The 57,671-nt window shown below is 41.9% G+C and carries 52 protein-coding genes and 1 pseudogene (2 of these 53 cut by a window edge); 24 read left to right on the top strand and 29 right to left on the bottom strand.

The window, feature by feature from the left end; genetic code table 11:
- Window positions 1-658, top strand: the 3' portion of a protein-coding gene (locus tag AACX33_RS14460; RefSeq protein WP_193998875.1) for an FAD-dependent monooxygenase. 542 nt of this gene lie to the left of the window's left edge; only the last 658 of its 1,200 coding nucleotides appear in the window; its start codon lies off the left edge, out of view; its stop codon occupies window positions 656-658.
- 28 nt (window positions 659-686) lie between these two features.
- Entirely contained in the window at window positions 687-1,445 is a 759-nt protein-coding gene (locus AACX33_RS14455; protein WP_193998874.1) for a methyltransferase domain-containing protein, read from the top strand.
- Between the two features lie 157 nt (window positions 1,446-1,602).
- Here the strand turns inward: AACX33_RS14455 and AACX33_RS14450 are convergent, their stop codons facing one another.
- Window positions 1,603-2,667 carry a response regulator gene (locus AACX33_RS14450; protein ID WP_193998873.1) on the bottom strand — a complete coding sequence of 355 codons (1,065 nt, stop codon included), beginning with the start codon at window positions 2,665-2,667 and terminating at the stop codon, window positions 1,603-1,605.
- 1,265 nt (window positions 2,668-3,932) lie between these two features.
- Here AACX33_RS14450 and AACX33_RS14445 point away from each other — a divergent pair.
- The 11 genes from AACX33_RS14445 (at window position 3,933) to AACX33_RS14395 (ending at window position 13,529) form a co-directional block, all read left to right on the top strand.
- Complete coding sequence (locus AACX33_RS14445) at window positions 3,933-4,862, top strand: RluA family pseudouridine synthase (RefSeq protein ID WP_416209813.1); 930 nt, start codon at window positions 3,933-3,935, stop codon at window positions 4,860-4,862.
- Between the two features lie 701 nt (window positions 4,863-5,563).
- A complete protein-coding gene (locus AACX33_RS14440; protein ID WP_193998872.1) occupies window positions 5,564-6,085 on the top strand; it encodes a phycocyanin subunit beta in 522 nt (173 codons plus the stop codon).
- Window positions 6,086-6,164: 79 nt separating this feature from the next.
- Window positions 6,165-6,656, top strand: coding sequence for a phycocyanin subunit alpha (gene cpcA / locus AACX33_RS14435; RefSeq protein WP_193998871.1), 492 nt, complete (start codon window positions 6,165-6,167; stop codon window positions 6,654-6,656).
- A gap of 233 nt (window positions 6,657-6,889) precedes the next feature.
- Window positions 6,890-7,750 (top strand): phycobilisome linker polypeptide, encoded by an 861-nt coding sequence (locus AACX33_RS14430; protein WP_193998870.1) that lies wholly within the window; start codon window positions 6,890-6,892, stop codon window positions 7,748-7,750.
- Window positions 7,751-7,788: 38 nt separating this feature from the next.
- A complete protein-coding gene (locus AACX33_RS14425; protein ID WP_089091907.1) occupies window positions 7,789-8,034 on the top strand; it encodes a phycobilisome linker polypeptide in 246 nt (81 codons plus the stop codon).
- Between the two features lie 10 nt (window positions 8,035-8,044).
- Window positions 8,045-8,875 (top strand): HEAT repeat domain-containing protein, encoded by an 831-nt coding sequence (locus AACX33_RS14420; protein ID WP_193998869.1) that lies wholly within the window; start codon window positions 8,045-8,047, stop codon window positions 8,873-8,875.
- An 80-nt stretch (window positions 8,876-8,955) separates the two neighbouring features.
- Complete coding sequence (locus AACX33_RS14415; protein WP_193998868.1) at window positions 8,956-9,555, top strand: HEAT repeat domain-containing protein; 600 nt, start codon at window positions 8,956-8,958, stop codon at window positions 9,553-9,555.
- A 39-nt stretch (window positions 9,556-9,594) separates the two neighbouring features.
- Complete coding sequence (locus AACX33_RS14410) at window positions 9,595-10,434, top strand: phycobilisome rod-core linker polypeptide (protein WP_193998867.1); 840 nt, start codon at window positions 9,595-9,597, stop codon at window positions 10,432-10,434.
- Window positions 10,435-10,471: 37 nt separating this feature from the next.
- Entirely contained in the window at window positions 10,472-11,215 is a 744-nt protein-coding gene (locus AACX33_RS14405; protein WP_193998866.1) for a phycobilisome rod-core linker polypeptide, read from the top strand.
- A gap of 140 nt (window positions 11,216-11,355) precedes the next feature.
- The gene (locus AACX33_RS14400; RefSeq protein WP_193998865.1) at window positions 11,356-12,123 is read left to right on the top strand and encodes a phycobilisome rod-core linker polypeptide; all 768 of its coding nucleotides are present in this window, start codon (window positions 11,356-11,358) and stop codon (window positions 12,121-12,123) included.
- A gap of 155 nt (window positions 12,124-12,278) precedes the next feature.
- Window positions 12,279-13,529 (top strand): AAA family ATPase, encoded by a 1,251-nt coding sequence (locus AACX33_RS14395; protein ID WP_193998864.1) that lies wholly within the window; start codon window positions 12,279-12,281, stop codon window positions 13,527-13,529.
- A 75-nt stretch (window positions 13,530-13,604) separates the two neighbouring features.
- Here AACX33_RS14395 and AACX33_RS14390 read toward each other — a convergent pair whose 3' ends face one another.
- The 7 genes from AACX33_RS14390 to AACX33_RS14360 all read right to left on the bottom strand — a co-directional run bounded on the left by AACX33_RS14390 (window position 13,605) and on the right by AACX33_RS14360 (window position 20,835).
- Window positions 13,605-14,795 (bottom strand): hypothetical protein, encoded by a 1,191-nt coding sequence (locus AACX33_RS14390; RefSeq protein ID WP_193998863.1) that lies wholly within the window; start codon window positions 14,793-14,795, stop codon window positions 13,605-13,607.
- 340 nt (window positions 14,796-15,135) lie between these two features.
- Entirely contained in the window at window positions 15,136-15,942 is an 807-nt protein-coding gene (locus AACX33_RS14385; protein WP_193998862.1) for a pentapeptide repeat-containing protein, read from the bottom strand.
- A 10-nt stretch (window positions 15,943-15,952) separates the two neighbouring features.
- Window positions 15,953-16,594, bottom strand: coding sequence for a hypothetical protein (locus AACX33_RS14380; RefSeq protein ID WP_193998861.1), 642 nt, complete (start codon window positions 16,592-16,594; stop codon window positions 15,953-15,955).
- A 93-nt stretch (window positions 16,595-16,687) separates the two neighbouring features.
- On the bottom strand, window positions 16,688-17,320 hold the full coding sequence (locus tag AACX33_RS14375) for an HD domain-containing protein (RefSeq protein WP_193998860.1): 633 nt from the start codon (window positions 17,318-17,320) through the stop codon (window positions 16,688-16,690).
- Window positions 17,321-17,361: 41 nt separating this feature from the next.
- Window positions 17,362-18,342: an SDR family NAD(P)-dependent oxidoreductase gene (locus AACX33_RS14370; RefSeq protein ID WP_193998859.1), complete on the bottom strand. Its 981-nt coding sequence runs from the start codon at window positions 18,340-18,342 to the stop codon at window positions 17,362-17,364.
- Window positions 18,329-19,810: an adenylate/guanylate cyclase domain-containing protein gene (locus AACX33_RS14365; protein WP_193998858.1), complete on the bottom strand. Its 1,482-nt coding sequence runs from the start codon at window positions 19,808-19,810 to the stop codon at window positions 18,329-18,331. The genes AACX33_RS14370 and AACX33_RS14365 overlap by 14 nt, the downstream gene beginning before the upstream one ends.
- Entirely contained in the window at window positions 19,807-20,835 is a 1,029-nt protein-coding gene (locus tag AACX33_RS14360) for a molybdopterin-dependent oxidoreductase (RefSeq protein ID WP_227788688.1), read from the bottom strand. Before AACX33_RS14360 ends, AACX33_RS14365 begins: the two co-directional genes overlap by 4 nt.
- 349 nt (window positions 20,836-21,184) lie before the next feature.
- Here AACX33_RS14360 and pruA point away from each other — a divergent pair, with 349 nt between their 5' ends.
- Both pruA and AACX33_RS14350 read left to right on the top strand, forming a co-directional pair.
- The gene (pruA, locus tag AACX33_RS14355) at window positions 21,185-24,157 is read left to right on the top strand and encodes an L-glutamate gamma-semialdehyde dehydrogenase (RefSeq protein ID WP_193998857.1); all 2,973 of its coding nucleotides are present in this window, start codon (window positions 21,185-21,187) and stop codon (window positions 24,155-24,157) included.
- A 222-nt stretch (window positions 24,158-24,379) separates the two neighbouring features.
- On the top strand, window positions 24,380-25,699 hold the full coding sequence (locus AACX33_RS14350; RefSeq protein ID WP_193998856.1) for a hypothetical protein: 1,320 nt from the start codon (window positions 24,380-24,382) through the stop codon (window positions 25,697-25,699).
- 236 nt (window positions 25,700-25,935) lie between these two features.
- Here AACX33_RS14350 and AACX33_RS14345 read toward each other — a convergent pair whose 3' ends face one another.
- A complete protein-coding gene (locus tag AACX33_RS14345) occupies window positions 25,936-26,424 on the bottom strand; it encodes a hypothetical protein (RefSeq protein WP_193998855.1) in 489 nt (162 codons plus the stop codon).
- Window positions 26,425-26,542: 118 nt separating this feature from the next.
- Between AACX33_RS14345 and AACX33_RS26520 the strand changes: the two are divergent.
- Window positions 26,543-26,641: pseudogene (locus tag AACX33_RS26520) on the top strand (transposase); the annotation flags it as partial.
- A gap of 173 nt (window positions 26,642-26,814) precedes the next feature.
- Here the strand turns inward: AACX33_RS26520 and AACX33_RS14340 are convergent.
- The 4 genes from AACX33_RS14340 to bchM all read right to left on the bottom strand — a co-directional run bounded on the left by AACX33_RS14340 (window position 26,815) and on the right by bchM (window position 28,942).
- Window positions 26,815-27,195 (bottom strand): DUF423 domain-containing protein, encoded by a 381-nt coding sequence (locus tag AACX33_RS14340; RefSeq protein ID WP_193998854.1) that lies wholly within the window; start codon window positions 27,193-27,195, stop codon window positions 26,815-26,817.
- Window positions 27,196-27,213: 18 nt separating this feature from the next.
- The gene (locus AACX33_RS14335; protein ID WP_193998853.1) at window positions 27,214-27,702 is read right to left on the bottom strand and encodes a hypothetical protein; all 489 of its coding nucleotides are present in this window, start codon (window positions 27,700-27,702) and stop codon (window positions 27,214-27,216) included.
- 86 nt (window positions 27,703-27,788) lie between these two features.
- Complete coding sequence (locus AACX33_RS14330) at window positions 27,789-28,211, bottom strand: hypothetical protein (protein WP_193998852.1); 423 nt, start codon at window positions 28,209-28,211, stop codon at window positions 27,789-27,791.
- A 44-nt stretch (window positions 28,212-28,255) separates the two neighbouring features.
- Window positions 28,256-28,942 (bottom strand): magnesium protoporphyrin IX methyltransferase, encoded by a 687-nt coding sequence (bchM, locus tag AACX33_RS14325; protein WP_193998851.1) that lies wholly within the window; start codon window positions 28,940-28,942, stop codon window positions 28,256-28,258.
- 290 nt (window positions 28,943-29,232) lie between these two features.
- On the opposite strand from bchM, the gene AACX33_RS14320 reads away from it, so the two are divergent.
- Window positions 29,233-31,311 carry a cation:proton antiporter domain-containing protein gene (locus tag AACX33_RS14320; protein ID WP_193998850.1) on the top strand — a complete coding sequence of 693 codons (2,079 nt, stop codon included), beginning with the start codon at window positions 29,233-29,235 and terminating at the stop codon, window positions 31,309-31,311.
- Between the two features lie 14 nt (window positions 31,312-31,325).
- Here AACX33_RS14320 and AACX33_RS14315 read toward each other — a convergent pair whose 3' ends face one another.
- The 3 genes from AACX33_RS14315 to nagA are packed head-to-tail and all read right to left on the bottom strand — an operon-like array spanning window position 31,326 to window position 33,246.
- Window positions 31,326-31,772 carry an HNH endonuclease gene (locus AACX33_RS14315; RefSeq protein WP_193998849.1) on the bottom strand — a complete coding sequence of 149 codons (447 nt, stop codon included), beginning with the start codon at window positions 31,770-31,772 and terminating at the stop codon, window positions 31,326-31,328.
- A 12-nt stretch (window positions 31,773-31,784) separates the two neighbouring features.
- Entirely contained in the window at window positions 31,785-32,063 is a 279-nt protein-coding gene (locus AACX33_RS14310; RefSeq protein WP_193998848.1) for a hypothetical protein, read from the bottom strand.
- A gap of 19 nt (window positions 32,064-32,082) precedes the next feature.
- Window positions 32,083-33,246, bottom strand: a complete 1,164-nt coding sequence (nagA, locus tag AACX33_RS14305; RefSeq protein WP_193998847.1) for an N-acetylglucosamine-6-phosphate deacetylase — start codon at window positions 33,244-33,246, stop codon at window positions 32,083-32,085.
- Between the two features lie 48 nt (window positions 33,247-33,294).
- Between nagA and purE the strand changes: the two genes are divergently transcribed.
- From purE to AACX33_RS14285, 4 genes are all read left to right on the top strand, one after another.
- Entirely contained in the window at window positions 33,295-33,816 is a 522-nt protein-coding gene (gene purE / locus AACX33_RS14300) for a 5-(carboxyamino)imidazole ribonucleotide mutase (protein ID WP_193998846.1), read from the top strand.
- Window positions 33,817-34,513: 697 nt separating this feature from the next.
- Window positions 34,514-36,094, top strand: a complete 1,581-nt coding sequence (locus tag AACX33_RS14295) for an ammonium transporter (protein WP_193998845.1) — start codon at window positions 34,514-34,516, stop codon at window positions 36,092-36,094.
- Window positions 36,095-36,342: 248 nt separating this feature from the next.
- The gene (locus AACX33_RS14290) at window positions 36,343-37,101 is read left to right on the top strand and encodes an SGNH/GDSL hydrolase family protein (RefSeq protein WP_193999101.1); all 759 of its coding nucleotides are present in this window, start codon (window positions 36,343-36,345) and stop codon (window positions 37,099-37,101) included.
- A 99-nt stretch (window positions 37,102-37,200) separates the two neighbouring features.
- Window positions 37,201-38,430 carry a 4-hydroxy-3-methylbut-2-enyl diphosphate reductase gene (locus AACX33_RS14285; protein ID WP_193998844.1) on the top strand — a complete coding sequence of 410 codons (1,230 nt, stop codon included), beginning with the start codon at window positions 37,201-37,203 and terminating at the stop codon, window positions 38,428-38,430.
- 121 nt (window positions 38,431-38,551) lie between these two features.
- On the opposite strand, the gene AACX33_RS14280 is transcribed toward AACX33_RS14285, so the two are convergent.
- The 6 genes from AACX33_RS14280 to AACX33_RS14255 form a co-directional block, all read right to left on the bottom strand.
- Entirely contained in the window at window positions 38,552-39,136 is a 585-nt protein-coding gene (locus AACX33_RS14280) for a YdeI/OmpD-associated family protein (protein ID WP_193998843.1), read from the bottom strand.
- Window positions 39,137-39,214: 78 nt separating this feature from the next.
- Window positions 39,215-41,416 carry a tetratricopeptide repeat protein gene (locus tag AACX33_RS14275; protein ID WP_193998842.1) on the bottom strand — a complete coding sequence of 734 codons (2,202 nt, stop codon included), beginning with the start codon at window positions 41,414-41,416 and terminating at the stop codon, window positions 39,215-39,217.
- A gap of 251 nt (window positions 41,417-41,667) precedes the next feature.
- The gene (gene psb34 / locus AACX33_RS14270) at window positions 41,668-41,847 is read right to left on the bottom strand and encodes a photosystem II assembly protein Psb34 (RefSeq protein WP_193998841.1); all 180 of its coding nucleotides are present in this window, start codon (window positions 41,845-41,847) and stop codon (window positions 41,668-41,670) included.
- Window positions 41,848-42,019: 172 nt separating this feature from the next.
- Window positions 42,020-43,984, bottom strand: a complete 1,965-nt coding sequence (thiO, locus tag AACX33_RS14265; protein ID WP_193998840.1) for a glycine oxidase ThiO — start codon at window positions 43,982-43,984, stop codon at window positions 42,020-42,022.
- Between the two features lie 83 nt (window positions 43,985-44,067).
- Window positions 44,068-44,460, bottom strand: a complete 393-nt coding sequence (locus AACX33_RS14260; RefSeq protein ID WP_193998839.1) for a hypothetical protein — start codon at window positions 44,458-44,460, stop codon at window positions 44,068-44,070.
- 24 nt (window positions 44,461-44,484) lie between these two features.
- Window positions 44,485-44,823 carry a 2Fe-2S iron-sulfur cluster-binding protein gene (locus tag AACX33_RS14255; RefSeq protein WP_193998838.1) on the bottom strand — a complete coding sequence of 113 codons (339 nt, stop codon included), beginning with the start codon at window positions 44,821-44,823 and terminating at the stop codon, window positions 44,485-44,487.
- A gap of 75 nt (window positions 44,824-44,898) precedes the next feature.
- Here AACX33_RS14255 and cimA point away from each other — a divergent pair, with 75 nt between their 5' ends.
- Window positions 44,899-46,605, top strand: coding sequence for a citramalate synthase (gene cimA, locus AACX33_RS14250; protein WP_193998837.1), 1,707 nt, complete (start codon window positions 44,899-44,901; stop codon window positions 46,603-46,605).
- 20 nt (window positions 46,606-46,625) lie between these two features.
- On the opposite strand, the gene AACX33_RS14245 is transcribed toward cimA, so the two are convergent.
- Complete coding sequence (locus AACX33_RS14245; RefSeq protein ID WP_193998836.1) at window positions 46,626-46,859, bottom strand: hypothetical protein; 234 nt, start codon at window positions 46,857-46,859, stop codon at window positions 46,626-46,628.
- Window positions 46,860-47,023: 164 nt separating this feature from the next.
- Here AACX33_RS14245 and AACX33_RS14240 point away from each other — a divergent pair, with 164 nt between their 5' ends.
- The gene (locus AACX33_RS14240; protein ID WP_193998835.1) at window positions 47,024-49,171 is read left to right on the top strand and encodes an NAD(P)/FAD-dependent oxidoreductase; all 2,148 of its coding nucleotides are present in this window, start codon (window positions 47,024-47,026) and stop codon (window positions 49,169-49,171) included.
- A 53-nt stretch (window positions 49,172-49,224) separates the two neighbouring features.
- On the opposite strand, the gene AACX33_RS14235 is transcribed toward AACX33_RS14240, so the two are convergent.
- The 4 genes from AACX33_RS14235 to AACX33_RS14220 form a co-directional block, all read right to left on the bottom strand.
- On the bottom strand, window positions 49,225-50,712 hold the full coding sequence (locus tag AACX33_RS14235; protein WP_193998834.1) for a hypothetical protein: 1,488 nt from the start codon (window positions 50,710-50,712) through the stop codon (window positions 49,225-49,227).
- Between the two features lie 433 nt (window positions 50,713-51,145).
- Complete coding sequence (locus AACX33_RS14230) at window positions 51,146-52,639, bottom strand: hypothetical protein (RefSeq protein WP_193998833.1); 1,494 nt, start codon at window positions 52,637-52,639, stop codon at window positions 51,146-51,148.
- 45 nt (window positions 52,640-52,684) lie between these two features.
- On the bottom strand, window positions 52,685-53,455 hold the full coding sequence (locus AACX33_RS14225; RefSeq protein WP_193998832.1) for a TIGR03943 family putative permease subunit: 771 nt from the start codon (window positions 53,453-53,455) through the stop codon (window positions 52,685-52,687).
- Between the two features lie 74 nt (window positions 53,456-53,529).
- Window positions 53,530-54,579, bottom strand: coding sequence for a permease (locus AACX33_RS14220; RefSeq protein WP_193998831.1), 1,050 nt, complete (start codon window positions 54,577-54,579; stop codon window positions 53,530-53,532).
- A 543-nt stretch (window positions 54,580-55,122) separates the two neighbouring features.
- On the opposite strand from AACX33_RS14220, the gene AACX33_RS14215 reads away from it, so the two are divergent.
- The gene (locus AACX33_RS14215; RefSeq protein WP_193998830.1) at window positions 55,123-56,481 is read left to right on the top strand and encodes a sensor histidine kinase; all 1,359 of its coding nucleotides are present in this window, start codon (window positions 55,123-55,125) and stop codon (window positions 56,479-56,481) included.
- Window positions 56,482-56,637: 156 nt separating this feature from the next.
- Here the strand turns inward: AACX33_RS14215 and AACX33_RS14210 are convergent, their stop codons facing one another.
- Window positions 56,638-57,243 carry a hypothetical protein gene (locus tag AACX33_RS14210; protein WP_227788687.1) on the bottom strand — a complete coding sequence of 202 codons (606 nt, stop codon included), beginning with the start codon at window positions 57,241-57,243 and terminating at the stop codon, window positions 56,638-56,640.
- A 197-nt stretch (window positions 57,244-57,440) separates the two neighbouring features.
- Window positions 57,441-57,671, bottom strand: partial view of a hypothetical protein gene (locus AACX33_RS14205; RefSeq protein WP_193998829.1) — the 3' end only. Its footprint extends 579 nt past the window's final position; the window shows 231 of its 810 coding nt (coding positions 580-810); its start codon lies beyond the right edge, outside the window; it ends in the stop codon at window positions 57,441-57,443.

The raw sequence follows: 57,671 nt of genomic DNA, 5'->3' as shown, positions 1-57,671 counted from the left end.
TAAGTTGGCAGCTAGTCCCCAGTTTGCAGATGATAATGTGTTTCGGACGATTGTAAATAACAATCGCATCTTTAGCATCTTTCATGGAGCAGAGTCAGGTAAACTACATTTAGCTTATGTAATCTCCGCCAACGAAAAAACCGACTACAAGCAAGCAAACTGGGCAGAAATTTTCGCCTCACTATCACCCTCATGGTTAGCAGAACATTTCCGCAATCATGCAGACAGCATCGAATCTCCCATTAAGCTGTCTGTTGTGGTTGGTTGTTGTCCACAATGGTACGCACCAGGGATACTGCTTCTAGGTGATGCTGCACATCCCATGTCTCCTGTCCGCGCTCAAGGTATCAATGTCGCATTGCGTGATGTGATTGTCGCTGCTAATCATCTAGTCCCGATATTGCAAGCAGACGCGGAACACCAAAAAATTGATGTCGCACTATCAGAAATTCAAGCAGAACGTCAGCCAGAAATTATCCGCGCCCAGCAACTCCAGTTACAAGAAGCCGCACAAGGCGAACTACTGCGAAAAAATTTCCTAGTGCGATCGCTCTTGGTTCAATTTGCGCCCTTACTCAGTACAATAATTAAATATTCTTGGTTAAGGCGACAACGTGAGATGCGCGAGGGCATAACAAAGGTGAGCTTAAAAGTGTAATGTTTTACAAAAGAGTACGAAATAGCGCGTGAACAATCAACAGCAAGATATATTTTTTCAAATTCATCAGGGTATACCGAGGGAAGCGCCTGGTGATTCTGAATCTACGAAAAATGCTTTTTTAAAGTTGATTGATTTGCCACCACATCCCAAAATTCTAGATATTGGTTGTGGTCCTGGCTTTCAAACTTTAGACTTAGCCAGCTTAACTAATGGCACAATTATTGCTATCGATAATCATCCTTTTTATGTAAATGAACTCAAACAGAAAGTATTGCATAAAGGATTATCAAAAAAAATCACCGTACTCAACGCTGATATGTTTGCTCTTGATTTTCCTGATGCAACTTTTGATGTGATTTGGGCGGAAGGTTCAATATACATTATGGGGTTTGAAAGTGGATTGAAGCAGTGGAAACCCTTGCTCAAGCAGAAAGGTTACTTAGCAGCTTCAGAACTTACATGGCTGAAACCTGACGCACCAAAAGAATTAAAAGAATTTTGGAATGCGGGTTATCCAGCCATGCAGGATATTGAAGGTAATCTAAAAATTATTCAAAATAGTGGCTACAAAATCATTGATTATTTTGTACTCCCAGAATCAGCTTGGTGGAATCATTACTATAAACCTTTAGAAGAAAAATTACAGGGTTTAAGAAAGCATTACCAAGATGATACAGAAGCTCTGGAAGTGATCAATATGGAGCAATTGGAGATTGACCTTTATCGAAAATACTCTGAATATTACAGTTATGTGTTTTACATTGGGCAAAAAAATGCTAACTAATCATATAACTGATACAGCAGAAAATATATTTATTAATTATATTAACGAGAAAGTTATATAGCATTTCCTAGTCTAATAAAGTACAAAATTATCTGCGTTTATCTACGTTCATCTGCGTTTAATTATTACTGCTTATACCTCACTTGAATGGGAATTGCTATACCATATGTTGAAAGATTATTTTCAATAAATCCCCTTGTGTAAAAGGCTTAGGTAAAAAGCCGGAAGCTCTAACTAGTTTAGCTTTAGCTCTATCTATCAGCCCTGTTTTAGCAGTTACCATAATTACAGGTGTATTTTTCAAAGATGAGTGCTTACGTAACATAGAGCATAGTTCATACCCGTCTAAATGAGGCATATCAACATCTAATAAAATTATGTCTGGTTTGGTGCGGAGAATTTGCATTAAAGCGTTCAAAGAATCGGTAATTGTGATCACAGAAAAAATTTGGTCATCTAAATAATTTTTAATAGTGTTTAATACCGTAAGACTGTCATCAATACAAAATATTGTGTAGAGCTTTTTCTGAGTGGGTGGTGTAGTTCCCTGACCGCTATTATAGATAGGATGAATATTGTGAGTTGATGCAGCGTTAGAGTATGCCGTTTTACTGCCTTCGCTGACTCTAGGAGATGGTTTTGCAGATTGTGGCTGATTTAACCGCACAACTGGCGATGTCTGTTTGTAGGTTTCCTCACGGCTACCCGTTTGATACTGTTCGACTAATAAACGGATGTTTAGATGACAGTACTTTGGCATATCATCGAGAAAGCTTTCCGGGAGAAATTCATAACTTCCCTCTTCTAAGCTCAAAAATGTCTCCAAGACTTCTAGCGCTAATTGCTCTATGAGCATTGCTGCTTGTGCCGGGCTGATGTATTTTTGACTTACTAACCAACAAATAGCCAGATAATCTGGGTTCGGTATAGCCTGATCCTCAATCCCATTTTCAAATATCGCCTGTAACTGCTCATCGATTCCGCGAGGAAGAGTAGAAATTTGCTGACTTAAGCTTTGCAAGTTGCGGTAAAGCGGCTCAAACATTTTCTCAGAGTAGCAGGCATAAATCAGCTTACCTTCTTCTATATAGATTGACCAAGAGCCAGATGTGCTAAATACTTGTAAACAACCATTAACAGTCTTACTAGTAATTTTTTTTAAAAGAGATATCGGTTGAAGTTTTTGAAAAAATCTATATCTACTAATGGGAAGTGTCTTCATCGGCACAGATTTGAGATATAATTAACATCCACTGTCGAAATTAGTGAATCACCTTTTCGGAATTCACCACGAGAGTTTCAGAAGTAGTGTTCAGCTAAATATAGCGGTCAGATTTGAGTTAGTACAGAGATTCTTCACCCCTAACTCCTAATTTCCCAATATCTGCTATGCTATAGTTCAACAAACAGCACTTGACTGTGGTAGACCCAGCTATGCTGTGGAAAAACATTCAAATAATTCCACTGCTTACCGGAAAATAGGATTTCAAAAATCAATTTGATTGTTTGTGATTTCGCTAATTTGGCTAATTTAACAGTAACTTAAGTCCCGCACAGAAACTATTGGCTCTAGCCCATCAGTAGCAAAAGTATTGCTATTCTCCGTATTTTCCAGATTTATATTCCAGCCAATAAGCACTTCAAGCTCTGCTCAACTAAGACAAACTGTGTTTTACTTGACTAAGTAGCTGTCCGGGTCAGTGTATTACACAAGTTTGAGATTATCGAGTTTCTCTCTAGTCAGGTTTAGGCAAAATTATCGCTTCCACAACAAGAATGGTAAATTTTCGCCAAAGGCGAGTTAGTTGAGCAAAGGTGGAATAGAGTTGATTTTCGGTAAACCAATAGCTCGTGAGGATTCGGAACCTGTGAGGGTAACCGAAACTGAAGCTGCGAGTTGTCACCCCCGGCATTCATGCATGGGGTAATTCAGTTGATAAAATACTGGAAAAATGTCTAGTGTTGTGTGCTGATAAATATTCCCCCTGCACCATTTTGAGTGCTAGACCTCATAATTTACAGCTAAACCCACAAAGTATAGTAGATACCAGCAAAATAGCTCTTTTCAGCTAAATGGTAGATCGCAAATAGTTTGCTTACTAGTTTTTAGATTACTATAATTTTTGCAGAAAATCTCAAAAATTTTGTGAATATTATAATGAATAAGTAAAGGAAACGTGAATAAAAATTAGTGACATTTTTATCTGATTTTTTTCCGGAAAGTCTACTTTAACAAGAGTTCCCGTGCTTTCACGGTATTGCCAAATCATTCATAAATATGATGTTACATGAATATCGATAACACAGAGAAGAGTAGTAATTACGGTAAGTATGGGATTATATATAGCCCTGAATGAGTCATGAAATTCTTGGTTTCTGTTCTCGACCTGCTTCAAGTCATTTCTGCGGCGGCAGTTCGTTAAAATTAACAAAGTGGCAAGCTCTCCGTGCTTTACTGCCAGAAAGAGGAATTAATTCAGAACAATTGTGACCGCATTTAATTTACAAGTCGAAGAAACAGGCGATCGCCTTGACCGCTACCTTTCAGAAAAATTACCTGATTTATCCCGTTCTCGCATCCAGCAATTAATTGAACAGGGTAATGTTCAACTGAATGAGCAAATCTGCACAACTAAAAAAGTCAATGTCAAAACAGGCGATCGCATTACCTTAGAAATCCCAGAAGTTCAACCCCTGCAAGTGCAAGCTGAAGATATTCCTCTAGATATCCTTTATGAAGACGACCAATTACTGATTCTCAATAAACCTGCTGGTTTAGTCGTCCATCCTGCACCAGGTCATCCCGATGGGACTTTGGTTAATGCTTTGTTAGCACATTGTCCCAATCTTCCAGGAATTGGCGGTGTCCAGCGTCCAGGGATTGTGCATCGATTGGATAAGGATACAACAGGGGCGATCGCGATCGCTAAAACCGATATTGCCTATCACAGCCTCCAAGCACAACTCCAAGCAAAAACTGCAAGGCGAGAATACTTGGGTGTAATTTACGGTGCGCCCAAAACCGAAAGTGGCATTATAGATTTTCCCATTGGTCGCCATCCCCAAGATAGAAAAAAAATGGCAGTAGTCCCTATAGAAAAAGGTGGACGTAATGCGGTAACTCATTGGCAAATTCTAGAAAGACTAGGAAACCAGACATTAGTCCTCTTTCAACTAGAAACGGGACGCACCCATCAAATTCGTGTCCACAGCGCTAAAATCGGTCATCCCATCGTCTGCGACCCAATTTATAGTTCTGGTCATTCCGTCGGGGTCAAGTTACCCGGTCAAGCACTGCACGCTTGGCGATTAAAGTTACAACATCCAATCTCTGGGAATTTGATCGAGGTGACAGCTCCCCCTCCTCAAACATTCACAACTTTGCTAGAAATTCTCCGGCGACGAGTTGCTAGTTAGAGTTATAAACATATCATCCTTAAGGTAGATGCGTTCAATACGAGCGTTGCATACAGATTAAGCAAGAAGGGGTAGAGGACAAAAAGAAATAGGTGGGACTTGACTCCTCCCTATTCCCCTATATTTAGATTTGTAAAGTTTTTTGGGCTTTTTTGCTGTAAAAAGATCAGTTGATCACCATTTTAAGTAACAGGTCAACACATTATCTTAATATCTTTTAATAAAAACTGCACTGGCTAAAAATACTCATAAAAACTGCCATGTCCTGTATTTTCAATACTTCTAGAAAAATTAATAAAATCTAAAACTCTGGAATTTTCCAGCGATTTGTCACAAACATGAAGTAATGTAAAGCAATTTTAGGCAATTTCTCAGGCAAAGTCCTTATATGTAAAGCATTTGAGGTGGTTCTTATTTGGTCATTTTATTTATTCATAATTTGTAACAAATAAAGGATCTATGGCATTGTATAAACATAAGCTGAAGGGGTTAAATGACAGACAAAAGTCAAACAAGGCATCCATTTAATCAAGTTTGCCGATTTCTCATAAAATTACCCCAGGTTCTCATAATTGCTCTTTCATCTGGTGACAGGGAATTATGAGACTAAGGTGAGAAGCGGTTTGATCCCCAATCTGTTTTTAACCATAAACATTGCCAGTTTTAATCTAGACATCTCAAAACTTAGGAGATTGAAGTCCATGACATTAGACGTATTTACCAAGGTAGTTTCTCAAGCTGACTCCAGAGGCGAGTTTTTAAGCAACGAGCAACTAGACGCTTTAACCACCGTTGTTAGAGAAGGCAACAAGCGTTTAGATGTTGTTAACCGCATTACAAGCAACGCTTCAGCTATTGTTACCAACGCGGCTCGTTCTTTGTTTGAAGAACAACCCCAATTGATTGCTCCTGGTGGTAACGCTTACACCAACCGCCGTATGGCTGCTTGTTTGCGCGACATGGAAATCATCTTGCGTTACGTCACCTACGCTATTTTGGCTGGTGATGCTAGTGTTCTTGATGATCGTTGCTTGAACGGCTTGCGCGAAACCTACCAAGCTCTAGGAACTCCTGGATCTTCCGTAGCTGTCGGCGTTCAAAAAATGAAAGAAGCTGCTGTTGGTATTGCTAACGATCCTAACGGAATCACCAAGGGCGATTGCAACCAATTGATATCTGAAGTAGCTAGCTACTTTGATCGTGCTGCTGCTGCTGTTGCTTAATATCACTAACAAAGTCCATACCTAAGAATTTAGGTAATTCAGACCAAAATTTTACGAAATACCAAGGAGATTTTAGAAAATGGTTAAAACACCAATTACCGAAGCGATCGCATCAGCTGATACCCAAGGACGTTTCTTAGGCAACACCGAACTGCAAGCAGTTAACGGTCGTTATGTACGTGCTATTGCTAGCATGGAAGCTGCTCGTGCTTTGACCTCCAACGCCCAAAAATTGATTGATGGTGCAACCCAAGCTGTTTACCAAAAATTCCCATACACCACCCAAACACCAGGACCTCAGTACGCTGCTGACAGCCGTGGTAAGTCCAAGTGCGCTCGTGACGTTGGTCACTACCTACGCATTGTTACCTACAGCTTAGTTGCTGGTGGTACAGGTCCTTTGGATGAGTTCTTGATTGCTGGTTTGGCTGAAATCAACAGCTCCTTTGACTTGTCTCCTAGCTGGTACGTTGAAGCTATCAAGCACATGAAAGCTAATCATGGTTTGAGTGGACAAGCTGCAAACGAAGCCAACACCTACTTTGACTACGCTATCAATGCTCTTAGCTAAATAGTATCTTGCCCGGATCAGGATGCAAGTGTTGGATGGAGTTAGTCAACCCTTTGGGGTTCACCAGTCGCTCATTTGGGAAACCAAAAAGACCGTTCTGGCTCATCTAGCAGTTGAATCTCGCTCCGGGCAGACTTTTATCTAGCAAAGAAATAAAAAAAGAAAAGCTTTAGTAAAGTCAGCAGTCGGTACAAATAGCCGAAATGCAAATAAAGAAGAATAGGTGAATAAAAATGGCAATTACAGCAGCAGCATCTAGGCTCGGAACAGAGCCTTTTAGCGATGCACGTCGAGTAGAACTGCGCCCCAACGCCAGCAAAGATGAAGCAGAGCTTGTGATTCGTGCGGCTTATCGGCAAGTTTTGGGTAACGACTATTTGATGGCATCGGAACGTCTAGTCAGCGCCGAATCACTCCTGCGGGATGGCAATTTGTCGGTGCGGGAGTTTGTCCGCAGCATTGCGAAATCAGAACTCTACAAAAAGAAGTTTTTTTATAACAGTTTCCAAACTCGGTTGATTGAACTCAACTACAAGCATCTTTTGGGTCGCGCTCCCTATGATGAATCGGAAGTTGTGTACCACTTAGATTTGTACGAGAACAAAGGGTACGACGCGGAAATTGATTCCTATATTGATTCTCCAGAGTACCAAAATAACTTCGGCGAAAGTATTGTTCCCTATTATCGTGGTTTTGATACTCAACCAGGACAAAAAACCGTCGGCTTTACCCGGATGTTTCGGTTGTACCGGGGTTATGCCAATAGCGATCGCGCGCAGGTAGAAGGGACTAAATCCCGTTTAGCGCAGGATTTAGCTAGTAATAAATCTTCTTCCATTGTGGGACCATCAGGAAGCAATGATAACTGGAATTATCGTGCTTCATCAGATGTCGCTCCTAAGAAGAATTTAGGGAATGCTGTTGGTGTAGGCGATCGCGTGTACCGCATTGAAGTTACAGCAATCCGTGGTTCTGGCTATCCGAGTACCAGACGGAGTAGCACAGCATTTATCGTACCTTACGAGCGACTCTCTGACAAGATCCAGCAAATTCACAAGCAGGGTGGCAAAATCGTCAGCATCACGTCAGCTTAAGGTAACGTTACCCAAATCAATAGAGGAGATAAGAAGTAATGTTCGGTCAAACCACACTTGGGGCTGGTAGCGTTTCTTCATCTGCAAGCCGAGTATTTCGTTATGAAGTCGTAGGCTTGCGCCAAAACGCAGAAACTGACAAAAATCAATTCGATATTCGTCGCAGTGGCAGTGTGTTTATCACAGTGCCATACAGTCGGATGAACGAAGAAATGCAACGCATTAACCGCTTAGGTGGCAGAATCATCAATATTTCACCATTGAGCGCTGAAGAAGAAAACTAATTTCCACCGCATGAAAGAACCCAGTGCGTCAGAATATTCAGCAGAAAATGCGCCCCAGTTGACACCAGAGTTAGCACTCGCCAACCTGCAATCATCAGATTTAAGTCTCCGCTATTACGCAGCTTGGTGGCTGGGCAAATTTCGAGTTAACCACCCAGATGTCGTAGATGCCTTAATTGCAGCGTTAGAGGATGAAGCCGACAGAACAGAAATGGGAGGTTATCCACTGCGGCGCAATGCTGCCAGAGCATTGGGGAAATTAGGTGATGCCAAAGCTATACCAGGCTTAATTAAATGCTTGGAATGTCATGATTTTTATGTGCGCGAAGCCGCAGCCCAGTCCTTGCAAAAGCTGCGGGATAAAACTGCCGCCCCAGCACTCATAAAAATGCTAGATGGGGGTGTTGCTCAGGCCGTGCAAGTAATGGGTCGCCCTCATCTCACCCAGCCCTATGAAGCGGTAATAGAAGCCTTGGGAGCTATTGGTGCAACTGAGGCTATTTCTTTAATTTCACCGTTTTTAGAGCATGAAATCCCAGCAGTGCAGTGTGCTGCCGCTAGAGCAATGTACCAACTAACACAAGACCCCGCCTATGGGGATAGATTAGTGAAAACGTTGTCCAGTGGTGATCTGAAATTGCGCCGCCTGGTTTTAGCGGATTTGGGTGCAATTGGTTACATGACAGCAGCAGAAGCGATCGCGATCGCTAAAGCAGAAAATAGCTTCAAACTCATTGCCCTGAAAGGATTACTAGAGCATCAACTCACCCCAGAGTTAGATGTTTTGTCTGTTTCTGACAATGCTATCCAGGTGATGAACTTGATGGATTCACTTTTGTAATAATTCGTAGTTCGTAATTCGTAATTCGTAATTCGTAACTACGTACTATGAATTATCAATCATGAATTGGAGCGCAGGATTTGACTGAGGAATTAATTCGTGCCGTCGCCCAGGCAGATACACCAGCCAATATGGTAACGGCAGTACAAAACTTGGCAGCAGCAAAAGATGTCGCCGCTATTCCCACGTTAATTGCGGTGTTTGGTTATAACAACCCATCCGCAGCGACGGTGGCGGCGGCAGCATTGACCGAAATGGGAGAAATAGCAGTGCCACAATTGCTATCCCAAATAGACGATTATAACTATGGCGCACGGGCTTATTCGATTCGTACTTTAGCAGCGATCGCAGACCCCCGTGCCATAGACGTTTTAATCACAGCCGCAGCTACAGACTTTGCTCCCAGTGTCCGCCGCGCTGCTGCCAAGGGATTGGGAAATTTAAACTGGCATAAACTCGAATCTGCCGAGAGGGAAACAGCGCTGAAAAAAGCATTGGAAACCTTGTTGCTAATTTCCCAAGACTCAGAGTGGTCAATCCGTTATGCTGCTGTTGTCGGTTTACAAGCCTTGGCGAAAATACCTGATTTGCAGCAAACCATTCGGACGAGACTAGACCAGATGCTAGCCACTGATGACGAAAAAGCAATTCGCGCTCGTGTGCATCTGGCTATTTCCTGACTCTTGCCTTACATATCATAAAACAAGGAAAAAGTAAATATGTCAATACCATTACTGAATTATTCATTTACCACGCAAAATCAGCGTGTTGAAGGCTACGAAGTACCCAACGAAGACACGCCCACGATGTATCGGTTAGCAGATGCTACCTCAGATACAGATATTGATGCCATCATCTGGGCAGCATATCGGCAAATCTTTAGCGAACACTTAATCATCGAAAGCAATCGCCAGAAATTTCTGGAATCTCAACTGCGAAATCGGGCAATTAACGTCCGCGATTTTATCCGGGGATTAGGTAAATCGGAAGTTTACCGCACACAAGTAGCAGATATCAACACCAACTACCGCTTAGTTGACATCACCTTAAAGCGGTTTGTCGGACGCGCCGCCTACAACAAAGACGAGGAAATTGCCTGGTCGATTGTCATTGGTACTAAAGGATTACACGGTTTCATCGATAGCTTGTTAGACAGTGAAGAATATCTGCAAAACTTTGGCGATGACATCGTACCCTTCCAACGCCGTCGCTATAAAGACAGACCCTTTAACTTAGTGAATCCTCGCTACGGTTCATACTGGCGCGATCGCATGATGTTGGAATCTATCGGTGGTCGTTCCTTCTATAGCGCCCGTACCAGCGGATATTTAAGCAAAGAAGATATTCGTCGAGTTATTCCTGCCAATTTCATGAGTATGGCCGGGGAAATTCTCGCCCCCGAACGTAACTACCAACGAACAGTAGCTACAGTCACCTCACAAATCAAAGATATCAAGATTCCCGACAACTCCCGCGAAATTGGTACTCCCCAACCAACCATGAAACCTGTAGCGGTGGCTCTACCTTATCGTTACATCCCTGCAAATCCTACCAACTAAGTCATCAAACTCAAACAACTGATAACTGATAACTAAAATGACAATCCCTTTACTAGAATACAAACCCAGTTCCCAAAATCAGCGCGTAGCTGGTTACGAAGTCCCTAACGAAGATACACCCAGGATTTACCGCATCGAAGACTGTGCTTTTGATAGTGAAGTCCAAGAATTAATTTGGGCAGCTTATCGGCAGCTTTTTAGCGAACATGAAATCCTCAAATTCTATCGCCAGACCAACTTAGAATCTCAGATCAAGAATCGAGCCATTACCGTGCGCGACTTCATCCGGGGTTTAGCTAAGTCCGAAGCCTTCCGGAATTTGGTAGTGCAGACCAACTCTAACTATCGGTTGGTAGACATTGCCCTCAAACGGATTTTAGGTCGTGCGTCTTACAACAAAGACGAAGAAATTGCTTGGTCAATCAAAATAGCCACCCTCGGCTGGAATGGTTTTGTTGATGCTTTAATTAACTCTCAAGAGTATCAAAGCAACTTTGGCGACAATATAGTTCCCTACCAACGGCGACGCAACAAAGATAGACCCTTTAATTTAGTCACACCCCGCTACGGTAACTACTGGCGCGACAAGTTAGAAGATGCGCGCTATAAAGCAGGCGACATCAAGAACTTCATGGAATTAGCCAACTCCATCGAAATCAAGATGCTGAAGTTTACACCAGTTAACCTCGCCAGCGTTGAAATTCCCGACATGGCCAGGGATATCAACCCCCAAGGTATTCCGGTTTCCATCAATTCCAGCGCCAATTTCCCCGTGCGCTAAATTACTTCGGAATTAGCTCTACCTATCAACATAATGGGGGAGAATGAGTAAAGCATCAGTGAGGGTTTGAGGATTCAAACCTCCTTGAGTTTTCCGAGTCAGCTTTTTGTTCACATTGTTAATAAAAGGAAGAACGCAGTATGTCTCTGCCATTACTTCAATACAAACCCAGCAGTCAAAATCACCGAGTCGCGAGTTTTGGTGTGGCTGACCTGAATGAAGATACACCATATATCTACCGCATTGAAGATGTCAGTTCTTACACTGATATCCAGAGCATCATTTGGGCAGCCTATCGCCAAATTTTCAGTGAACATGAAATCCTCAAGTTCAACCGCCAGAAGACTTTAGAATCTCAACTGAAAACTGGTTCCCTATCTGTGCGGGACTTCATCAGAGGTTTAACCAAGTCTGAAGCCTTCTATCGTTTAGTTGTCTCGTCAAACAACAACTACCGTTTAGTAGACATCACTCTCAAGCGTGTATTAGGCCGTGCGTCTTACAACAAAGACGAACAAATTGCTTGGTCAATCGTTATTGCTACCAAAGGTTTTGGCGGCTTCGTTGATGCTTTAGTAGACAGCGAAGAGTACACCAACAGCTTTGGTGATAATATCGTACCCTACCAACGCAAACGCATGGAAGGTCGTCCCCACAACTTGGTAACTCCTCGTTACGGCGAAGACTTCCGCGAAAAAGTTGGTACAGTCGAAACCGATTGGCGCTTCACCTTGGAGAAGTTCTACACCCGCAAGTTCCAAGAAAAACGCCTCCCCGAAGGCGACCCCCGCAAATATGCGGACATGGCAGCATCTATGAGTGGCAAAGGAAACTACGGTCAAAAGCTTTCTGCATTTGATATTGATTATCTCAGTGCAGTTCCTTACCGTGGTGGTAACAGACGCTAGGATTTAAAATCTAATTGTCTCAAATTTTATACTGGGTCTAGTTTTTGCGTTGATGTGACGACGGGTTTGCAGTTTTTCTGTTAGCTGGGCGTTGCGTTAACTGGAAACTAGACCCAGTAGCTTTTAATATGGTGAAGGTCTAAAGGAGTAGTCAAATGCTAAAAGAACTTCATTTAAATTCTGTTGGACCTGCTTCCCAATTTGATGTTGAATTTGCTGATAGACTCAACATTTTTACTGGGGATAATGGACTAGGTAAAAGTTTTTTACTTGAAGTTGCTTGGTGGGTACTCACTGGAAATTGGGTAGACCAACCCGCTTATCCCCAAAGAAATACAGATGAATTACCAAAAATTATCTCCAAAGTTAATACCCGAAATTGGGAAATTCTTTTTGATGAGATAGACAATGAAAGCAGCTTTAATTTTTCAGAGCAGAAATGGCAAAAAAATTTGTCTTTGAGTGACTCATCAAAAAATATTGTAATTTTTGTTCGTGTTGATGGTGGGTTTTCAGTTTTTGACCCTGCTCGTAAGCGGGATTTAGCTTATAACTTTGACCCAGATACACTTTGGAATGGCTTAAAATTAAAAGGCAAAGTTGTTTGTAATGGTCTAATTCATGATTGGGTTAAATGGCAAAATCAGGCACAAAAAACGCCATTTCAACTTTTATCTCGTGTCATTAAACAACTTGCACCTCATCCTGATGAATGGATAGAAATAGGAGAACCAACGCGAGTATCTGTGGAAGATGTGCGTGATATTCCTACAATTAATCTTCCTTATGGAAATATTCCCATTATCCAAGCATCAGCAGGAATGAAGCGTATTCTGGGACTTGCGTACTTGTTGGTATGGGCTTGGTACGAACATGAAAAAGCTTCGGAACTCCGCAGACAAGAACCAATGAATCAAATAGTTTTATTAATTGATGAAGTTGAGTCTCACCTACATCCACGCTGGCAAAGAGTTATATTACCCTCTATTTTATCTGTGCTAAATGAGTTCCAGTCAAATATGAAAGTACAAGTTTTAGCTACAACTCATTCGCCCTTGGTACTTGCTTCCTTAGAACCAATTTTTGATGAAGAACAAGACAAATTATTTTTATTTGAACTGGAAAACGGAAAAGTTTCCTTGGATGAAATATCTTGGGTTAAACAAGGAGATACAGTTGGATGGTTAACATCAGAAATATTTGGACTCAAACAAGCTCGTTGTCAAGAAGCAGAAACAGCGATTGAAGCCGCAGAAGCATGGATGCGCTATGATGATATGAATAATTTTCCAGAACACTTGAGAAACCAGCCACAAATTCATCAGGAATTGCAAAAACTTTTACCCGGACACGATCCTTTTTGGCCTCGTTGGATAGTAACAGCAGAAAAAAGAAATAGCGGATGATTAGGGGCATCGTCACTATGTTGTTAAAGTTGACATAATTCTTAATTATTTTTTTTTAGTATTAGAAATAAATTTTTAATAGATAGGATTATTAATAAATAATTTCAATGTGGGTTTTGCTGTAAGATTATTAATACCTCCTGGCGTTGGATCATAATAATGTAAGTTAGAATAACTATCATCAGATAAGCTTAGATTATAAGCAGTCATTGGATCTAAAGGATAATCTTTGATTATTTCTGTAAAAACCTTATTTGGTTCAAATGCAAAAAATAATCCGTTAAGTGCTTGATTAGGAGAATCAAGTAAAGCACGTAAATAGTATGGATTATAAATAGCACTTAAATAAACTTTATAATATCCTTTGGCATAAGGATTATAATTTAAATGAGGAGAAATATATTCTGCATTTTTTAGGATTGTATCAGGCAGTAAATAGCCAACTACTTTACCCATTCTAAAATCTTCATCAATAACAACAAAAATAATGACATCTTGACGATGTTCTCCTACTAAACAATTTTGATTTACATTCCACCAATTTCTCTTTCTTTTAGTATCCAGTTGAAAAGTTTTAATATCGAGTTTTAAAATGCTTCCATCCTCTTTGGTTAGAAGAGTCCAGTGTGAAAAATCGTATTCGTCACCACTAGGATGATCCTTAAGATCAACCCTAGATATGGAAAGTCCACATTCGCCAGCCCAAGTTGCAAAAACAAATTCTCCACACTTACCAATCCAGGCATTATAGTTATTATTAGGAAAAGTTCTATTAGCCCAAGTGTTGGCAACCAGTTTATCCTCTGTGAAAATAACGGTAGTTTCATTGCTAACTACATTACTAAATAAAAAATCATTCCACCATTTTTTATCTAAATCTCTAACATGATCTCGTAAGCAAAACCTCATATAAGAATACATCCGAGCTATATCTATAAATTCTTGCAATTTTTTTTCCCCTTTGAATTGAAAAACCTTTGCAAATGCTAAACATAGATTACGATATCCTTGATGATATTCAAATACAGCATAAACTTCTACAAAATAAGGCTTGCCTTCCGATTGCACAACATCAAAATTAGGGCAAGCTATTTCATAATTAAAATCATCTTTTTCAGGTAAGCAATAATCGTCATCTAAAGGACTCCAACCATATTCTCGTCCTTCAGATTTTGCGATTTTTAATCTTTCTTCAAGCATTTTTGACGTAATTTTAAATGCTTCGCAATTGGTTACAGTTGTAAAATTAGGCTTTAGTTCTTCCATTCTAACTACTTTATTAAATTCCAATCAATTTCACCTTTGCGATCAGCCTAAATAAGGCTGAATGGTAAAAATTCAAAGTTTTTCTTGATTTAACTTAATAGCCTTATAATACTAGTAATTTAGTAAAATTATTGCTAGTTAAAACAAGAATTACTAATAAGTTAATACCTACCAGATTACAATGATCAAATTTTATTTATTTTCATTTTCTCCAAGTTATTTTTTGTGCTTACTCTCTAAACAAGGTTTAGTATTCGTAACCAATAAACCAATACCTCCTGCGAAAAAAATCTGAAATAATGAATTTGTTTATTCCTCCAACAAAGCGAGTATCAATATCCTAATCACATTTAGATAAATCAGGCATGATTGTATCCTGAAGATTAGCACCTTTGAGGTTAGCACCTTGGAGTTTAGCACCCCTCAAATTCGCTCCTTGGAGATTAGCCTCAGCCAAGTTTGCTCCTGTGAGGTTAGTCCAAGTTAAGTTAGCACCACTCAAGTTAGCTTGACTAAGGTTAGCTCGGAATAAATATGCGCCACTAAGGTGAGCTTGGTGCAAATTAGCTTTGTAAAAGTCAGCTTGATAAAGGTAAGCTCCGTTTAATTGCACTTCGTACAAATTGGCTTCACTTAAGTCAGCATTAATTAAGTTGGCTTCAATCAAATTGGCAAAACCAAGGTTAGCCCTGATTAACTTCGCTGCACCTAAATCTGCATCTCTCAAGTTAGCGTCTCTCAAGTCAGTTCCAATCAGGTTAGCTTCAGCAATAATTGCACCTTGAAGATTGGCTGTACTTAAGTCAGCTCCAATGAGATTGGCGTAACTCAAATTTGCTTGGGTAAGTGTAGCACCACTCAAGTTAGCCACACTCAAGTTAGCCTCGCTCAAGTTAGCTTCTATCAGCTTGGCTTTGTGCAGGTTCGCGCCACTCAGGTCAGCATTACTAAGGTTGGCTCGCACGAGTAAAGCATAACTTAAATCGACTTTGTTTAAGTTGACTCCTTGGAGGTCTGCGCCTCTGAGATTTTCTCCTTTGAGGTTCGCGGTGCTAATATCTAGTTTCATTTGGGGATTTTGCTGTCTCCACTCTATCCATTGGACTGCACCTGCTTTGAGTAAAGCTAGATGCTCTCGATTTGCCATGTTTTCTCCTTTACTCGTTTCCCCCACCCTGGGGATTTATTCGACCAGCTACATTTTCAATGGCTGCTAATGCTCCAGCTGCACCTGCGAGAATGTCCTGCTCTGCTCCACCTAAGTAAAGCCGTCCAAAACTTCCCACAGCTTGGACTTCCAGGATATTAATTGCTGCTGCTTTCTCGGCTTCATTCGCAGCTAGTGCGGCGTAAGCAGCTGGCTGAACTTCTAATACATATAGTGTTTCTCCGGCTAGAATTAGCTGTCCTCTGCGTGTGCGGTTAATGAGTTGGGTTTGGTAAGCATCGATGTTACGGATAATCTGGTTAGAAACTACACGGGGTTTTAGTCCGTCTTCTTTTTCGACTCCTAGTGCTGCTAAAATCGCTTGACCAGCAGCCCGCGTTTCTCCTTGAGAGCTAGAATGAATTTCTAATAATCCGTATAGTCGTTCAACTATCTGCACTCCTGGGCGCACTGAGGCTGATTTGAGTGCTATATCTGTAATGCGATTAATTTCAATACCCGGAGAGATTTCAATCCACAGTGATGTATCTCCCGGTAATGGCAGGAAACCTTGGGATACTGTTCCCATATAGGCTGCGTGTTGAGGTTGCAGGTTGTCGAGAAATACAAAACTGCGTAATTCTATTCCCAAGGTTATGCTCTCCAGTCATGAGGATAAAAGTAGTCTATGGCCATGTGTGAGTGTAACCTTAAAACTACCATAAGGTTTGGTACTACTGTGTTATTACCCATGACTGTGGTCAAGTGTTTGAATTTCTGCTTGGAGATTGGAGCGAGCGGATTGTTCGGCAACCTCGAACATCAAGGGTGTATGATAGATCCGCTGCTGCTGCAAAAAATGCGCTAAAACTTGTCTACGACCTGTAATATATTCGCATTCTGACAACCATGCATATTCTTGGCGAATAGCATGGGCGTATTCTCTATACTCTTCTGGGTTAGTTGCCAAAATTGCTAAATCTGCATCGAGTAAGACTTGGCTATCATAGTCTTCTGTAGCAGCTTGATGATGTTTAGTGTTTAGAATAAGACGGGTAACATTAGTAATATCACTGTGAGGAACACCCAAAATATTCAACATATTAAAAGCATAGTCAGCGCTTCTTTCTTCGTTATCTTGAGCTTGAGAATTATATACTACATCATGAAACCACGCCGCTAGTTGCACAGTGGGGAGGTCTTGAGCGTAGGCTTGTAAAGTATCAATTGTGCTGAGGACGTGATCAATGTGTTTAAATGTGTGGTAGTGGCGATCGCTAGTAGAATAAGCTGCAACTAAATCAGTAAAGGCTTGCTCAGATGCTAATTGGTCAACTGCAAAGCTTTGGAGTGTCTGCTGCCAATGAAATAATCGCATTGCTACCTTGTCAATTGATCAAAGTTTGAGAGCTTTTTGGGTTAGGTTTGAGGTGATTTAAGAGTTGTTAGCAGTAGCAATGACCACGGCACTTTAATATCTGGTATCAGCCACGAGTATTTTCTCAGTGTGGGTAAGGCTGCTGGGATCAGAAATTTTATCGAACGTAGCGATGCCGGGACATTACCTTCTTGATCTACAATTCCATATTGTTGAGCTAGTTCGGCGACAATCTGCACTTTTCCGGTACGGCGCATGACATTTGCATCACCAGTCAGGGCTGCAATGACTCGCCCTGTTAACAAGGGAGTTTCCCAGTTATAGTGGTCGGCAATGACTGAGTTTTGTGGGTCAGTAATATTTTCTCCTGCCATGTCATCTGCTAAACGGGAAAATTGCTCAGTACCCACAATACCCGGCCAAATAGACACAGAAGCAACTTTATGAGGTTTGAGTTCTACAGATATATCAGCCGCTAATCGATCGCACGCGGCTTTACCCGCACCGTAGGCTGCACTGAAAATTTGGGACATCCCACCCCATGAAGAAATGGTACAAATTAATCCCTGTTGACGTTTGACCATCATTCTGGCGGCAAAAATACTAGCGACATAGTGGCTACGCAAACCGACGTTGTTCGTCGCATCCCAAAGACTGGTTTCACACTCCCAAAAAGACTTTCCTTGAGTATCTCTTAATGCCTGGACTCCTGAAAAGACATTGTTAACTAATAAATCGAGTTGTCCATTTTGCTCATCTTGGATGCGTTCAAACAGTAAACGCACTTGTTCATCGTCGCGGTGGTCTACTTGGACAGGAATACATATTCCACCGGCTTGTTCAACGGCTATTTGGGTATCGTGGAGATTACCTGAGATTTCACCACTGGCATCGGAGTTATCTAAGCTACGTCCGGTAATATACACAGTTGCACCTGCTTCACCCAGACCAATGGCTATTCCTTTACCAACACCCCGTGTAGCACCTGTGACTAATGTCACTTTTCCTTCAAGGCTTTTCATATATGATTTTATCCTCTACTTCATAAATAGCGATCGCTTCATCTTTACCTCTTAATTTCACGTATTGATCTACTAATCGCAGTGAAAATAATTCTGGCTGAGATAAACTGAAAATTACGGCATCAGTCACCAAAATTCTACAATCATGATATTTAGTTATATTCTCAACCCGTGAGGCGATATTCACCGAGTCACCGACGACTGTAGAATCAATCCGACAAGTAAATCCTACCGTACCCATGACCACTTCACCACGATGAATACCAATACCCACGGCAATTTTTGGTAATCCGTGGTGCGATCGCTCATGATTAAATTGATCCAGAGACTTTTGCATTAAAAGTGCGGCTTTGAGTGCGCCATCAGTAGCTTGATCATCAAACAGCGCCATGATAGCATCACCGATATATTTATCAATAAAGCCGCCTGATTCATCAATAGCCTTTCCCATACAAGCTAAATAGTCATTTAAAAATAAAAAAATTTCCATTGGTGTCATAGCTTCTGACATTGAAGTATAACTGCGAATATCACAGAATAAAATTGTCATTTTCCGCATCGCAGCCATACCGACTTCAATGTTTTCTATTCCTTGGGGAGAGATGACTGAAACAAATTTATTTGGGACAAATCTCTCAAATGATTCTAATGTCTTTTGTAATTTACTAAATGATATCTGCAAGGCGCGTGACATTTCATTTACCGAAATTGCTAATGCGCCAATTTCATCTCCACGACCATAAATATCAGCGCGATGTTGCAAATCTCCATTAGCAATTTTAGCAACGCTCATCTGTAAACGCCGCACTGGGTCACTCAATCGATGTGCTAAAATATAGGCACATACTAAACCAATGTTCAGTCCGATAAAACCTACCATTAAAGCTTTATTCACTGTATTTCTAACAGCAATATCTACCCTTTTTAAAGATATACCTATGCGTAAAGTTCCGAGCTTTTGCTGACTTAATCCCAAAATGTCAGAAGCCACTTCAATCACACGTTCACCACGTTTACCTCTCAGCTTTTCTCCAAAGTAAATATCTGTGAGCAGAAATGTTTCTGATACACGAACCTGAATATTAGAAGAATATATAGCTTGTTTAGTAATATTTAAAGGTACTATATCAGGAATATATTGACTAACAAATTCTGGAGGAGAACCAGCAACGATTTGATTATCAAGACGATTGTCTGAGACAAAAACATAAACGACATCTTGATTTTCTTGCATCAAAAGATGTAAATTGATGCGAATTTGACTCCAATTCTCTTCTGATAATTCGTTAGAGTATGTAGAACTTAAAACTCTAGCCGTAATTTTCGCATCATTTAACTTTTCTTGACGGTAGAGAGTGCTGTCACTTTTTGCCCAGACTGTAACTATAGCAGCAATCAAACCCAGAATCAGCAAAGTAGTTGAAGTCATGATCTGGGTGCGAATAGAACGAAAAGCTAATATTTTCATATTTGTGGAACTAACTCTTCTACAAAAGTCACCCATCGCTGATTCTTAGTTCTGCTGGGACAATTATCACCAAAAGCCAAAGTCACTGGACCCCCCATTTTCGCTGGAATCCGTTGTCTGTCCTCACCCCACCTAGTAACTAGGAGAATATCACATTTGAGTATATCCTCAGTGACTAATTCTATTGGTTCAGTATTTCTGCGGTAAACCAGAGGTTTACCACGCACGACAACAGAACTAATGGTATTTAAATTGACATCAGCTAAAGAGAGAACATCTCGCAGTCTCACACCCTGTAATTTAACTTGACCACTCGGCCACCACACCCGATAACCAACCTTTTGCGTCAGATTAACTTGGGGTAATTGATCTAAATCTGCTAAATTAAGTTCATTGTTGCCTATACTTATTTTGGCTGTTTCTGTTCCAAATATGACATGAGTTACATAAAATGCCCACATCCCTTCATCATACTTTTTTCTAATTTCTGGATGCTGGGTATAGGGAAAAATTAGATAAATCGGTCCACCTTGCTCACGGGGAATTGGTTGACCATCCTTGGCAACTGCTAAAATAATTGGGTACTTAAGTAAATCTTCGATTCTGACCGTCACCTGATAAGCGTCATAACAGACGAAAGTAATTTCCGTAATGTGATTTGGAATACCAAGGCTTTTGACGAGTGAATTTACTGAAATACCTGTGAATTTAAATATCTTTTGAGGATTGACAATGTTATTGCCATCAACAGTATTAATATTAACGGTAGCTAAATCCTGCAATTGTGACCAATTTAATGTTTCCGTTGTCCCTGTTGCTGTCTGACCTTGTATAACTAAATTCCATTCACGCACCTGGTTATTTTGAGCTTTTTCTGCCACCATTTCAGCATTGCGATCGCTCGCCTCTTTACGCCATACTTCCATTTGTGCATTTGTCGGTTGGTTTGTACAACCAGCCAAGTAAGCAATCACACTCACCAAAATTCCTAAAGGTAAGTTTTCCCCAAATCTAGATTTAACCACATTAAAAAATACTTCTTGGAGAGGTGTACAGATTGGTGTTTGCTACCTTACAGTCAGCATTGTAATACTGTTTTACACGGTATAAAAATTGTCTGGAAACAAAATTTATTATCCTGGGTTCCATAGAATGAAGAAGCAGGGGTGCAGGGGGCAGGGTGCAGGGGGGAAACTTCTGTTACCATTACCCAATCCCCAATTCCCAATCTCTTGTAGGGGCGAGTATGGCTACGCCACGCAAGCTATCATCGATATCATTCAAGGAAGAAGGCGGGCATCTTTGCCCTCCCCCACAATATTATTAAACCCGCCCGTAGCAACCATTACCCAATCTCTAAATAAGGAGTTACCAGTGGTATTACAAGTAAAAACCAGCACCTATGAAGCTAAAACTCAAGAAATTGCCAAACAGCTTCTCTCAGCTACCCAAGAAAATCGCTCGTTTTTAGGTTCCCTACGGGATCAAATGCGCTGGGATGATAAATTACTAGCTTGGGCAATGAGTAATCCTGGTTTACGGGTGCAACTATTTCGGTTTATCGACACATTACCCGCTTTACAAAATAAACCAGAAATTGCTGCACATTTACAAGAATATTTAGGAGAAGAATCTGTAGAGTTACCCTCAGCCTTAAAGGGGATGCTGAATTTTGCTAACCCTGATTCTATGCCGGGACAAGTGGCGGCGACTACTGTTTCTACAGCTGTGGAAACTTTGGCGCATAAATATATTTCTGGGGAAAACATTAAACAAGTCATTAAAACAGTTGAACGACTGCGTAAAGATAAAATGGCGTTCACCATTGATTTACTTGGTGAAGCGGTAATTACTGAAACTGAAGCCCAGTCTTATTTAGAACGCTATCTCGAATTGATGCAGCAATTGGTGGAAGCATCAAAGAATTGGGCAGTAATTCCGGCTATTGATCAAGCTGATGGGGAATCCATACCACAAGTTCAAGTTTCTGTCAAGTTAACAGCGTTTTATTCCCAATTTGACCCCTTAGATGCTCAGGGTAGTGAAGAGAGAGTGAGCGATCGCATTCGTATTTTATTACGTCGGGCGAAAGAATTAGGCGCATCTGTGCATTTTGACATGGAACAGTACGCCTACAAAGATTTAACTCTGAATATTCTGCAAAAGCTATTGTTAGAAGATGAGTTTCGACAACGTACAGATATTGGGGTGACAATCCAAGCATATCTGCGTGATAGTGAAGAGGATGCTAAAAAGCTGATTTCTTGGTTACAACAGCGCGGTTATCCTCTTACAGTTCGGTTAGTGAAAGGCGCATATTGGGATCAGGAAACGATTAAGGCTGAACAAAAGCACTGGAAACAGCCAGTTTATAACGATAAAGCGGCTACAGATGCCAACTTTGAAACTATTACTCAGTTGTTGTTAGAAAATCACCAATATGTGTATGCTGCTATTGGGAGTCATAATGTGCGATCGCAAGCTCGTGCAATTGCGATCGCCGAAAGTTTAAATGTCCCTCGTCGTCACTTTGAAATGCAAGTGTTGTATGGGATGGGGGATAAATTAGCTAAGGCTTTGGTGGATCAGGGTTATCGCGTGAGAGTTTACTGTCCTTACGGTGAGTTGTTACCGGGGATGGCTTATTTAATTCGGCGGTTGTTGGAAAATACGGCTAATAGTTCGTTTTTACGGCAAAATCTAGAAAATAGACCGATTGAGGAATTACTCGCGCCACCAATTCCAGCCTCCCCCTCGCTTGCGGGGGGAAATGAGGGGGGGTTCCTCGGTGCGGCGGATACAGATTATGCAGAAGAGGAAGCAACAATGAAGTCTGCTGAAGCTTTTGAATTGGTTCGTCAACAATTGGGTAGGACTTATTTACCTTTGGTGAATGGGGAGTATGTGAATACTTCGGAGTTTGTTGATTCGCTGAATCCTTCTAATTTTAGTGAGGTGGTGGGTCAGGTTGGTTTAATGAGTGTGGCACAGGCGGAAGAGGCGATGCAGGCTGCTAAGGCGGCTTTTCCTGCTTGGAAGAAAACTCCTGTGCAGCAAAGGGCTGGAGTTCTCAGGAAGGCGGCTGATTTGATGGAGTCACGCCGGGCTGAACTTGCGGCTTGGATTGTTTTGGAGGTGGGGAAACCTGTTAAGGAAGCAGATGGGGAGGTTTCTGAGGCGATAGATTTTTGTCGCTACTATGCTGATGAGATGGAACGTCTGGATGCAGGTGTAAACTATGACGTAGCTGGGGAAACGAATCGTTATATTTACCAGGCTAGGGGAATTGTTGTGGTGATTTCTCCCTGGAATTTCCCGTTAGCGATCGCCTGTGGAATGACTGTGGCTGCTTTGGTTGCCGGGAATTGTACTTTGCTCAAACCTGCGGAAACTTCCTCGGTAATTACTGCGAAACTCACGGAAATTTTAGTAGAGGCTGGTATACCTAAAGGTGTATTTCAATACGTCCCCGGCAAGGGTTCCGAAGTTGGTGCTTACTTGGTAAATCATGCTGATACTCACATCATTGCTTTTACTGGTTCTCAGGAAGTGGGTTGTCGCATTTATGCAGAAGCCGCAACGCTGAAACCTGGACAAAAGCACATGAAGCGGGTAATTGCCGAAATGGGCGGAAAGAATGCAATTATCGTTGATGAAAGTGCCGATTTAGACCAAGCTGTGGTCGGAGTAGTACAGTCAGCCTTTGGTTACAGTGGGCAAAAGTGTTCTGCCTGTTCGCGGGTAATTGTCCTGTCACCGGTATATGATGCTTTTGTGCGGCGGTTAGTAGAGGCGACGAAATCTTTAAATATTGGTGAAGCTGAGTTACCCAGTACCCAAGTTGGCCCAGTCATTGATGCTAAGGCACGCGATCGCATCCTGGAGTATATTCAGAAGGGTAAAACAGAAGCACAAGTAGCACTGGAATTAACAGCACCTGCACAAGGATATTATATTGGTCCTGTGATTTTTAGTGAAGTGCCAGCTGATGCGACTATTGCCCAGCAAGAAATATTTGGTCCAGTATTAGCTGTAACGAGAGTGAAGAATTTTGCTGAAGCTTTAGCAGTGGCTAATGGGACTAATTATGCTTTAACTGGGGGGCTTTATTCTAGAACGCCTTCCCACATTCAGCAAGCACAGACGGATTTTGAAGTCGGGAATGTGTATATTAACCGCAATATTACAGGTGCGATTGTAGCTAGGCAACCTTTTGGTGGTTACAAACTTTCTGGTGTGGGTTCTAAGGCTGGAGGCCCTGATTATCTTCTGCAATTCTTAGAACCCCGCACGGTTACGGAAAATATTCAACGCCAGGGTTTTGCACCCATTGAAGGCGCGGAGTAAAGATAATTCTTTTTTTTAACGAACCGCCAAGTACGCCAAGTACGCCAAGGGAAGAAAGAAAAGGAAGAGAAATGCTGAATTATACTCGCAAAAACTCTCTAAAACCCTCTTTCCTTTGTGTCCTTCTCCCAAAGGGAGACGCTAGCGCGAATGTGTCCTTTGCGGTTCGTTCTTTATTTTTCAATAAGTTGGGCGTATACTAAACTAAGTATTAAAAAATATATGACGTTGTTACACAAAATAACTAGTAAATTTGCACGTAATAACACTCAAAACATCTCAGGAATAGACCCATCATTAATTAGCCAAACACCGATAGTGCAGAAACCACCAACAACACCAAAAACGCTGGCTGAATTAGAACAGGAGATACTAAAATCAATGCAAGTTCCCAGTCAATCCGTTGTACAAAAACATGGCAAAACCAACAAAGGTATAGGTAGTAAGCTAGGTACTAAGCTGATTTGGATAGCAATACTTTTGGGAATTCCCGCAGGTGTGCTTTGGGTGGTAAATCTGCCTTACCCGATAATTCGCCGTCCTATGATGCAAAATGCGTCTTTTTTATTGCTCCCCAGTTACATCAGCATAGAACAAAACTATCGGCAGGCATTGGCATCAATGGAGCAAGCTGAACAACTGATTGAAAAACCTACTAGTACAGCTGATTTGGCGTTGGGTGAACAGCAACTACAACAAACAAAAATATATTTAAATAACTTACCAGTTGGATTAATTAATGATAGAAGGGAATACCCATATGGGTGGTATGACTGGCGGTTTAGTGTTTATGGTCTGAATGCAGCCCGTCGTCAAGTAGGACAGCTAGAAGCTAAGGTTTTTCAGGAAAAAAATGCTCAAACCCTGCTCACTGAGCATAGTCAGGCATTCCAGAATGCCAAACAGCAGTATCAACAAGCGACAACAGTAGCTGATAAAAAGTCAGCGATCGCAGCTTGGCGTTCAGCACTGGATAATCTAGAAGAGATTCCCGGCCAAACCCTAGCCGGAAAAACCGCTCAAAGTCAACTAGATGTTTACAAGCGTGATTTTCAGGAAGTTGTGGGATTAGCCGCAGGAAATGAACGCGTTAGTACTTTAATTACCGCAGCGCAGCAATTTTCTTGGCAAGCTGCAAAAGCTGCTCAAAATCCACCGCACACAGTCACTGAATGGCAACAAATAGAAAATTTATGGTCACAAGCCATAAATCGGATAAAACTGATTTCTTCGGAAGATGTGGTAGGTTATGCGGAAGCACAAAAGTTATTAGCAATTTATGAGACTAACTTAGGTCAGATAAAAGTCAGACGACAAGCTGAAGCAGATTCTGTACAGGCTTTAGCAGTGGCACAACGACAAATAGAAAGCTTATTAGCTTCAATTCCCACTGACCCCCAAAATTTGCAGCGCAATCGTGTAATTAGTCAATTACACAGCATTATTAACCAATTAGAAAAAGTGCAAGCAGGTACAACTGTTTATTTAAAAGCTCAAGAGTTATTGCTATCGGCAAATAATAAATTAAAGCAACTCCAGTGAGAATTACAGCAGGTTGCAGGTAGATGAGATACAAAAAGCAATAGTGAAACTCTTGTGGATGAGGGCAAAGATGCCCGCCCTTGTGGACTTCATCAAAATGAACTGTGCTGTATATAACTAATTTGATTACTTTACCAATACTAGGCAATAACAACTAATTACGTAATGTCTAAATACCTAGTAAATGCTAGGTCTTTTTATTGGGCTTAAAAACTTTTACAATTACTAGTGTTTAGCTATTCTTCAGCCAACCAACGTACATAAGGACGGGAGCCGCCTATTCCCTGATATGTGATTGTAGTACTCACCGTTGCTTGTTCCAAATCTAAACGAAAATAAACTTTTCCATTTTGAAATCGAAAATTATATACACGAGGTGCTTCTGACTTAGCATTAGCAACACAGGAAGTATAGGAATTACGTAGCTCTGCCTCATACTCCAAAAATTTCTTACCTGATGCTATTAATTTAGCATTACGAATGTCAGCAACAGCAGTATGTTCCGCGCCACCTTCAATAGGAAGCATGAAAGTCCAAATACCAATGCTTTCAGGGCATATCCCAGCTTGACGTTTGACATTAAGTATCATATTTGGTTTAGATGATATTAAACCGTTAGTAGTTCCTACTACTTTAGTATCTTTAGTACAAGCAGCTAATATCCCTAAACTGACGACTGGAATAACTAGGGATAAGGTCAACAGTTTTAGATTCTTGGAAGACATTCTTCTAGTTACGTTGATAAATAATAAGCATCATCTTACTTTTAAGCAAGTATTTTTAATGACTTATTACATAGTTAAAAAGTTGCGTTTATTATTATCATGAGATTTAAAAATTTACATAATTGACTCCCAAACAGTGAAAAATACCGACAATGCCAGTGTGGAGTCGAAAGGTTTTTGTTTCTACAAAGCTACCAACGGCATTAAAAGGCATCTGGCTATGGGTTCTATACAGCAGTTCCCGGTATTATAAGGTACAGATATTAATGATAAAACTCTTGTGGTGCGGGCATCTTGCCCGCTATGTGTACCTCATAGCAGAAGGAAGTGCTGTATAGCCTTTCCTAGTGGTGTACCTCACTAAGGTCGGAATCGCCATATAGCAACCTCTTAAAACTTCAAACCCCAAGCTGCAAAAGCTAAAGTCCCCCAACCAATGAGAAAAGCTACACCACCTAAAGGGGTAATTGCACCCAAGTATTTCAAACCGGTTAGACTCAGGGCGTACAAGCTACCTGAGAAAATCGCAATACCAATGATGAATAACCACCCAGTAGCTATTAACATTGGTTGAGGCGATGTTGTGCGACTAATTAATAAAGCTACTAACAAAAGTGCCAAAGCGTGGTACATTTGGTAACGTGCGCCAGTATCGAAGATTTCTAGCGATCGCTCACTAATCTTTTCTTTCAACGCATGGGCAGCGAAAGCACCTGCGCCTACAGATAAACCGCCTAAAACGGCAGCTATGCTGATAAATATTTGTGCCATTCCTAATTAGAATTTCTTCTAGATGTCAAAATGATATGATACGCCCCCTTTTTCGCTCACCTGAAAATCAGCATTGAATTCTTTAGCTTTCATATCTAAATACTCTTGTGCGTCTGCGGCTGGTAGTTGACAATTCACCGCCAAGCCTAAAACAGTGACGCGCCCGTTATTTTCTTGTAGCATTTGATAAAAATTCGATTGTAGGCGATCGCTTAGTTGTTGCTGAAGTGCTTTTTTCTCATTCTTGCTTTGACGATACAACCCTAAGCTCATCCAACCGCCTAACATCATTGTCGGTATACCAAAGATTATCCCATTTCTCGCCGTATTATCAAGTAAATAAACCACGGGTTCATTGATAAATTCCTCGGCTACAGCCTCATGGTATCCTGTGGAAATGGGCTTGAGTATAGATTTTTTCTCAGTTGTCGCTGAAACTGATAGTGTCAAAAACATGAATCCCAGCGTTAATAGCCAACCCGCAGCCAATTTTTCAGCAGTCTTCATAATTTCACATCAGATTTTAAACTTTGCTTGCGATTCTAACCTGACTTCTCAAAAGCTTCCATTAAAAACAGGTGAATCTGGAGAATTCAAATATGGAACAAGTAAGTTATATCACCTTGATCAGTGGGTTCAAAAGAGGCGTTGAATTCTTGGGATTTCTCATTCAGATATTCTTTGGCTTGTTTTCCAGGTAGCTTTGCCTCCATTGCCATCTGTAAAACAGTGATTTTACCATGATTGGCTTGAATGATTTGATAAAAAATCGTATCCAGGCGATCGCTTAACTCTTTTTGATTTCTGCGGCGCAAACCCCAAAACATATATCCTCCGCCTGCTGTTAAAGGTACGCCTAAAACTATTCCCCCCAACAGCGTATCCTGTGCTTCTTGTGTTTCTTCTGGAATGTTGTTTTCGTCGTTTAAATCCGATAACGCGCTGACACTAACCATCAAAAATAAAACTCCGAAAGAAAGCATCAACCCAGCACAGACTTTTTTAATGATTTTCATAATTGCGACAGAGGATATTTAGGTATCTTGCCGCAATTTTAACCTTATTTACGTATAGCTTCCAGTAAACGTGAGTAATAAAAACGAGTCTTAGTCATCGCTTGGCGTTGTACCGCAAAGCCATTACTTTCCAGGATTTTCACCACATCAGCCTCACGGTGGAGATAGGCGCGAGTTGCTTTACTTGGCCCAGGAAAGAAACTGCCAATTTTCTTCAGTATAGTCAAAGCGCAGTTTTTGGGCGCAAAACTCATAATTACCCTTGATTCTGCCAAAGAACAAAGGTGAGAAACCATCTCATCCGCTTTTTCTTGAGGATAATGAATCAAAACATCTAAGCAAATAACCGTATGGTAGCTACCACTCAAGGATTCTAAATCCTGGACAGCGAAAGTGGTATTCTCCGAATTTGCCAACGTTGCTAAAGCTCTATCCTTAGCTTCTGTAACCATTTTCTCAGAAATATCACTAGCATAGATTTTAGCACCATCTGCCGCCAAGGGGATGCTCAGACTACCCACACCACAACCCGCATCACAGATTGATAATTCGGGTAAATTACCATCATCCTTCAACCAGCCAATAACTGTATCTACGGTTTGCTGGTGTCCATTGCGGATATCTAACTGGACTTTATTGACTTCACCATCGCCGTAAATTCGCCGCCACCGGTCAAAACCTGTGGAATTAAAATACTCGCGAACAATCGTTTTATCGTCGGCTACGTTCATAAACTTAAATTTTTAACTGTTCCCAATGCTTAAAATTATCATTAATAGCAACCGTCAAGAATACTCTGACATATTTTTTTTAAGAATTTTTTCTCTCACTTAGGGCATACTAAATAATTATATAGGACTCCTATTTGATTTGTAAAAAAACTCAGTACAACTCAAAAAGGCTTTTTCCCACTCCCCACTCCCCACTCCCTACCTACGCAAGTAAGTTCAAAACTAAAAGTGGATTACTATAGATAATACATTAATTTATTTATTTCCTTATTTAGCTTTACTCATTACCAATGACATCAAACTTACTTGACAGTCCCATTATTCAGTTTACAATTCTTCTGACAGTAATTTTCACTGTCCCGCCTATATTTGAGCGACTGCGAATACCTGGATTAGTTGGTTTGCTGGTAGCAGGTGTAGTGCTAGGGCAAAATGGGTTAAAGCTTTTAGACACCAACTCTGAAACAGTGAAACTGCTTTCAGATATCGGCAAAGTTTATTTAATGTTTGTTGCCGGATTGGAAATTGATTTAGGACAGTTTCGCAAAACGAAAAATCGCTCAATCGTCTTTGGAATTCTCACATTTTTAGTGCCATTAATTGCTGGTATAGCTGTGGGGCGATTGTTCAATTTTGGCTGGAATGCTTCGGTTCTGATTGGTTCTTTACTAGCCTCCCATACTCTGTTGGCCTATCCCATCGTCAGTCGTTTGGGAGTTGTGATGAATGAAGCCGTGACAGTTACAGTCGGGGCCACAATTTTTACTGACACAGCTGCTTTGTTAGTCCTAGCAATTTGTGTAGGAATTCATGGGGGAGAATTCACAATCCTGAGTTTAGTAACTTTATTAGGTGGATTAACAATTTACTCTCTCATTGTGTTATTTGGCTTTGATTGGGTAGGTAAAGAATTTTTTCGCCGTTCAGGAGATGAACAAAGTAATCAATTCTTATTCATTCTACTAGCTTTATTTTTGGCATCTGTGGGAGCGCAGATAGTTGGAGTTGAAAAAATTGTTGGGGCATTTTTAGCCGGTTTAGCAGTCAATGATGTTGTGGGACGCAGCCCAGTTAAAGAAAAAATTGAATTTATCGGCAGCGTCTTATTTATCCCTTGTTTCTTTGTCGATATGGGATTGTTAATTAATATCCCGGCATTTATCAAAACCCTCAGTTCAGTTTGGCTGACAGTAGTAATTGTCGTAGCTTTGATTTCTAGCAAATTTATAGCGGCATTATTAGCAAAGTTAATTTACCGCTACAACAATGCACAAATGGTGACAATGTGGTCGTTATCACTGCCACAGGTAGCAGCGACATTAGCAGCAGCCTTGGTTGCCTATCAAACATTAAATCCTGCTGGTGAAAGGCTCATTAGTGAAGGTGTCTTAAATAGTGTGATTGTCCTCATGCTAGTTACTTCCATTATGGGGCCATTAATCACAGCCAGATTTGCCGCGTTATTACAAATGCCCCAGACAGATTTTGAAACAGAAAGTCTCTCAACTTGGTGGGAAAGTCATGAAGGACAGCCGCTAGAAGAAACTCAGAATATATTCACTGTTTTAGTCCCAATATATAACTCTAAAACACAGCGTTATTTGATTGAAATGGCAGCCTTAATAGCTCAACATGAATCTGGGCGAATTTTGCCATTAGCTGTTACTAAAGCTCATGTTCACATGGATGATCCACAATTAGGAATATCACTAGAACAAAGTCAGCAAAGATTAAAATTAGCTAAAGAAATCAGTCAAGAATTTGATGTGAAAGTGTTAACTTCAATTCGCATTGATGATGATATAGCTTTGGCAATTAGCCGCACCAGTCGTGAACAAAATGCGAGTTTAGTCGTAATGGGTTGGTCTCGAACCACAGGTTTACGCGCCCGCTTATTTGGTAATGTCATCGATAGCGTTTTCTGGTCTTCTCACTGTCCGGTTGCAGTCACACGCCTGGTAAGTAGTCCCAAGACAATTGCCCGAATTATTGTGCCAATTGGAGATTTAAGACCTCAAACCATCAGCGCTTGGCGGTTTGCAGAAATGTTGGCTGATGTGAATAAGGCAGAGGTTGTACTATTACACGTTTCTAATAGCAAAACTCCTTCTAATTTAGTAGAAGAATTTACAACTCAATTGTCTGATATTGTTGCTAAAAGTCAGTTACAGGTAAATACAAATATCCAAATTATTATCGATGATGATGTTGCTAAAGCCATAGTTCGGGAAGCTCAATCCTTTGATTTAGCTGTGTTACGTTCTGTCCGTTATCGTACCACAGGTGGGTTAGCTGTCAGCCAAGTGACAACTCAGGTGATTGAAGAGTTAACAGGTTCTATTGTGTTATTAGGAGAGGCACATCTTTAGATGTTGAAAAACTTTTAATTTTTAATCGGATCATTTGGTGGTGGATGTCTTCCAATTGCTCGATCAGCAGCACGAATATTCATTATCCTGGCACGGTTGAATGCTAATGCTGCTACTGTGGCACGTCCTGTTGGTGTCAAGCCAATTACTGAGAGTGTATCTGTTGACCAAATAAAGTGTTCTTGCCAATTATCAGTGCGAGGATTAAATAAAGGCACTTCCGATAATGTTTGGGCATCAAATGCTTTCACCTTATCAGATTTTTGGCGATTGCAATGAAAACACGCTAAAGCTAAATTATTAATTGAGTTCGCACCATGTTTAGAAATAGGAATTACATGGTCTACAGTGAAGGAGACATACTGCCATTGTTCCGAAGCATGACAATATTCGCACAAAAAATTAGCTCGTTGTTTGACTTGATATTGAGTAGCTTCACTAATGAAACGATTGGCAGACAAATTAATAATTACCTATAATGAGCTTGGGTTTTGAGTTAGGGACGTATTTCTAATAATTCGATTTACCAAACTCAGATAATCATCTAATTCTTCATATTCATCTAATTCTGTTTCTTCTTCCGTAGTCAGGGTAAACTCTTTTTGTTTCATTAATAATGCTTCAATTCGTCCCTGAACTAAGCTAGAAGCCAGAAATATCGGCACACCTTCTACAAAATCGATGCGGACAGCACCATCTAAGGGCAAACTTTTAGGTAAGTACGAAAATTTCAGAGGTAAATTAGTTGTCATTGCATTTATGCCCAACAATTCAGGTAAATAATCTTTGCCAAGTTAATTGTTTTGTACTTTCATTCTTCTGCCAGCGTAACAAATTGGCAACTGGACTAGAAATAATGCCGGGTAAATTCATCGCTTGTCTCGGTGCATTTGTAGCCAAGGCGATCGCACTTTCTAGATCACACACTCCCCAGTTTACCAAGTTTTGCACTCCCAGCAATAAGGGTAAAGTCGTCCCTGATAAAGTCCCATCGGCTAATCTGGCTGTACCGTTTTTCACTTCAATCTGCCGACTGTCCCAAGGATACACGCCATCGGGTAGCCCCAGAGGTGCGAGGGCATCACTCACCAAAAATAGCCCTTGTGCTTCATTGCTGGCGCGGAGGAGAATTTGCAGCATAGTTGGTGTAACGTGTTCACCGTCGGCAATAAAACCACACATAACATCAGGATGGATAATTGCTGCACCTAATAGTCCCGGTTCGCGATGATGTAATGGCGGCATGGCGTTGAAAGCATGGGTTACCATTGTTGCCCCCTGTTTAAAAGCAGCTTGTGCTTGGGCTGCTGTTCCCTGGGAATGCCCTAAACTCACAATTATCCCCAAAGAACGCAAATATGGGATTACTTCCCCAGTGGTGTCTAATTCTGGCGCTAAGGTGATCACTTTCACAACATGGGCATAATTTCCCAAAACTCTTTTTACCTGATCAATTGTCAGAGGTAATAAATACTCGTCTGGGTGTGCGCCCCGCTTTTGGTAGTTTAAAAATGGCCCTTCTAGATGTACCCCCAAAATCTTTGCACCTACTTTTTGCGTGGGGAGAATATCAGCAATTATGGCGATCGCGCGCTGTATATTTTCTATTGAAGTTGTGACTAAGGTTGGTAAAAATCCATCTACCCCTACATCCCAGAGAAATTGGGATATTTTAGGCATAATCTCCGCATTTTCAGGATTTAAATCGGGAAATGCCAACCCTAACGCCCCATTAATCTGTAAATCAACACCGCCCAAAGAAATCCGATCACCGCCAACATCTAGTGAGGACTCACAGCCTGTAACTACCGGACTCATGGGCGAGATTTGCTCAATTATCCCCTGATGGTTAACTGAGATTCTTTGTAAATCTTGATAACCAGTGACTCGCGCATTGATAATGTCTATGGGGTTTTGTGTTGCTTTGGTGATCATAAAAGTTAGCCAAAATCCAAAATCTAAAATCCAAAATCCAAAATTAATATGGCTCCTTTAATCGGTATTATCATGGGCAGCGATTCAGACTTGCCCACCATGAAAGATGCGATCGCAATTTGTGAAGAATTTGGCGTTGAGGTTGAAGTAGCAATTGTTTCTGCCCATCGGACTCCAGAACACATGGTGCAGTATGCCCAACAAGCCCATGAAAGAGGGCTGAAGGTAATTATTGCCGGGGCGGGCGGCGCAGCCCATCTTCCCGGAATGGTAGCAGCTTTAACCCCACTGCCTGTAATTGGCGTACCTGTAGCCACACGCAACTTACAAGGAGTTGATTCTTTATATTCCATTGTACAGATGCCTGGCGGTATCCCAGTCGCAACAGTGGCAATAGGTAACGCGAAGAATGCTGGGCTGTTGGCGGTGCAAATTCTCGCTACCCAGCAACCAAAATTACTGGAAAAAGTCCAACAATACCGCCAAAGTCTCTCTGAATCGGTAATGGCAAAGCAAGCCAAACTAGAACAACTGGGCTATGAGCAATATTTGCAACAAGAATTGTTGTAGCATCACAGAAATAGCTATTTGTTGATTTTTAAGGCTTCTCCTAGCAGCAAGTCAACAGAGAAAAGTGACTTGATAGTAACAATTTATTCATTTTTGTTAGCCAAAATTAATAATTTTCGGGAATTTTGGCTTTTGAAGTCAGAGAATGCTGACAATGTAAAGGATACAGCTTCTGGCATCAAATACTTACAGGCTATGATCACAGTCAAAAAAAATAAAAAAGTATCTGGGAATACAGAATTTTAGTGAAAGTAAATAGAGAATCAGTCAACTTTATGGGTGACTTTACCAAGGGTTGCCAGATAAATCACTGTGATCATGCCAGGTTTTGGACACTCTAAACAATTAAAATTCAGTAACATTTGCTACTAATTAATGTAGTATTCACGCAAAAAATCACAATTTTGGGGATTTTTCTTCACCAAGCATGACTATTTCTAGATGCAAAATTTCCGTAAAAGTGAAGGAGGCTTGACTGTTTCAGAAACTAGATCATATTTTCTTCATAAAATCATCAAAATATATTTACAAATGTACCCATAGTTTCCTAAACTCCTATTTGGCTTATGTAAATTTTATGCTTTGTCAGCTAGTGGTCTGGATGACTATCAAAAAGCACCAGTTTTAACTTCGGGCGTTAGTTTTTTGGCTGAATTTGTGTTGTTAAGTTCAAGGTTGGAGGCTGTAATTTAAAATCATGTACAAACAAAAGTCGAAAAGAAAAAATCGGCAACCTTTTGCGAAAAAATCCCCTACAAATACACAACTTAATGCAAACTTTCAGAAATTTAAGCTAGCAATTAAGAAACTCTCTCCTAGCTGGCAAGCCTGCTTACCTTTAGCTTGTTTAATAGTTTTGGGCTGGGGTTATGTCGCAGTTGCCCAAACACCAGATGCCGGGCCAACAACAGCAGAACTAAAAGTGGCGCTGGATACTCTTTGGGTAGCGATCGCGGCTTTTTTAGTATTCTTTATGAATGCTGGTTTTGGGATGTTAGAAACTGGCTTCTGTCGGCAGAAAAACGCTGTCAACGTTCTCTCAAAAAACTTAATTGTTTTTGCTCTAGCTAGTATTGCCTTTTGGGCAATTGGCTTTGGGATTATGTTTGGCAATGGCAATGACTTCTTCGGAATGTCTGGCTTTTTCCTTTCAGGAGGAGGAGATAACAGTCCTGTAACAGGCGATGCTTATCAAGGTGTCTTCAGTTCTCTGAGTTGGGCGGGTGTGCCGTTAGCCGCCAAGTTTTTATTTCAATTGGCATTTGCCGGAACTGCGGCCACAATTGTTTCTGGTGCGGTTGCCGAACGGATTAAATTTGTTGACTTCTTAATCTTCAGCCTCCTACTTGTCGGTATTGCCTATCCAGTCACCGGACATTGGATTTGGGGTGGTGGTTGGTTAAGTCAGTTTGGATTCTGGGATTTTGCTGGTTCTACCGTCGTTCACTCAGTTGGTGGTTGGGCTGCTTTAATGGGAGCCGCATTTCTGGGGCCACGCCTCGGTAAATATCAAGATCAGCAAGTTGTGGCTATACCTGGTCACAATATGAGTATTGCTACCTTGGGCTGTTTAATTCTTTGGTTGGGCTGGTTTGGTTTTAACCCCGGTTCCACAATGGCTGCTGATGCCAATGCGATCGCTCATATAGCTCTCACCACTAACATGGCTGCTGCGGCGGGTGCAGTTGGCGCTACAGGTACAGCTTGGATTTACTTAGGTAAGCCAGACTTATCAATGATTATCAATGGCGTTTTGGCTGGCTTGGTAGCCATTACAGCTTCTTGTGCTTACGTGAGTATTCCGGCTTCTTTAATCATTGGTTTCATTGGCGGAGTCCTAGTAGTGTTCTCCGTGACCCTCTTTGATAAAATCCGCATTGATGACCCAGTAGGAGCCACCTCAGTTCACTTAATTTGCGGTATCTGGGGAACTCTAGCCGTTGGACTCTGGTCTGTCGGACCTGGTGTTTATTCCTGGTATGGTGAAGGTGCAGGCCCCATTGCGGGTTTATTTGCTGGTGGTGGCTTGGGACAGTTATTCATTCAACTCGTTGGAGTTCTGTGTGTTGGTGGGATGACCGTTGTTCTCAGCAGCATCTTCTGGCTATTCCTCAAGGCTGCTTTCGGTGGTATCCGAGTATCTCGTGAAGAGGAATTAGAAGGTTTGGATATCAGCGAACACGGTATGGAAGCATATCACGGATTTCTCACAGAAACTAACCCTGGAGGATTCCCCGAAGGATATGGTTCCAGCGGCATATCACAAGACAAATTTTAAATCTTTTTGATTGCTGATCAATACCCGCCCACGAGACCTTTGAGATTGGTTCCGTGGCGGGTTTTTTAATTTTAAGTTTTATAATCGCATTCAGTCTGCCTCGCTAATTTGTCAGCATAGTGTGACATATTGGCGCTGGGGATTGAGAACCTAAGTCAAGTTATTGGTATATTTTGCTATTCGTGTCCACTTCTGCAAAAACTTTTCCGATCTGGGGATTTTTCTTGCTGGTAACCAACAGCATACTAATGTTGGCGGTGATCTTGCTCATTTGGCAACAGCAGCGATTGAAGACTGTTTTTGGCAATCCACTCTCCCCGGATCAAATTCGTCAAACCCAAGCTGTTACAACAGATTTAGGAACTCGTCATCAACTCAGTTATCAACAGTGGGTAGATATTCTCAAGCAAGAAGCCAAAGTCGCGTCTGATCAACCTCCTCAGCGTTTAAGCATCCTCACAGGAGATTCTCTGACTCTGTGGTTTCCCCCTGAGTTGTTACCCGAAGATAGAAACTGGCTTAATCAGGCAATTTCGGGCGAATCCAGCGACGGTCTTTTAAAAAGATTAGAGTTATTTGACAGTACCCAGCCAGAGGTAATTTTTGTGATGATTGGCATTAATGACCTCATCCGGGGGGTCAGCAATCAAGTGATTTTAAATAATCAGCGACGAATTATCACTTACCTCCGGAAGACACATCCCCAAGCGCAAATTGTTGTCCAGTCGATTTTGCCTCATGGGAATGAAGCAGCAACTTGGGAGGGAAAAGAGAAACTACGGAACATTCCCAACAGTCGGATTCGCCAATTAAATCAACAACTACAAAACACAGCTACCAAACTCGGTGTTAAATATCTGGACTTGTATCCTTTATTTACCAACCAGCAGGGGAATCTCCGCAGTGAATTTACTACTGATGGTTTACATTTGAGTCCCACAGGTTATGTAGTTTGGCGGACTGCGTTACAAATGTATAGCAATATGGAAGTAGAGAGTAGGAAGTAGGAAAAATATATCGCTTAATTTCTCGATATTTTTCCATTCCCGATAAAATCGCCTCCTAGCACGAGAAAATAAGAAATAGTAATTTAAATTGCCAGAACAATGGATACAAAAGCTTTTAAACGTACATTGCAACATTCAGAAAATTACAATCGTCAGGGATTTGGTCACAAAGCAGAAGTCACTACCCAGTTGCAATCTGAGTATCAAAGTAGCTTGATTCAAGAAATCCGCGATCGCAATTACATATTGGAACGAGATGATGTCACCATCAGACTAGCCCAAGCCTTTGGTTTTTGCTGGGGTGTAGAACGCGCTGTCGCAATGGCTTATGAAACCCGTCAGCATTTCCCTACAGAACGCATCTGGATTACTAACGAGATTATTCACAATCCCTCTGTGAATAACCGGATGCTAGAAATGAACATCGGATTTATCCCTCTACAAGCAGGGAAAAAGGATTTTTCCGTGGTAGAAACTGGTGATGTGGTCATCCTACCCGCATTTGGAGCCAGCGTTCAAGAAATGCAAATTCTCCATGATCAAGGTTGCAAAATTGTGGATACCACTTGTCCTTGGGTATCTAAAGTTTGGAATACCGTGGAAAAGCACAAAAAAATTGCTTACACTTCCATTATTCACGGTAAATATAAGCACGAAGAAACAGTTGCGACTAGTTCCTTTGCAGGCAAATATCTGATTGTGCTGAATTTACAAGAAGCCCAATATGTTGCAGACTATATTCTTCATGGTGGCGATGGCTCTGCCCGCCGTAGGCATCGCGCCGAATTTTTGCAAAAATTTGCCAAAGCTTGTTCGGCAGGATTTGACCCTGATCAGGACTTACAACGAGTTGGGATTGCTAACCAAACTACCATGCTCAAAGATGAAACAGAGCAAATGGGCAAGTTGTTTGAGCGGACAATGATGCAGAAGTATGGAACTATGGAGTTAAATCAGCATTTCCAAAGCTTTAATACCATCTGTGATGCTACTCAAGAACGGCAAGATGCCATGTTGGAATTAGTACAACATAATTTAGACTTCATGCTAGTAATTGGGGGATTTAATTCCTCAAATACGGCTCAATTACAACAAATTGCGGCGGACAGAAAAATTCCTTCCTATCACATTGATTGTGTGGAACGGATTAAATCAGCAAATGCCATTGAACATCGCCAATTAAATGGTGAATTAGCGATCGCTCACAACTGGCTACCCAATGGCAAAATTGTTGTGGGAGTGACTTCAGGTGCTTCTACCCCAGATAAAGTAGTCGAAGATATCATGGAAAAGATTTTCGCATTAAAAGCATTAGTCCCAGCACTTTAACTCTTGAATTTGTGTTATCTGTGCCTCTGTGGTGAAACAAATTACCATTAAAATACAAAGGTACAAGGAGAATTCTCAAGGCAGGATTCTCTTTTTTGTGATCTTAATTTACAAATAAATTTTAAGAATTTGCTTTAATATTTGCACTTGCTAATCTCACAGTTTCATCAATTCTTTTTTGTCGAGTTTCAATTTTTTTTGCATTAAAAATCCACTCTAATATCCCACGTTTTGAAGAACGGGAAAACTTTTGCCAATATTCAAATGCTACTTTATTTTGGTCAAATGCTTTCTGTAGATCATCAGGAATAGTGAGATTTTCTACTTCATCTAGTGCATCCCAATTGCCATTTTGTTTAGCAATGTTGATCATTTCTAGTCCAGATGAAGTCATTAAATTTTCACTAATGAGCGTTGCAACTTTTATTTTGTTTACTCTACTCCAATTACTTTTGGGATTCCGTTTAGAGAAGAATTGATAATAACTATCTTGATCTCGTTTGTTTGCTTTACTATCTATCCAACCAAAACATAATGCTTCATCCACTGCTTCAGGATAATAAACGCTCGGCACTTTACTTGTTGTTTTGTAAATAATTAGCCAAACAGATTTTTCTGATTGATGATTTTCCTCTAACCATTTACGCCATTCGTTTCTTGTCTGAGCATAAAAAGTTTTGATCCCGTTTTTGAGTTCGTTTACCACATTGAATGTTTTCCATCTATGAAAATTTTTTCTGTGTTAATGTTTTTAACTAAAAAAAATGTCTTCCCCACACCCCATCTACAACTTAGGTAAAATTTCCGGTAACAAATCACCAGGAACCTGAGATAAAGCCAAATTTTGGCCTTGTATCCCCAATTCACTGTGGAAAGCCCGAATCGTTTTCACTACATAAATAAAGGTTGTTTGATAAGCTTCTGATTGTTGGTTGAATCCATTTAAGGCTTGCAAATGATGATGTAATGCCGCTTGTAAGTGTTGCGAACTGGCAGCTTTGTCACCATGAAAAGAATTATCTGTGACTAACTGATAATGAGCTAATCCCAAATTATTGTGAGCTGCATACAAATCAAAACTTAAAGGTGTACCGCTCAGAGAGTTAGCCAAGGCAATAGCTTCATCATAAGCGTCGATAGACAATTGTAATAATTTTTGTCGTAACTCTTTAGTGGTTTGAGATAAGTTTGCTAAATGCCAGTAGGCAGTACCGAGATTATTTTGTGTCGCCGCGCAGGCGCTGGGAACATGAGCCGGAGTGCGATATTTTAAAGCTTCGCGGTAAACATCAATGGCTAGTTGCAGATTTTTGGCTGGTTCTTCGTCGTATTGTGCCAGATTCCAGTAGGCAGTGCCGATATTATTTTGAATCATCCCATACTTCAACGGTTCCTGTTCGGGGCTGTAGTGAGCCAGGGCTTGACTGTATGAGGCGATCGCTTTTTGCAAATGCACTACTGGTTGATTGTACTGCCCTAAATGCCAGTAAGCAGTGCCTAAATTATTTTGGCAGGCAGCATACTTTAACGGTTCCATGTCGGCTGTACGATAGCGTAGGGCTTCACTGTAAGCTAATACTGCTTGTTGCCAATTGTCCGATGGATTAGCAAAACGAGCTAAATCACCATAAGCAGTACCGAGATTATTTTGGACTCGTGCATAAGTTTCTGACTGTGTTTGGGGAGATATCAGGTTTAAAGCCAAATGATAAAATTCAATTCCCTGTTCTATATAAGCTTTCCCTTCCCCTGAGTTATGGGGGGCGCGGTACAGCATCCAATAAAGTGTCCCCAAGTCATTTAAAATATCTGGTAGTTGCGGTGATGTTTCATCGTAGGCGATCGCTTCCTGATAGGCGAGAATTGCCACCATCAAATTTTCCAGAGTTGATTTACCCTGTTCAATGCGGAGGCGATATAAGTTTCCTAAGTGATGATACGCTGTCGCCAATACCTCTCCAGAGGCTTTTCGTGAGTGTAATTCTTCAATCTCTAAGAGAATTTGCTGTGGTTGTTGGTTATCCTCTCCATCTCCAGCAGTCGTATTGATCATTGGGATGATTAGCTCAGTTAACTCCTTGCTAATATGAGATAACGACAATTGGGATAGGCTATTACCTTGACTGGATATAGCAGTGGATTTCTGTTGCTGCGTTGCAGCCTTCAATAATTCCGAAGTTAAAGGCCAAGCTTCTTGTTCTTTACCTGGATGATTCGTTGCTGATTCCACGGGAAAGTCAAAGTCATCTCCAAATTTTAAGCCGTTGGCAGACGTGGCTTTGAGTTCTGCTTCAATGACTGATTCATCAAGAACAGATTGCTCAATATCTTCTAAATCCAAATTTCTCGAACTGGAAGAACCTTGATTTTGTGTCGTTGGTGTCGGTTCCCCCGCAAACACAAACACACCAGTACGCCAACGCCAAAACTGTGGTGCTGACTGCTGAATGGCAGACAACCAAGGACGTGATACCCACAACAGCACGCTGGATTCTAGAAACCGACTGGACTCTGGATGCGAAAAATTTTCATCACTTAAGCGGAGATAGTGTAAAAATAAACGCTGTATCGCTACTGGTTGTTTGGTTAACTGCTCCGCACCGACAATCTGAAATATCGGTATGGGTAGGCTTCTCCCAGACGTGTCTTTTGATGCACCAATAATTGGTGGGGGATAATTAGCCAGCCATTGATTTATATGCTCTATGGGATTGGGATCACTTAAATTCAACCTTAAGGTGACTAATCGCGGATAAGCTGGAGTGCTAGTTTCATGACCATCGACAGGTTTATATAGCACTTGCCCCACTGGGTAAGCTAAAGTAGAGTGCAAACGAGCAGCTACTTGATTTCGCAAGTGTAAATTATCACTGACAGCAAAAAAAACTTGTCTTCTTAAACCAAGACTGAGGGCAAGTTTTAGACGATGATATACTTGTCGATTCCAAGCAAAATTATTGGGGTGTGTAGTATCATTCACGCTCATGGCGGCTAAGAAGCCAAAACATGGTACATATAATAAATTTCACAGGATACATGACAGCAGACAGACCAAAATTAAATTATGACTGTTGATCTGCTCAGGATGCATCAAGTTTTTCAGATTCGGAAAAATAAAAAGTATTGATTTATACTTAAATTTCCTATATGATTCTAACAAAAAAATAAAAAACAAGGCTCCTGCTAATCTAGAAACCTTGAACACAAAGATTTACAATTTATAAAAAAATTTGATTCTCAACCGACATGAGAAACAGAGAAGGCAACAACAATTAACCCAGTCACCAAAAGTGCGCCAGCGAGTCCTAAGAAAATATAGGTACGCTTTTGGTCGTTTGTCGGAGGTTCTGCTTGGTAAACCTTGGGTTCACGGGCAAAATTGTTCACAAGACCGCCTTCTTCTTTTGTATAGGGCATGAATTAATTCCTGATTATCTTCTTTTATTCGTTTTATGTTACATAAACGCTATATTCTGCTTTCATACTTAGAGACAAATCTTTACGTTGGGGAGTAGAAATTTTAGATTTTAGATTTTAGCTTGCAATCCAAAATCCAAAATCCAAAATCCAAAATTGATTGCCCGATTAGCTAATTATTAATTGTTCCAGTCAGGGGTGAACTGGCACTAGCGTAGGTTTTCAGGGGCATTCTGCCAGCCAGGTAAGCGAGACGACCGGCTACGGCTGCTAAATTCATGGCTTGGGCCATGACTGGGGGGTTTTGGGAAAGGGCGATCGCACTATTAATTAATAAGGCATCTGCACCTAATTCCATCGCCTGGGCAGCTTCTGATGGTGAACCAATTCCGGCATCTACCACAACTGGGATACTGGCATTTTCAATGATAATTTGAATATTGGCAGTTGTTTTCAGCCCTTGTCCCGAACCAATGGGCGACGCTAAGGGCATGACTGTAGCACAGCCCACATCTTCTAGGCGCTTGGCTAACATCGGGTCGGCATTGATATAGGGTAGGACAGCAAAACCTTCTTTGACTAGCTGTTCGGCGGCTTGCAGCGTACCAATAGGATCGGGAAGTAAATATTTCGGATCAGGTATGACTTCTAATTTCACAAAATTGTTATCTTCCTGTCCCAATAGTTTCGCCATTTCTCGCCCCAAACGAGCCACGCGAATCGCCTCTTCTGCGGTTTCACAGCCGGCTGTATTGGGCAACATCCAGATTTTTGTCCAATCCAAGGCTTCAGCTAAACCTTCATGTCCTGCGGCTTTAGTTTGTACCCGTCTGACTGCGACAGTGACAATTTGGCAACCACTAGCAACAATACTTTGCTGCATTTCTTTAATACTGCGATATTTGCCCGTTCCGGTCATTAAACGGGATTGAAAAGTTTTACCCGCAATCACCAATGGTGAATCTATAGAAACGGGATTGATTGCGTCTGCAATGGCGAGATTTCCCTGAGAGAAGTTGGCAGAGTGGGTGAGCATAGAAGTTGAGGTAGATGGCTGGGTATGGAAGCGCGAATAGTGGAAATTAGACAACATGGGATCAGATTTTTGTTCCCAGATCAAATCGGCAATTAATGCGGCGGTGATCGGCGCAAGTAATATGCCATTGCGATAATGACCTGTAGCCAAAGTTAAATTTTCACAGTGGCTAGTGCCTAAAATCGGTAACTCATCGGGTGTGGCTGGGCGAAATCCCCACCAGAATTCTTGAATGGGATAATCCTGTAATTGGGGATATAGGCGAATGGCTTGTTGGAGTAAAGTTTGAATACCTGCGGGCGTGTTGCGGGGTGTAAAGCCGACATCTTCGCTTGTAGCCCCAATAATGATAGAACGGTTTCGCCTGGGTACGATGTAAATATGATCTCCGAATAAAACTCGTGTCAGGGGCAATTCTGGGATAAATTCTGGGACTTGCACCCTCAGCATCTGTCCTTTGCGAGGACGTACAGGTAATGGTAATAATTCAGACGACCATGCACCTGTGGCTAAAACATAATGTGCCGCCCGAATGATTCCTGTGTTGGTTTGTACGCCAACGATTTTTCCCTGTTGCTGTAAAAATGCTTCTACTTTTACCTGGTCTTGGAACTGCACACCAAGAGACTCAGCAGCTGTCCACAGGACATTGGCTAAGGCACGATTATCAACTTGTGCGTCTTCAGGATACCACCAGCCACCAACGACTTCAGAGCCTAATCCTGGCTGATATTGATGAATTGCTGCTTGATTTAGCCAGTCCGGAGAGTGGGCAGTGGGGGCAGATTCTCCTTTCTCCTCTTGTCGTTGATAAACTGGTGCTAATATTCCACAAGGCCAGTAACCAGTATTTAAACCAGTCAAATCTTCGAGTTTGTGCGTCCAGTCTGGATATAAGGCACGCGATCGCCTACACAAAGAACCCATTACTTGATTGGGGATATTTTCCGCATCTGGTGCTAACATCCCGGCGGCGGCGTGGGTAGAAGCAGCCTGAAAATTACGGCAAAGCACGGTGACCGTAGCCCCGCGCAATTTCAATTCAACGGCGATCGCCAAGCCAATCACACCGCCACCAATAATTAAAACGTCACTAGTCATTAGTCATTAGTCATTGATCATTAGCTATTTACCATTAGTACATAACTAACAACTCATAACTCGTCACTAATGACTATCCAGCTTTACCACAAAGCCCGAATTGGTGATCTACCCTGATTTGTTGTACTGCTTGATGACGTGTCTGACTCCAAGTCTGTACTTGTGCTACCTGATGTAGACCCAGGGGTTGAGTCAGAGTCATTATTCTGAGCCACGCTGCTTCTGTTGTCAGGAGAAGAAAAACTATCCTGGGCAACGCGACCTCTATTTTCAGAGGCTGTATCGTTACTTGTACTCCTGCTACCAGAGGAGCTATTAACCTTAATATTAGCTGGGAGGACTTTGGATGTTCTGCCATCAGGAGCATCATTACTAGCACTTTCTTGTCCACCCATCGGAAAGTTGATCCCTAGCAATGTACCCATTAAAATTGCCAAGCCTCCGGCCATGAGAATTAGTGGAGTCCATCTACCCATCTTAATATTTTCTCCTTTTTTAACCTAACCTTCTGGTGTCCATAGGATTTGAGAACTTTGTCCCCAAAATCCCGCGAATTTTGTGATTTTTACATCCCCCAGTACCTCAGTTTGACAAGCTAAACGCAGTTCTGTTGTAGGAGAATGGGGAGGAAGCGAACGTCTAGCTCGATCTCGCCAATTTGCGGCAGACACCTCACCTTCTACCTTGACTGCACAGGTTCCACAACTGCCAATTCCTCGACAGTTGATTAATTTAGCACCGCCATTGTAGAGGTCAATACCATTGTGCTGCAAAATTTCCCGTAAATTAGCTCCGCGATCGCATTCAATTGTCTTACCTTGAGCTAGTACCTTGGGCATAGTTTAATTACCAAACTAGCTTTTTGTTGTATATTGGCACATCGCCTTACTTGTTGTCTCGCAAGTCTCAGTTTTATGACCATACACCCCTCACCTCAACTTTGGCTTTATGACACCACACTACGGGATGGCACTCAGCGCGAAGGGTTATCAGTTTCTATAGAAGATAAGTTACGTATTGCCCGCAGACTCGACCAACTGGGAGTTCCCTTCATTGAAGGTGGTTGGCCTGGTGCCAATCCCAAGGATGTTCAGTTCTTCTGGCAACTGCAAGAATATCCGCTCAAACAAGCAGAAATAGTCGCTTTTTGTTCCACACGCCGCCCTCACACCACTGCGGAAACTGAGCCAATGCTGCAAGCGATTCTGACTGCGGGGACTCGTTGGGTGACAGTTTTTGGCAAATCTTGGGATTTACACGTTACAGCCGGACTCAAGACGACTTTAGCAGAAAATCTGGCCATGATTCGCGATACGATCGAGTATCTTTGTTCTCAAGGGCGACGGGTGATTTATGATGCTGAACACTGGTTTGATGGTTACAAGCACAATCGAGATTATGCTTTACAGACATTAGAAGTGGCGATCGCATCTGGTGCAGAATGGCTAGTCCTCTGTGATACAAATGGTGGTACTTTACCCCACGAAGTCAGTCAAATCGTCTCCTCAGTCATTGATCATGTCTCATTAGTCAATAGTCAGCAACCAATCCCCCAAATTGGTATTCACACTCATAATGATTCAGAAACAGCAGTAGCCAATGCCCTAGCAGCCGTGATGGCAGGGGCAAAAATGGTACAAGGTACAATTAATGGCTACGGTGAACGGTGTGGGAATGCTAACCTTTGTTCATTAATCCCCAATCTACAACTGAAGCTTGGTTATAGCTGTATTGCAGAACACCAGCTAAATCAACTTACAGAAGTTAGTCGCTTCGTCAGTGAAGTGGTAAACCTCTCCCCCGACGAACACGCGCCCTTTGTGGGACGTTCAGCTTTTGCACATAAAGGTGGTATCCATGTTTCAGCAGTAGAACGAAATCCCCTCACTTACGAACACATTCAACCAGAACAAGTCGGTAACCTTCGCCGCATCGTCATTTCCGAACAATCTGGACTGAGTAATGTTTTAGCCAAAGCCCGGACTTTTGGTATTGAACTAGACAAAGACAAACCAGCCGCCCGACAAATTCTGCAACGTCTCAAAGAATTAGAAAGTGAAGGATATCAATTTGAAGCCGCAGAGGCGAGTTTTGCACTGTTGATGTACGAAGCTTTGGGTGGTCGTCAGCAGTTCTTTGAAGTCAAAGGTTTCCAAGTACATTGTGATTTAGTGGAAGGTAAAGAAACTAACAATGCCCTCGCCACGGTAAAAATCGGGGTGAATGGCAAAAATATTCTGGAAGCAGCCGAAGGAAATGGACCCGTTGCCGCTTTAGATGCCGCCTTACGCAAAGCTTTGGTCAACTTTTATCCCCAAATTGCCACCTTTGAGTTGACCGATTACAAAGTGCGGATTCTCAACGGACATACAGGGACAGCAGCAAAAACTCGTGTATTAGTAGAATCAGGTACTGGTTCTCAACGCTGGACGACTGTAGGAGTTTCCTCCAACATTTTGGCAGCTTCCTATCAAGCTGTGGTAGAGGGCTTGGAATATGGTTTGTTGTTACATTCGCAGCAGGGAGAAGAGGCAGGGGAGCAGGGAGCAGGGAGCAGGGGGGGAGAAGAGGCAGGGGAGCAGGGAGCAGGGAGCAGGGGGGAGAAGACGGTAACTTCCTAATGACCAATGACCAATGACTATCAAGAAAACTGTTCCCAGGATTGGGTAACTAATTGACTCAGCCAACGCCGTTGTTGCTGATTGAGCATGGGGTCATCAGCTAGTAGTTGCGCGGTTAATTCCTCTAAGGATTGTCCCTGAGACCGCACAAGTTTGATGACTCCGGCGATGGCTGAGGCGACTAATTCTTCGTCAACCGGCTGTTGTCGCAGAGCAAAAATTTCCTGGGGACTGTCTGGGATGGGATAATTCATGGAGTAGGCTTAATAAAATACAAAATGAACAATAAACTTTGACAAACTATTAAAAATTCTTTACTCAATCTTTATTGATCCAATAGGGCGGAGTCTAGCTTAGTTTCTGCCTTTATAAAATCTGTCTGAGTGAATAGATTGATCGGAGATGTCAGCAAAAAATCATGAAAGAAATACTTTATTTAGAAGTTCCCACACCAGAAATTGCCATTGTACTTAATTGGCTGCAAGTTGAATTTGACGCAGGAACCGGGGAAAAGTTACTCACCCCAGATGGCTTTCGCCTGACAATACCAACAAAAACTACAAAGGCTGAGGCGACGATTACCGAAAATTTACCGAAGGAACTTTCTGTATTCGTCTGGTCTGTGCAGCGAAGTACTTATCTAAAAGTGTTTCGTTGGGCAGATCAGCCTGTTTCACAAGAAGCACAAATCCTGCAACGTCTGAGTCAGGAAATCAGAAAGCAATTTCCCCATAAATACCCGGAACCTCCCGTCATTGATTCCCAAAAATCGATTTTTGACGAACTAGCACCGTATTACCCCCTGACTGTTAAATATTTTCAGCAAATGCCCAATGGGGAATATGACCTGAATCGTGCTTACTGGTGGGAGCAAAGATGGCGCGAAGGAGTACGGAATCCTCGACAGCCCCGTCAAGTAATTTTTTCGCCCAGCAAAGGATTTGGGGAAGGTGAGGAAGAAGGTAATATTCCATCCTCCTCATCTCCTATCTATGACCTGATCTACATCGGCGGCGCTTTAGGGGTAATTCATGCCGCTGTCATGGCTAGATTGGGATATAAAGTGCTGCTAGTGGAACGTTTGCCCTTTGGACGGATGAATCGAGAATGGAATATTTCTCGTGATGAACTTCAAAGCTTAATTAACCTGGGTTTGTTCACAGATGCTGAGTTAGAAACTCTGATTGTTCGGGAATACAAAGACGGATTCAATAAATTTTTTGATGGCAACAATCCGGTCAAATTGCGATCGCCTATTCTACATACACCCACGGTCTTAAATATCGCCTTGGACTCGGAAAAATGTCTGCGAATGTGCGGGCAAAAACTCCGAGATGCTGGCGGTGACATCTGGGATGAAACAGAGTTTATCCGTGCCGATATTGACGAATCACAAGTGGCGATTACAGTCAAGCATTTACCTAGTAAAAATCAGCAGCGCGTCACTGGGCGACTATTAATTGATGCTATGGGAACAGCTTCCCCTGTGGCTTGGCAATTAAATGGTGGTCGTGCTTTTGATAGTGTATGCCCAACGGTGGGAGCTGTGATTGAGGGGGGATTTGAGCCAGGGGTTTGGGATTCCCAGTATGGAGATGTGCTGTACAGTCACGGAGATATTTCCAGGGGAAGGCAGTTGATTTGGGAATTATTTCCCGGATTTGGTGAAGAACTGACAGTTTATTTGTTTCATTACCACGAAGTCAATGCCTCAAATCCTGGTTCTTTGCTGGAAATGTATGAGGACTTTTTCGCTATTTTGCCAGAGTATCGGCGCTGTGATCTAGATAAACTGGTGTGGAAAAAGCCGACATTTGGCTATATACCAGGACATTTTAGTGTCGGAAGTAGCGATCGCACCATTGCCTTTGATCGATTGATTGCCATTGGTGATGCTGCATCCCTCCAGTCTCCCCTGGTGTTCACGGGTTTTGGTTCCCTGATTCGCAACTTAGACCGTTTAACCACACTTTTAGATACAGCCCTGAAGCATGACTTGCTGAGTTTCCGCCATTTAAATAGAATTCGCGCCTACCAAAGCAACGTTTCTGTAACGTGGCTATTTTCTAAAGGAATGATGGTTCCCACTGGGAAATTTTTACCACCCCAACGGATTAACTCCATGCTGAATACCTTCTTTGGGTTGTTAGCAGATGAACCACCAGAGGTAGCAGATAATTTCATCAAAGACAGGTGTGATTGGTTAACTTTTAACCGCCTCGCACTAAAAGCAGCTCGCAAAAATCCTGCCCTGCTGTTATGGATTTGGCAACTGGCTGGATTCAGGGATTTAGTCCGGTGGCTGGGGAATTATTTGAATTTTGGTCTTCATTCCTTCGTCAGTGCTTTACTGAGTGGATGGTTCCCGCCCTTGTTGGTGCGGAGTCAATCTTGGCTAGAACCCCGCTATCCGGCTTTGTGGTTGCGGCTGTTGGTGATTAAATACGCGATCGCTGCTGGTAAAGTACGATCTGATAAAAGCCCTCCAGGCATCCCAGAAACAGCGCTGGCGCGATCGCCAAATCATTCTGCACAAGTCAATCCAGAAGCGAAAATCCTGAATTAGTTGCGGGATTTCCCCAAAATTGTCGGGTGGGTTAGCGACTGCTTAACCCACCATTACTGAGGATGATCATATTGATTATTTATGCGGAAATTCGGTAGTTCTACAGATGACAAAGACTTGCGCCCTTTAGGTGGACGTTGGGGATAAACCACCGGTGAGGGCGATTGAGTATCGTTGGCGTAGTCCCCAGGATCATTTGCCGTCAAATCAGCCTGATGCAATTGTGACTTTTCTGACCAATAATTTTCCAATGCTTCCATAGATGAGCTATCAACAGTCGTCTCGCTCAAAGCCAAAGTAGACGCATCTGGTGAATCATTTACAGATGAAGGTGGGGAATCTTCCTCTCCAACCAGGATTTGAAATTCCGCTTCTGGTAAAGATTCTGATTGCTGATCCTGTGCCAAAGTTGTACCCCAAGTTTCCCCGACAGGTGCTGGAGTTTGATTGTTGTCTACATGAATTTCCGCCGGGGGTGGCGATGTAGATGCCGGATCATTAGTAAAAAACATTTGGATCAGACTATCCAATTGATCATCTAGCTTTGATGACCCCAAAGATGAAATAGTTTCTGATGTCGTGGGAGCATCGTCTATTTCTGACACTGCTTGTGGTGCGGGTGTTTCTGAGTGAACTGCCAATTTCTCAGGGGATGATGACATCGGCTCAGAATGATCACTGCTGCATGGGGGCGATGTTAAAGATTGATTCCAAGGAGAATCCAATTGATCGCCATTGGATTCTGATTCTGACCAAGGTCTAATGGGCTGGACATTAGGAAACAAAGACCGAGCCTTTCGGGAAAATCTGGTTTGGTGGCTGGCTGTATCCTCTGAAGAATCATTTTGTCCGGGTGTCTCTAGACATTTTTCCAGAGCTGCTTTGAATTGTAGAGTCTGGCGTTGTTGTCGCATGAGCCGACTACGTAGCTCTCGACAAGTATTTTCTGATTGCGATGCCTGGTGAGACTGTTCGTTATAGTTAGTTTGTAGGAGCGCACATTCTCGCTCTAACTTAGCCAGGCGCTGTTGGCTAATTTGTAGTTGTGCTTTATAAGTTTCAATAAGGCTTTCTTGGCGTTGAACAGTTTGTACAGATGTTTCTAACTCTTGGAATAGAGATTGAATCTGTTCTTGGGCTGCGGCCAGTTCTTTAGTTTGTTGGTTAAGCATGGACTCGGCGACACTAGAACGCCTTTTCTGCCACTGCAAAGCCTTTTCTGATTCAGCTAAGTCATCTTTGAGATGCTCCACCTCCTCATACAACTGATTGTTTGCCGCACGCAATTCTTCATTTAATGCTAGTAACTTTTTAAATTCAAGATCAATAAGTATTTGTTGTTCGCTATTCGGCTCCACAACCCAGTCTGACTGAGTTTTATCCTGCTGGGAATCAGGAGTTTGTCTCTCTGGCTGGGCTTCAGCCGCAGGTTGGAGGAGCGGCAATTGTGTATTTACCATGTTGTCAGGAGGCACAATTGAGTAAAATGGACAGCTTGGCGGCTCAGATTGTAGCGAATTATCAGAATTTAGGGATTTCATCTTTTTTCTGCGAGATACCCCGACTTGCTTGACTACGGAACACTGCCGCAAACGCTGGAGTCGGGGAGGGATAGCAGGTCAAACTTAATGAATTGATGCCATTAAATTTGACAATTTCCGAGTTGATAGCACTTGACCCACTCACTTAACAAATGTCCAGTATTGCTGATCAATTACGTCAGATCAGGGTTTACTGTAGAAGCTAAGTTAGACTGTTCGCAACTTTGAGTGATTAGTCATGAGTCAATGCTCACATTTTTGTCTTGATATCTGATGCCGTTATAACATTAAGAGCTTATCTGCCGTCAACCTTCGGAATCAAGGCGGATTATCGTGCAAATACTACCAATATACAGGGTTTCTTACAGATGCAGAGACAGGGTATTAACCTGCTTGACTTTTATTAACATTTATGATGGCGATATCTAATTGCTCACGGCAACCAACGAGGATGAAATCCCACTAAAGGTAGTTTTTCTGGTCTGATTGTAGTGTTGGCAGCATCATCAATGGGTAACAAAGGCATTAACCACAGGCTACTAGTAGCGATCGCCTCTCCATCTTCGGTCTTGAGGACGTTGGCAGATAAGGATACGGGATCTAGTTGTGGCATCACTTGATCAAAGAGCAAGCCCAAACCATCCGGTGCTAAACTCATTTGCACATTCCTCTGTTCAATTGGTAGTAATAACAGTGGTTTTTGTTCTCCCGTTTTCAGGTCAATTGCCACTAAATAAGGCTGTTCTACATATTCTTCATCAGATATCAGCTGTGTCAGCAAACAGTAGAGGGTAGGTGAAGCGGGATCAAATTGGCAGTTGAGAATAGAGCCTGTGGTTTTTAACAGGGGTTTCTGAATCCCTTGGTTGGTGACCAAAAACAAATCTCTGGTGTAATCAGTATTAAATTTTACCATTGCTGCTTGAGAACCGTCTTTGGAGAAAGACTGCACTAAGCCAAATTGGGGGAGAAAATCCAGAGGTTTGCTGGCATCAGTTTGTAGTGGTAGAATCGCCGCTCCTTGACCTTGGGCAACTGCTACGGCTTTACTATCGGGAGTGATCATAAAATCTCCCCCTGGTTGGCTTTCTAGGCGCTGGGGGGTGGGTCTTTCTCTGGTATTGCTCGTGGTGGGCATAAACCATAACCCAAAATCGCTAGGGTTCTTTCTGTTTCCTCGCTGCACAACAATTGTTTTACCATCAGGCGATAAGTCAAACTTCAAGTTTTGATATTGCTGATTATCTAAAACCAAGTCAACTCTACCTGCTGGTTCTGCTGGGGTTTCCGGTTGTGTGGAAATGCCTGTGGTGACAGTGTATAGCTGCGCGGAGAGTAGGTCTTGATTGTTGGAAGTGCGAGCCGAAAATAAAATCTTTGCCCCATCGGGAAATGGCTTAAAGTCCATGACAACCAGGTCTTTGGGGGTAATTATATTTTTTGTCTCTTTGGTTAAATTGTAGAGAACTAACTGCCCTTGATTTTCTGGATCGGCTCCTATGTACATAATCACGCGATCGCGGGAGCTAAAATTACCGACAAAGGGCTGGAGGACTCGATTTTTCCCTTTTTTTTCCGCAAACCGATCTTTTGCGTCTTGCAACCGCACTTCATAATTTGTCCCATAGGGGGCTGGTGTCAGCAGTGTATAAACCATCCGCCGCCCTGCCCAACTGATTTTACCTGCTAGAGGTGGCTCGATGCTCAAGTTTTTCTCTACACTTTTGATGTCCATTGGGCGACTAAAGTTGAGCGTAAAGGAAATATCGTCTGCGCCAATTTGTTGATTTTCCCAGGTAAATTCCCGGACACGAGCTGCCACCACATCACCTTGAAATATCATAAATCCAATCAGCAGAGTCAGTAGCAGCATCAGTGCGATCGCCACGCGATCTAGTGGTTGGATCAATGTCTTGGATGTAGCCATTTTTCAGTTATCAGTGATGAGTTTTCAGTTGTCAGTTATTAATTACTAATAACTATAAGGATTACGGGGTTGGGGAATTTCTTTGATCGCAGTAGCCGCAATGGTCAGATTGCGTTTACCTGCTAAAGTTTCTGTGATCATTTTTCCTTCTACTTCCAGCCAAGTGTCGGGAGGATAGCGTTTTTGATTTTCTGGGAGTTTGACTGGCAATCCTACAGGATAAGCATCTGCTGCACAACAAGTCAGCACAAATCGCGCCAGAAAAACATAATCTTCTCCAATATCTGGTGGATGAATCACAAATCCTTGAACTTTGGCATCTTGACCTGTATATGAGTCTGGTTCTGGGTAGACGTTAAGAGTGCGCGCCCAATCCACAAGTGAGCGCTCCTCTGGGCGAGTCGAAGGACGAAAGGATTGGGGTTGAGCGCGTCCGGTGGATAATAAATCAGTCACACCCAGCTGCATAGCAGTATCACTCGCAAAAACGCGGGGTGTAATCATTAAACCCAAAATCGCCACAAATAATAACAAGGCGCTACCCCAGCCAGGGGGAAATAAATTCATATGCTGAAGGTTAGATGTATCAACCCGGCGACGACGTAGCCGCCAAATTTCGCGCATCTTCAACACACCAATGATCACAAAGGCAATACCACATCCAATCACCAATCCAAAGAAATTGGGATGAATCAACAAATATAATTTGCCTGATACCCAGTATTGCAACATCAGAATGCCCCAACTTGTCACTGCTAAGGCATCAATCCAGGGGAATAAGATATTTTGCCGGGGAATTGTAGTTTTTCTAGCCATTGGTAAAAATAAATTAGTCAGTAGTAAATGCCGAAGAATAAATCATTTACTGACAACTTAATAAAGCACAAACTTTAAAGCACATACAAGTTTATGAATAGGGAGAACAAAAAGGTCAACTGTGCGGCCAAAGCAAATAAATAAAATATAGTCTTGGCATTAAAGACGGTTAACATCAATCCAATACTTTTGATGTCAACCATTGGGCCAAATACTAAAAATGCTAACAGGGAACCACTACTAAAAGCCGAGGCAAATGACAGGGCAAAGAATGAATCCACCGTGGAACAGACTGATACAACTACGGCTAAGATCAGCATGACGACTATTGAAGTAATGTGTCCCGCACCCAAACTGAGGATTAATTCACGGGGAGCAAATACTTGCACAGAAGCTGCGATCGCACTACCTAAAATCATTACGCCGCCCAACTCTCGCAATTCCTGGATGACATTATCCAAAACCAGGCGTAGTTTATCCGCAACAGATTTACTAGGGCTGGCAGCTGGGGTCGCCGCCTGTAATAAATTAGGATCTAAGCGCTGAGTTAGTCCCGGTTTTCCTCCTAAAATATAAGTCCCGGATTTCAATACACTCGGTACTGTTGCTTTTGCTGCGTCACCTCGACCACGGCGTTTAGTTTCTGGCTGGGCTGGTGGGTTGAATTTGAGATAACGGGCGATCGCAGGTTGGACTAGAGGCGTTACATCTTTCTGAAAACTGAAAACAATGCCAATAATTACGGCAATTAACAGCGAAAATACCACTCGTAAAACTACTATTTCTGGCTGGTCTCGAAAGGCTAGCCAAGTTGCCCAAATGACAATGGGGTTAATCGTTGGTGCTGCGAGCAAAAAACCAATCGCCACGGGTGTGGGTACTCCCTGCATTAGCAATCGCCTTGCTACCGGGACATTACCGCACTCACACACCGGAAACATAAAGCCGATTAGACTACCTGCTAAAGCACCCAATACCGGATTTTTGGGCATTCTGGTGACTAATTGGCGCTCATCGATAAAAATCAGCAGCACACTGGAGAATAAAACCCCAAATAGCAAAAACGGCATCGCCTCGACTAGCAAACTCAGAAATATAGTGAAACCATTGTTCAGTTGATTCATGGGTATGGCAGTCAAAAGCGGTTTAATGTTTTTAGGTTATGCCTAGCCATTCTATCGGAATGGGGATCAAAAGTATCTATGGGTAACTCACGCTTATTTAAACAGGATATTAGTCTTTTCTTTCTAGTTACGCTTAAGCGATAATCGCCGCGGGCCAGTTCTGCATCGCTATGTTTAATTATGTGCATTTACCTAAGCTGACTGATTGTCAGATTGTCCCATGAGGGAAATGGTTCCGGGTTTGGGGCAATAAGCCTCTAGCTGCATGATGTTTGCTCACTTGATGTTTATACTTACTGTAAACTAGTGAGTCAGGATGTAATCTTCCCCTAAATTTCATAAAGTGTTCATAGTGTTTAAACATTCCGCGATAGGGCTAGGGCTGACTTGTCAGTTCACTGATGATTGCTAAATTCTGTAATTTTGGCAAACTCTGCTACGATTCATCCCATGTCATGAATGATGACGCTGTTTCTTTTGTCCGCTATCTCCCAATTGAGCCGAGACGAGCAAGGAATAAAATATTAGCTTATTACAAACCCAGTGTCACAAGAATTTAATCACCTCATCTCGCCGCCAGTGTTCTCTTGTGGTAGCGATCGCGATCTGTGTTTAGACTCAGTAATCCAAGAACTGCCAATATACAACTTTCAGGTAGAAATTAGTTGTAGTGCGGCTGAAGTTGCTGATTATTTGGAAAAATATCCACTGCTACCCGGAGCAATCTTACTAGAACAGGGACAATTCATGGGGATGATTTCACGGCGACGACTGCTGGAATTTCTGATTCGCCCTCATGGACAAGAGTTATTTACCCAAGCAACATTGGGTGTCCTTTACAGTTATGCACGTACAGCGATTGTGCTGCTAGCGGGGACAACACCGATTTTAACAGCGATACAACATACTCTCAGGCGATCGCCTGAACTTTTAGCAGAACCAATCGTCATCGAAACAGCAGATCATACCTACCACTTATTAGATATACATGACTTAAACATCGCTGCTTGGCAAATTCAGGGAATCAAAACTCAGATGCGCTATGAACGTAGCCAAGCCCAAATGATTCAAAATGACAAAATGGCACGTCTAGGGCGCTTGGTAGATGGAGTAGCACACGAAATTCTCGATCCAGTTAGTTTTATCTGGGGTAATTTAACTTACATTTCTAAATACACTCAAGATTTGCTCAAACTCATCGCTGAATATGATCAAGAATCACCTCAAATTTCTGCCCAAATTAACCATCTTAAAGAAGAAATAGAATTTGAATTTTTAGAAGAAGATTTATCAAAAGTTGTAAAGAGTATTCGCACAGGATCAGAAAGGTTAAAAAAACTGGTCACCGGCTTACAAAATTTTTGTTATATCGATGAAATTCATCCCAAACCAGCAGACTTACACGCCTGTATAGATAGTATTGTCCTACTGATTCAGAGTCGATTAAAAGGAGAATTTGAAATAATTAAAAATTACGGTCAATTGCCACCAATTTACTGTTTTATGGGGCAGTTAAATCAAGTTTTAATGAATATTTTAACCCTAGCTGTAGATGGTTTACTTAATGAATCAATGCGGCAAAAGTTGCGTCAAGAATATACAAACACTCCTACCAACCCACGAATTGAAATTACGACACAAGTCATTTCCTTAGAACCTACCCAAGCAGATGCGCCAGATTCGCGTTGGGTTTCAGTCTGTATTGCTGATAATGGCCCAGGAATGTCTCCAGAATCGCAACAGCAAATTATCGAGTCTTTTTCTTTAGACAAATGGGTTGATCAAGAAACTAGTTTAGCGATGAGTTATCGCATTATCGCAGCAAGGCATGGTGGAAAATTAAATTTTCGTTCGCAATTAGGTATAGGTACTGAATTTGAAATATTATTACCTTTAGTTTGATTAAATATATAAGTAGGTAGGCACGAATATTTATCGCTATGTAAAGACAAATTAAATGTAGGGTGTGTTGTCGCGCAGCGCACCGTCAACAATTCGGCTGCGGCCGATTCACCGCATAACATACCCTACTAGTTCCGCAATTTCTCATCACCAGGGCTAAACTGACTTTTGCTTGTCCACAGGCACTAAAATATATGCAGTCTGGTTACTAGGTTGACTGACGCTCTGACTACCAGAGGATTTAACATCTGGAACGGCACTTTTAGCTATGTTGACTGTCCCTTGAATAGTGTCGCTTATTCCTTGATTTGCGCCCTTAACAATCTCTACAGTATTTTCCACAGTATCGGTAACATCTACTGCCGTACCTTTGACATTTACCATAGTATCTTTGACAGTATCGTTAACATCTACTGCTGTACCCTTAACAGCATCACTCACATCTTTGACAGTCTCATTAACTCCCTGAGATACCGTCTTGATTGCATCCCCTACGCCTTTGACTGTTTGATTAAAATTATGAGTTGTCGCCTTAACTACCTCACCTAAATTTTTCACAGTTTCGTTAACTCTTTGGGCTGTACCTCTCATAGCTAAAGCCCCAGCTAATGCGCCCAAGGTAGCACCCATAAAAGTTCCAAATACTATTTTAGAGAACTCATTACTTGACTCTGGAGTTACTTTATTAATATCAGCTTGATTTGTATAGACATCTTTATTGTCTTCAAGCGGATTTGAAAACTGCTGATTTCCATTCATCATCAATACCTCTTGATTGATTTTCCGGGTCAGGATTTGAGGTTTGAAATTTCAATGTATTTCTTTCATTCTGGACGGGGGTATCATCGCGCCCCTGAGATGCTAATATCTTGCACCTAGCCCTGGCGTGCAATTTCCAGTCGCCTGGTGCAAGATGTCACTAATTCCAGATAAATATTTTCTTGACTGCTAAATTTTGCTTAACTATCAATCCGATTAATCTCTTGTTCAATGGAGCTATCTTCAAAAGGCTCTATGGAAATTTTCTCATTGACAAAAGTTGTTGATTCACCTACATATCCTTCTGTATATTCTGGGGTGGAAATGTAGATCGACTGGGTACTAGTTTCGCGCTGACCCATACCACTATCTTGATTTTGAGTCTGCTGGCTATCTTGGTTACCCCCATTTTGCCAGGGTCTGGTATTCTC

The organism is Nodularia sp. LEGE 04288, assembly GCF_963896525.1.
Lineage (GTDB): Bacteria > Cyanobacteriota > Cyanobacteriia > Cyanobacteriales > Nostocaceae > Nodularia.
This window is presented reverse-complemented; position numbering and strand designations above follow the sequence as displayed.

What these genes read in the sequence shown, in the direction of transcription:
- AACX33_RS14450 (WP_193998873.1), bottom strand. Translation starts at nt 2,667, where the DNA reads ATGAAGACACTTCCCATTAGTAGATATAGATTTTTTCAAAAACTTCAA.
- AACX33_RS14440 (WP_193998872.1), top strand. Translation starts at nt 5,564, where the DNA reads ATGACATTAGACGTATTTACCAAGGTAGTTTCTCAAGCTGACTCCAGA.
- cpcA (WP_193998871.1), top strand. Translation starts at nt 6,165, where the DNA reads ATGGTTAAAACACCAATTACCGAAGCGATCGCATCAGCTGATACCCAA.
- AACX33_RS14430 (WP_193998870.1), top strand. Translation starts at nt 6,890, where the DNA reads ATGGCAATTACAGCAGCAGCATCTAGGCTCGGAACAGAGCCTTTTAGC.
- AACX33_RS14425 (WP_089091907.1), top strand. Translation starts at nt 7,789, where the DNA reads ATGTTCGGTCAAACCACACTTGGGGCTGGTAGCGTTTCTTCATCTGCA.
- AACX33_RS14420 (WP_193998869.1), top strand. Translation starts at nt 8,045, where the DNA reads ATGAAAGAACCCAGTGCGTCAGAATATTCAGCAGAAAATGCGCCCCAG.
- AACX33_RS14410 (WP_193998867.1), top strand. Translation starts at nt 9,595, where the DNA reads ATGTCAATACCATTACTGAATTATTCATTTACCACGCAAAATCAGCGT.
- AACX33_RS14405 (WP_193998866.1), top strand. Translation starts at nt 10,472, where the DNA reads ATGACAATCCCTTTACTAGAATACAAACCCAGTTCCCAAAATCAGCGC.
- AACX33_RS14400 (WP_193998865.1), top strand. Translation starts at nt 11,356, where the DNA reads ATGTCTCTGCCATTACTTCAATACAAACCCAGCAGTCAAAATCACCGA.
- AACX33_RS14395 (WP_193998864.1), top strand. Translation starts at nt 12,279, where the DNA reads ATGCTAAAAGAACTTCATTTAAATTCTGTTGGACCTGCTTCCCAATTT.
- AACX33_RS14390 (WP_193998863.1), bottom strand. Translation starts at nt 14,795, where the DNA reads ATGGAAGAACTAAAGCCTAATTTTACAACTGTAACCAATTGCGAAGCA.
- AACX33_RS14385 (WP_193998862.1), bottom strand. Translation starts at nt 15,942, where the DNA reads ATGGCAAATCGAGAGCATCTAGCTTTACTCAAAGCAGGTGCAGTCCAA.
- AACX33_RS14375 (WP_193998860.1), bottom strand. Translation starts at nt 17,320, where the DNA reads ATGCGATTATTTCATTGGCAGCAGACACTCCAAAGCTTTGCAGTTGAC.
- AACX33_RS14370 (WP_193998859.1), bottom strand. Translation starts at nt 18,342, where the DNA reads ATGAAAAGCCTTGAAGGAAAAGTGACATTAGTCACAGGTGCTACACGG.
- AACX33_RS14365 (WP_193998858.1), bottom strand. Translation starts at nt 19,810, where the DNA reads ATGAAAATATTAGCTTTTCGTTCTATTCGCACCCAGATCATGACTTCA.
- AACX33_RS14350 (WP_193998856.1), top strand. Translation starts at nt 24,380, where the DNA reads ATGACGTTGTTACACAAAATAACTAGTAAATTTGCACGTAATAACACT.
- AACX33_RS14345 (WP_193998855.1), bottom strand. Translation starts at nt 26,424, where the DNA reads ATGTCTTCCAAGAATCTAAAACTGTTGACCTTATCCCTAGTTATTCCA.
- AACX33_RS14340 (WP_193998854.1), bottom strand. Translation starts at nt 27,195, where the DNA reads ATGGCACAAATATTTATCAGCATAGCTGCCGTTTTAGGCGGTTTATCT.
- AACX33_RS14335 (WP_193998853.1), bottom strand. Translation starts at nt 27,702, where the DNA reads ATGAAGACTGCTGAAAAATTGGCTGCGGGTTGGCTATTAACGCTGGGA.
- AACX33_RS14330 (WP_193998852.1), bottom strand. Translation starts at nt 28,211, where the DNA reads ATGAAAATCATTAAAAAAGTCTGTGCTGGGTTGATGCTTTCTTTCGGA.
- bchM (WP_193998851.1), bottom strand. Translation starts at nt 28,942, where the DNA reads ATGAACGTAGCCGACGATAAAACGATTGTTCGCGAGTATTTTAATTCC.
- AACX33_RS14320 (WP_193998850.1), top strand. Translation starts at nt 29,233, where the DNA reads ATGACATCAAACTTACTTGACAGTCCCATTATTCAGTTTACAATTCTT.
- AACX33_RS14310 (WP_193998848.1), bottom strand. Translation starts at nt 32,063, where the DNA reads ATGACAACTAATTTACCTCTGAAATTTTCGTACTTACCTAAAAGTTTG.
- nagA (WP_193998847.1), bottom strand. Translation starts at nt 33,246, where the DNA reads ATGATCACCAAAGCAACACAAAACCCCATAGACATTATCAATGCGCGA.
- purE (WP_193998846.1), top strand. Translation starts at nt 33,295, where the DNA reads ATGGCTCCTTTAATCGGTATTATCATGGGCAGCGATTCAGACTTGCCC.
- AACX33_RS14295 (WP_193998845.1), top strand. Translation starts at nt 34,514, where the DNA reads ATGTACAAACAAAAGTCGAAAAGAAAAAATCGGCAACCTTTTGCGAAA.
- AACX33_RS14290 (WP_193999101.1), top strand. Translation starts at nt 36,343, where the DNA reads ATGTTGGCGGTGATCTTGCTCATTTGGCAACAGCAGCGATTGAAGACT.
- AACX33_RS14285 (WP_193998844.1), top strand. Translation starts at nt 37,201, where the DNA reads ATGGATACAAAAGCTTTTAAACGTACATTGCAACATTCAGAAAATTAC.
- AACX33_RS14275 (WP_193998842.1), bottom strand. Translation starts at nt 41,416, where the DNA reads ATGAGCGTGAATGATACTACACACCCCAATAATTTTGCTTGGAATCGA.
- psb34 (WP_193998841.1), bottom strand. Translation starts at nt 41,847, where the DNA reads ATGCCCTATACAAAAGAAGAAGGCGGTCTTGTGAACAATTTTGCCCGT.
- thiO (WP_193998840.1), bottom strand. Translation starts at nt 43,984, where the DNA reads ATGACTAGTGACGTTTTAATTATTGGTGGCGGTGTGATTGGCTTGGCG.
- AACX33_RS14260 (WP_193998839.1), bottom strand. Translation starts at nt 44,460, where the DNA reads ATGGGTAGATGGACTCCACTAATTCTCATGGCCGGAGGCTTGGCAATT.
- AACX33_RS14255 (WP_193998838.1), bottom strand. Translation starts at nt 44,823, where the DNA reads ATGCCCAAGGTACTAGCTCAAGGTAAGACAATTGAATGCGATCGCGGA.
- cimA (WP_193998837.1), top strand. Translation starts at nt 44,899, where the DNA reads ATGACCATACACCCCTCACCTCAACTTTGGCTTTATGACACCACACTA.
- AACX33_RS14245 (WP_193998836.1), bottom strand. Translation starts at nt 46,859, where the DNA reads ATGAATTATCCCATCCCAGACAGTCCCCAGGAAATTTTTGCTCTGCGA.
- AACX33_RS14240 (WP_193998835.1), top strand. Translation starts at nt 47,024, where the DNA reads ATGAAAGAAATACTTTATTTAGAAGTTCCCACACCAGAAATTGCCATT.
- AACX33_RS14235 (WP_193998834.1), bottom strand. Translation starts at nt 50,712, where the DNA reads ATGAAATCCCTAAATTCTGATAATTCGCTACAATCTGAGCCGCCAAGC.
- AACX33_RS14230 (WP_193998833.1), bottom strand. Translation starts at nt 52,639, where the DNA reads ATGGCTACATCCAAGACATTGATCCAACCACTAGATCGCGTGGCGATC.
- AACX33_RS14225 (WP_193998832.1), bottom strand. Translation starts at nt 53,455, where the DNA reads ATGGCTAGAAAAACTACAATTCCCCGGCAAAATATCTTATTCCCCTGG.
- AACX33_RS14220 (WP_193998831.1), bottom strand. Translation starts at nt 54,579, where the DNA reads ATGAATCAACTGAACAATGGTTTCACTATATTTCTGAGTTTGCTAGTC.
- AACX33_RS14210 (WP_227788687.1), bottom strand. Translation starts at nt 57,243, where the DNA reads ATGATGAATGGAAATCAGCAGTTTTCAAATCCGCTTGAAGACAATAAA.